General features: G+C 75.2%; 55 protein-coding genes, 3 tRNA genes, 1 other RNA gene and 1 pseudogene (1 of these 60 cut by a window edge). 21 read left to right on the top strand and 39 right to left on the bottom strand.

Annotation, left to right across the window (positions count from 1 at the left end; all coding sequences use genetic code 11):
• The 6 genes from Cph01nite_RS19245 to Cph01nite_RS12820 all read right to left on the bottom strand — a co-directional run.
• Positions 1 to 376, bottom strand: partial view of an OmpA family protein gene (locus Cph01nite_RS19245; RefSeq protein ID WP_203674765.1) — the 5' portion only. It extends 809 nt beyond the left edge of the window; only the first 376 of its 1,185 coding nucleotides appear in the window; its start codon is at positions 374 to 376; its stop codon lies off the left edge, out of view.
• Positions 377 to 510: 134 nt separating this feature from the next.
• Entirely contained in the window at positions 511 to 3,222 is a 2,712-nt protein-coding gene (locus Cph01nite_RS12840) for a DNA polymerase III subunit gamma and tau (protein WP_203674763.1), read from the bottom strand.
• Positions 3,223 to 3,306: 84 nt separating this feature from the next.
• On the bottom strand, positions 3,307 to 4,668 hold the full coding sequence (locus tag Cph01nite_RS12835) for an FtsX-like permease family protein (protein ID WP_203674761.1): 1,362 nt from the start codon (positions 4,666 to 4,668) through the stop codon (positions 3,307 to 3,309).
• Entirely contained in the window at positions 4,665 to 5,486 is an 822-nt protein-coding gene (locus Cph01nite_RS12830) for an ABC transporter ATP-binding protein (RefSeq protein ID WP_203674759.1), read from the bottom strand. The genes Cph01nite_RS12835 and Cph01nite_RS12830 overlap by 4 nt, the downstream gene beginning before the upstream one ends.
• Positions 5,487 to 5,623: 137 nt before the next feature.
• An RNA gene (gene ffs, locus Cph01nite_RS12825) (signal recognition particle sRNA small type) lies at positions 5,624 to 5,720 on the bottom strand.
• 46 nt (positions 5,721 to 5,766) lie between these two features.
• Positions 5,767 to 6,726 (bottom strand): hypothetical protein, encoded by a 960-nt coding sequence (locus Cph01nite_RS12820; protein WP_203674757.1) that lies wholly within the window; start codon positions 6,724 to 6,726, stop codon positions 5,767 to 5,769.
• Positions 6,727 to 6,893: 167 nt separating this feature from the next.
• On the opposite strand from Cph01nite_RS12820, the gene Cph01nite_RS12815 reads away from it, so the two are divergent.
• Positions 6,894 to 8,171, top strand: a complete 1,278-nt coding sequence (locus Cph01nite_RS12815; protein WP_203674755.1) for an amidohydrolase family protein — start codon at positions 6,894 to 6,896, stop codon at positions 8,169 to 8,171.
• Positions 8,172 to 8,211: 40 nt separating this feature from the next.
• Here Cph01nite_RS12815 and Cph01nite_RS12810 read toward each other — a convergent pair whose 3' ends face one another.
• Together Cph01nite_RS12810 and Cph01nite_RS12805 are read right to left on the bottom strand one after the other, a co-directional pair.
• Positions 8,212 to 8,952 carry an AAA family ATPase gene (locus Cph01nite_RS12810; RefSeq protein ID WP_203674753.1) on the bottom strand — a complete coding sequence of 247 codons (741 nt, stop codon included), beginning with the start codon at positions 8,950 to 8,952 and terminating at the stop codon, positions 8,212 to 8,214.
• A 124-nt stretch (positions 8,953 to 9,076) separates the two neighbouring features.
• Positions 9,077 to 9,161: transfer RNA gene (locus Cph01nite_RS12805), tRNA-Ser, on the bottom strand.
• A 141-nt stretch (positions 9,162 to 9,302) separates the two neighbouring features.
• Between Cph01nite_RS12805 and Cph01nite_RS12800 the strand changes: the two genes are divergently transcribed.
• A complete protein-coding gene (locus Cph01nite_RS12800) occupies positions 9,303 to 9,671 on the top strand; it encodes a rhodanese-like domain-containing protein (protein ID WP_203674751.1) in 369 nt (122 codons plus the stop codon).
• Between the two features lie 93 nt (positions 9,672 to 9,764).
• Positions 9,765 to 10,052 carry a DUF4287 domain-containing protein gene (locus Cph01nite_RS12795; RefSeq protein WP_203674749.1) on the top strand — a complete coding sequence of 96 codons (288 nt, stop codon included), beginning with the start codon at positions 9,765 to 9,767 and terminating at the stop codon, positions 10,050 to 10,052.
• A 16-nt stretch (positions 10,053 to 10,068) separates the two neighbouring features.
• On the opposite strand, the gene Cph01nite_RS12790 is transcribed toward Cph01nite_RS12795, so the two are convergent.
• Positions 10,069 to 10,695, bottom strand: a complete 627-nt coding sequence (locus Cph01nite_RS12790) for a TetR/AcrR family transcriptional regulator (RefSeq protein ID WP_203674748.1) — start codon at positions 10,693 to 10,695, stop codon at positions 10,069 to 10,071.
• 96 nt (positions 10,696 to 10,791) lie between these two features.
• On the opposite strand from Cph01nite_RS12790, the gene Cph01nite_RS12785 reads away from it, so the two are divergent.
• Positions 10,792 to 12,129, top strand: a complete 1,338-nt coding sequence (locus Cph01nite_RS12785) for a glycosyltransferase (protein WP_203674746.1) — start codon at positions 10,792 to 10,794, stop codon at positions 12,127 to 12,129.
• A gap of 9 nt (positions 12,130 to 12,138) precedes the next feature.
• Positions 12,139 to 12,435: a DUF1905 domain-containing protein gene (locus Cph01nite_RS12780; protein WP_203674744.1), complete on the top strand. Its 297-nt coding sequence runs from the start codon at positions 12,139 to 12,141 to the stop codon at positions 12,433 to 12,435.
• Positions 12,436 to 12,462: 27 nt separating this feature from the next.
• On the opposite strand, the gene Cph01nite_RS12775 is transcribed toward Cph01nite_RS12780, so the two are convergent.
• Positions 12,463 to 12,687 (bottom strand): PLDc N-terminal domain-containing protein, encoded by a 225-nt coding sequence (locus Cph01nite_RS12775; RefSeq protein WP_239069245.1) that lies wholly within the window; start codon positions 12,685 to 12,687, stop codon positions 12,463 to 12,465.
• A 172-nt stretch (positions 12,688 to 12,859) separates the two neighbouring features.
• Between Cph01nite_RS12775 and Cph01nite_RS12770 the strand changes: the two genes are divergently transcribed.
• From Cph01nite_RS12770 to Cph01nite_RS12755, 4 genes are all read left to right on the top strand, one after another.
• Positions 12,860 to 13,345, top strand: coding sequence for a hypothetical protein (locus tag Cph01nite_RS12770; protein WP_203674742.1), 486 nt, complete (start codon positions 12,860 to 12,862; stop codon positions 13,343 to 13,345).
• 190 nt (positions 13,346 to 13,535) lie between these two features.
• Positions 13,536 to 13,739: a cold-shock protein gene (locus tag Cph01nite_RS12765; RefSeq protein ID WP_089797961.1), complete on the top strand. Its 204-nt coding sequence runs from the start codon at positions 13,536 to 13,538 to the stop codon at positions 13,737 to 13,739.
• 145 nt (positions 13,740 to 13,884) lie between these two features.
• A complete protein-coding gene (locus tag Cph01nite_RS12760) occupies positions 13,885 to 14,268 on the top strand; it encodes a PadR family transcriptional regulator (protein WP_203674740.1) in 384 nt (127 codons plus the stop codon).
• A complete protein-coding gene (locus tag Cph01nite_RS12755; protein ID WP_203674738.1) occupies positions 14,265 to 15,017 on the top strand; it encodes an HAAS signaling domain-containing protein in 753 nt (250 codons plus the stop codon). The genes Cph01nite_RS12760 and Cph01nite_RS12755 overlap by 4 nt, the downstream gene beginning before the upstream one ends.
• Positions 15,018 to 15,047: 30 nt before the next feature.
• On the opposite strand, the gene Cph01nite_RS12750 is transcribed toward Cph01nite_RS12755, so the two are convergent.
• From Cph01nite_RS12750 to Cph01nite_RS12740, 3 genes are read right to left on the bottom strand one after another with little or no spacing between them, the layout of a single operon-like run.
• Positions 15,048 to 16,322 (bottom strand): lysophospholipid acyltransferase family protein, encoded by a 1,275-nt coding sequence (locus Cph01nite_RS12750; protein ID WP_239069244.1) that lies wholly within the window; start codon positions 16,320 to 16,322, stop codon positions 15,048 to 15,050.
• Positions 16,319 to 17,254 carry a phosphatidate cytidylyltransferase gene (locus tag Cph01nite_RS12745; protein WP_203674736.1) on the bottom strand — a complete coding sequence of 312 codons (936 nt, stop codon included), beginning with the start codon at positions 17,252 to 17,254 and terminating at the stop codon, positions 16,319 to 16,321. The genes Cph01nite_RS12750 and Cph01nite_RS12745 overlap by 4 nt, the downstream gene beginning before the upstream one ends.
• Complete coding sequence (locus Cph01nite_RS12740; protein ID WP_203674734.1) at positions 17,251 to 17,877, bottom strand: CDP-alcohol phosphatidyltransferase family protein; 627 nt, start codon at positions 17,875 to 17,877, stop codon at positions 17,251 to 17,253. The genes Cph01nite_RS12745 and Cph01nite_RS12740 overlap by 4 nt, the downstream gene beginning before the upstream one ends.
• Positions 17,878 to 18,029: 152 nt before the next feature.
• On the opposite strand from Cph01nite_RS12740, the gene Cph01nite_RS12735 reads away from it, so the two are divergent.
• Both Cph01nite_RS12735 and Cph01nite_RS12730 read left to right on the top strand, forming a co-directional pair.
• A complete protein-coding gene (locus tag Cph01nite_RS12735) occupies positions 18,030 to 18,326 on the top strand; it encodes a type II toxin-antitoxin system VapB family antitoxin (RefSeq protein ID WP_203674732.1) in 297 nt (98 codons plus the stop codon).
• Between the two features lie 37 nt (positions 18,327 to 18,363).
• Positions 18,364 to 19,050, top strand: a complete 687-nt coding sequence (locus tag Cph01nite_RS12730) for a LytR C-terminal domain-containing protein (RefSeq protein ID WP_203674730.1) — start codon at positions 18,364 to 18,366, stop codon at positions 19,048 to 19,050.
• Positions 19,051 to 19,060: 10 nt separating this feature from the next.
• Here Cph01nite_RS12730 and Cph01nite_RS12725 read toward each other — a convergent pair whose 3' ends face one another.
• Complete coding sequence (locus Cph01nite_RS12725; protein ID WP_203674728.1) at positions 19,061 to 20,398, bottom strand: uracil-xanthine permease family protein; 1,338 nt, start codon at positions 20,396 to 20,398, stop codon at positions 19,061 to 19,063.
• Between the two features lie 153 nt (positions 20,399 to 20,551).
• Here Cph01nite_RS12725 and Cph01nite_RS12720 point away from each other — a divergent pair, with 153 nt between their 5' ends.
• Positions 20,552 to 20,749 carry a hypothetical protein gene (locus Cph01nite_RS12720; protein WP_203674726.1) on the top strand — a complete coding sequence of 66 codons (198 nt, stop codon included), beginning with the start codon at positions 20,552 to 20,554 and terminating at the stop codon, positions 20,747 to 20,749.
• A 215-nt stretch (positions 20,750 to 20,964) separates the two neighbouring features.
• Positions 20,965 to 22,251: a glycosyltransferase 87 family protein gene (locus Cph01nite_RS12715; RefSeq protein WP_239069243.1), complete on the top strand. Its 1,287-nt coding sequence runs from the start codon at positions 20,965 to 20,967 to the stop codon at positions 22,249 to 22,251.
• On the opposite strand, the gene Cph01nite_RS12710 is transcribed toward Cph01nite_RS12715, so the two are convergent.
• From Cph01nite_RS12710 to Cph01nite_RS12695, 4 genes are all read right to left on the bottom strand, one after another.
• On the bottom strand, positions 22,177 to 24,297 hold the full coding sequence (locus Cph01nite_RS12710; RefSeq protein ID WP_203674724.1) for a glycosyl hydrolase: 2,121 nt from the start codon (positions 24,295 to 24,297) through the stop codon (positions 22,177 to 22,179). The genes Cph01nite_RS12715 and Cph01nite_RS12710 overlap by 75 nt on opposite strands.
• Positions 24,294 to 25,037, bottom strand: coding sequence for an efflux RND transporter periplasmic adaptor subunit (locus Cph01nite_RS12705; RefSeq protein ID WP_203674722.1), 744 nt, complete (start codon positions 25,035 to 25,037; stop codon positions 24,294 to 24,296). The genes Cph01nite_RS12710 and Cph01nite_RS12705 overlap by 4 nt, the downstream gene beginning before the upstream one ends.
• A gap of 55 nt (positions 25,038 to 25,092) precedes the next feature.
• On the bottom strand, positions 25,093 to 26,838 hold the full coding sequence (locus tag Cph01nite_RS12700; protein WP_239069242.1) for a glycosyltransferase family 2 protein: 1,746 nt from the start codon (positions 26,836 to 26,838) through the stop codon (positions 25,093 to 25,095).
• A gap of 368 nt (positions 26,839 to 27,206) precedes the next feature.
• A complete protein-coding gene (locus Cph01nite_RS12695; RefSeq protein ID WP_203674720.1) occupies positions 27,207 to 28,157 on the bottom strand; it encodes an LLM class F420-dependent oxidoreductase in 951 nt (316 codons plus the stop codon).
• An 80-nt stretch (positions 28,158 to 28,237) separates the two neighbouring features.
• On the opposite strand from Cph01nite_RS12695, the gene Cph01nite_RS12690 reads away from it, so the two are divergent.
• Together Cph01nite_RS12690 and Cph01nite_RS12685 are read left to right on the top strand one after the other, a co-directional pair.
• Positions 28,238 to 28,441, top strand: coding sequence for a hypothetical protein (locus tag Cph01nite_RS12690; protein WP_203674719.1), 204 nt, complete (start codon positions 28,238 to 28,240; stop codon positions 28,439 to 28,441).
• Between the two features lie 55 nt (positions 28,442 to 28,496).
• Complete coding sequence (locus Cph01nite_RS12685; RefSeq protein WP_203674716.1) at positions 28,497 to 29,129, top strand: DUF1684 domain-containing protein; 633 nt, start codon at positions 28,497 to 28,499, stop codon at positions 29,127 to 29,129.
• 13 nt (positions 29,130 to 29,142) lie between these two features.
• Here the strand turns inward: Cph01nite_RS12685 and Cph01nite_RS12680 are convergent, their stop codons facing one another.
• Positions 29,143 to 30,099, bottom strand: a complete 957-nt coding sequence (locus Cph01nite_RS12680) for an Fpg/Nei family DNA glycosylase (protein WP_203674714.1) — start codon at positions 30,097 to 30,099, stop codon at positions 29,143 to 29,145.
• 86 nt (positions 30,100 to 30,185) lie between these two features.
• Between Cph01nite_RS12680 and Cph01nite_RS12675 the strand changes: the two genes are divergently transcribed.
• Positions 30,186 to 31,043 (top strand): tyrosine-protein phosphatase, encoded by an 858-nt coding sequence (locus Cph01nite_RS12675; RefSeq protein ID WP_239069241.1) that lies wholly within the window; start codon positions 30,186 to 30,188, stop codon positions 31,041 to 31,043.
• Here the strand turns inward: Cph01nite_RS12675 and Cph01nite_RS12670 are convergent.
• The 3 genes from Cph01nite_RS12670 to Cph01nite_RS12660 are packed head-to-tail and all read right to left on the bottom strand — an operon-like array spanning position 31,033 to position 34,574.
• Positions 31,033 to 32,181 carry a benzoate/H(+) symporter BenE family transporter gene (locus Cph01nite_RS12670; RefSeq protein ID WP_203674851.1) on the bottom strand — a complete coding sequence of 383 codons (1,149 nt, stop codon included), beginning with the start codon at positions 32,179 to 32,181 and terminating at the stop codon, positions 31,033 to 31,035. The genes Cph01nite_RS12675 and Cph01nite_RS12670 overlap by 11 nt on opposite strands.
• 12 nt (positions 32,182 to 32,193) lie before the next feature.
• Positions 32,194 to 33,186 (bottom strand): alpha/beta fold hydrolase, encoded by a 993-nt coding sequence (locus tag Cph01nite_RS12665; protein WP_239069240.1) that lies wholly within the window; start codon positions 33,184 to 33,186, stop codon positions 32,194 to 32,196.
• Positions 33,183 to 34,574 (bottom strand): MFS transporter, encoded by a 1,392-nt coding sequence (locus Cph01nite_RS12660; protein ID WP_203674710.1) that lies wholly within the window; start codon positions 34,572 to 34,574, stop codon positions 33,183 to 33,185. The genes Cph01nite_RS12665 and Cph01nite_RS12660 overlap by 4 nt, the downstream gene beginning before the upstream one ends.
• A 92-nt stretch (positions 34,575 to 34,666) precedes the next feature.
• Here Cph01nite_RS12660 and Cph01nite_RS12655 point away from each other — a divergent pair, with 92 nt between their 5' ends.
• Positions 34,667 to 35,851, top strand: a complete 1,185-nt coding sequence (locus Cph01nite_RS12655) for an amidohydrolase family protein (RefSeq protein WP_203674709.1) — start codon at positions 34,667 to 34,669, stop codon at positions 35,849 to 35,851.
• Between the two features lie 13 nt (positions 35,852 to 35,864).
• On the opposite strand, the gene Cph01nite_RS12650 is transcribed toward Cph01nite_RS12655, so the two are convergent.
• From Cph01nite_RS12650 to Cph01nite_RS12620, 7 genes are all read right to left on the bottom strand, one after another.
• Entirely contained in the window at positions 35,865 to 36,857 is a 993-nt protein-coding gene (locus tag Cph01nite_RS12650) for a hypothetical protein (RefSeq protein WP_203674707.1), read from the bottom strand.
• Positions 36,858 to 36,895: 38 nt separating this feature from the next.
• A tRNA-Ser gene (locus tag Cph01nite_RS12645) sits at positions 36,896 to 37,037 on the bottom strand.
• 56 nt (positions 37,038 to 37,093) lie between these two features.
• Complete coding sequence (locus tag Cph01nite_RS12640; protein WP_203674705.1) at positions 37,094 to 37,549, bottom strand: tyrosine-type recombinase/integrase; 456 nt, start codon at positions 37,547 to 37,549, stop codon at positions 37,094 to 37,096.
• A 201-nt stretch (positions 37,550 to 37,750) separates the two neighbouring features.
• The gene (locus Cph01nite_RS12635; RefSeq protein WP_203674703.1) at positions 37,751 to 38,401 is read right to left on the bottom strand and encodes a DUF6338 family protein; all 651 of its coding nucleotides are present in this window, start codon (positions 38,399 to 38,401) and stop codon (positions 37,751 to 37,753) included.
• Positions 38,401 to 38,697 (bottom strand): DUF7701 domain-containing protein, encoded by a 297-nt coding sequence (locus Cph01nite_RS12630; protein WP_203674701.1) that lies wholly within the window; start codon positions 38,695 to 38,697, stop codon positions 38,401 to 38,403. The genes Cph01nite_RS12635 and Cph01nite_RS12630 overlap by 1 nt, the downstream gene beginning before the upstream one ends.
• Positions 38,697 to 39,161, bottom strand: a complete 465-nt coding sequence (locus tag Cph01nite_RS12625) for a RipA family octameric membrane protein (protein WP_203674699.1) — start codon at positions 39,159 to 39,161, stop codon at positions 38,697 to 38,699. The genes Cph01nite_RS12630 and Cph01nite_RS12625 overlap by 1 nt, the downstream gene beginning before the upstream one ends.
• A complete protein-coding gene (locus tag Cph01nite_RS12620) occupies positions 39,158 to 39,544 on the bottom strand; it encodes a TIR domain-containing protein (RefSeq protein ID WP_203674697.1) in 387 nt (128 codons plus the stop codon). Before Cph01nite_RS12620 ends, Cph01nite_RS12625 begins: the two co-directional genes overlap by 4 nt.
• Positions 39,545 to 39,717: 173 nt before the next feature.
• Between Cph01nite_RS12620 and Cph01nite_RS12615 the strand changes: the two genes are divergently transcribed.
• Positions 39,718 to 40,014, top strand: coding sequence for a hypothetical protein (locus tag Cph01nite_RS12615; protein ID WP_203674695.1), 297 nt, complete (start codon positions 39,718 to 39,720; stop codon positions 40,012 to 40,014).
• A gap of 470 nt (positions 40,015 to 40,484) precedes the next feature.
• On the opposite strand, the gene Cph01nite_RS12610 is transcribed toward Cph01nite_RS12615, so the two are convergent.
• Positions 40,485 to 41,644, bottom strand: a protein-coding gene (locus Cph01nite_RS12610) for an IS3 family transposase (RefSeq protein WP_203674693.1) whose coding sequence is annotated in 2 segments (ribosomal slippage) — positions 40,485 to 41,363 and positions 41,366 to 41,644 — 1,158 coding nt in all. Because the reading frame shifts where the segments join, the coding sequence is not laid out codon by codon here.
• 128 nt (positions 41,645 to 41,772) lie between these two features.
• On the opposite strand from Cph01nite_RS12610, the gene Cph01nite_RS12605 reads away from it, so the two are divergent.
• On the top strand, positions 41,773 to 42,765 hold the full coding sequence (locus tag Cph01nite_RS12605; protein ID WP_203674849.1) for an IS481 family transposase: 993 nt from the start codon (positions 41,773 to 41,775) through the stop codon (positions 42,763 to 42,765).
• 183 nt (positions 42,766 to 42,948) lie between these two features.
• On the opposite strand, the gene Cph01nite_RS12600 is transcribed toward Cph01nite_RS12605, so the two are convergent.
• From Cph01nite_RS12600 to Cph01nite_RS12570, 7 genes and pseudogenes are all read right to left on the bottom strand, one after another.
• A tRNA-Ser gene (locus tag Cph01nite_RS12600) sits at positions 42,949 to 43,038 on the bottom strand.
• 447 nt (positions 43,039 to 43,485) lie between these two features.
• Positions 43,486 to 44,409, bottom strand: a pseudogene (locus Cph01nite_RS19375) (glycoside hydrolase family 32 protein); the annotation flags it as partial.
• Positions 44,410 to 44,468: 59 nt separating this feature from the next.
• Positions 44,469 to 44,933 carry a hypothetical protein gene (locus Cph01nite_RS12590; RefSeq protein WP_203674691.1) on the bottom strand — a complete coding sequence of 155 codons (465 nt, stop codon included), beginning with the start codon at positions 44,931 to 44,933 and terminating at the stop codon, positions 44,469 to 44,471.
• 98 nt (positions 44,934 to 45,031) lie between these two features.
• Positions 45,032 to 45,643, bottom strand: coding sequence for a GTP-binding protein (locus tag Cph01nite_RS12585; RefSeq protein ID WP_013118385.1), 612 nt, complete (start codon positions 45,641 to 45,643; stop codon positions 45,032 to 45,034).
• Positions 45,624 to 46,001: a DUF742 domain-containing protein gene (locus Cph01nite_RS12580; protein WP_089798658.1), complete on the bottom strand. Its 378-nt coding sequence runs from the start codon at positions 45,999 to 46,001 to the stop codon at positions 45,624 to 45,626. Before Cph01nite_RS12580 ends, Cph01nite_RS12585 begins: the two co-directional genes overlap by 20 nt.
• Before the next feature lie 11 nt (positions 46,002 to 46,012).
• A complete protein-coding gene (locus tag Cph01nite_RS12575) occupies positions 46,013 to 46,462 on the bottom strand; it encodes a roadblock/LC7 domain-containing protein (RefSeq protein ID WP_203674689.1) in 450 nt (149 codons plus the stop codon).
• An 88-nt stretch (positions 46,463 to 46,550) separates the two neighbouring features.
• Entirely contained in the window at positions 46,551 to 51,005 is a 4,455-nt protein-coding gene (locus Cph01nite_RS12570) for an ATP-binding protein (RefSeq protein WP_203674687.1), read from the bottom strand.
• A 251-nt stretch (positions 51,006 to 51,256) separates the two neighbouring features.
• Between Cph01nite_RS12570 and Cph01nite_RS12565 the strand changes: the two genes are divergently transcribed.
• Entirely contained in the window at positions 51,257 to 52,270 is a 1,014-nt protein-coding gene (locus tag Cph01nite_RS12565) for an NAD(P)H-quinone oxidoreductase (RefSeq protein WP_203674685.1), read from the top strand.
• Between the two features lie 10 nt (positions 52,271 to 52,280).
• Here the strand turns inward: Cph01nite_RS12565 and Cph01nite_RS12560 are convergent, their stop codons facing one another.
• Positions 52,281 to 53,513: an AGE family epimerase/isomerase gene (locus Cph01nite_RS12560; RefSeq protein ID WP_203674683.1), complete on the bottom strand. Its 1,233-nt coding sequence runs from the start codon at positions 53,511 to 53,513 to the stop codon at positions 52,281 to 52,283.
• Positions 53,514 to 53,576: 63 nt separating this feature from the next.
• On the opposite strand from Cph01nite_RS12560, the gene Cph01nite_RS12555 reads away from it, so the two are divergent.
• A complete protein-coding gene (locus tag Cph01nite_RS12555) occupies positions 53,577 to 54,191 on the top strand; it encodes a bacterial proteasome activator family protein (RefSeq protein WP_373307580.1) in 615 nt (204 codons plus the stop codon).
• A gap of 8 nt (positions 54,192 to 54,199) precedes the next feature.
• Here the strand turns inward: Cph01nite_RS12555 and Cph01nite_RS12550 are convergent, their stop codons facing one another.
• Positions 54,200 to 55,039: an EamA family transporter gene (locus tag Cph01nite_RS12550; RefSeq protein ID WP_203674681.1), complete on the bottom strand. Its 840-nt coding sequence runs from the start codon at positions 55,037 to 55,039 to the stop codon at positions 54,200 to 54,202.
• Between the last annotated feature and the right edge of the window lie 84 nt (positions 55,040 to 55,123).

Genomic DNA, 55,123 nt, shown 5'->3' with positions numbered 1-55,123 from the left:
CGGACCCGTCGCCGTAGGCCCACAGCTCGCCGCCCTGCGCGTCGCAGCGCTGCGGCTGCACGCGGACGCCCGGCAGGTCGCCCACGGCCGCGTCGACCTCGATCGCGAAGCCCGCGAGCGAGGCGTCGAGCATGCTGAGGTCGGGCAGCAGGATCATGGGGACGGGCGGGACCTCGCCCGGGCCGTAGCCCGGGACCGTGGGGACCGCGGGACCCGTCGGGGTGGCGGTGGCACGGGCGGTGGCGCGGTCACGCGTGGGCTCCGCGCTGGGTGCGGCGGTGTCCACGGCGCCGCTGCAGGCGGTGAGCAGCGTGGTCAGGAGCACCGCGACGACGGCGGACGGTCGGCGGGTGACCGGTGCGAGGGCGTCGGACATGACGGACAACCTAGGGCGGATCGTCGGGGTCACGGTCCCGAGGATGTCGCGGACGTGTCGCAGTCCTGCGACAGGTCGGCACGTTTCACCCGCGGCGTCACCCGCGCGGGCGACCGGACCGACGAGCCGTCGTCTCAGAGGTCGATCTGCTCGTCGATGACGCGCCCACCGAGCACCTGCGCGACGAGCGGCGCCCCCACGAGCCCGGACTGGCCGATCGTCGGGTCGTCGGGTGACGGCTCGTCGGGCTCGGTGGGCCGGCGGCGGGAGGCGGCCGCGCGCGCGGCGGCGACGCCGCGCTCGCGGGCCGTCCCGCCCGCAGGCGCGGAGGTCGGGGCGCCCGCGGAGGCCGGGCCTCCGGCCGTGGGTGGGGCGCGGTCCGGGACGGGCGGGGCAGCGGCGGCCGGGCGTGGTGCGACCGGGCCGCTGCGCCAGGGGTCGTCCGGCTCGTCGCCGGGCGGGATGTCGTCGTCCGTCGGGTGGGCGACGGTCGGGCCGCTCCCGTCCGCTGCCGAGCCCCGGGCTCCGGGGCCGGGCGCCTCGCGGGGGGCCGACGCGCCGTCGCCCGGTGCGTTGTCACCGGGGCCGGACTCCCACGGCGGGACGGGCCGTCCGGGTCCACCGGCGCCCGCTGCCCGGTCGGCTCCGGCACCCGGCCCGTCCGGCCGGCGCGCCTGCGGGCCCGACGGGTCCGCGCCGGGGCCGCCGGTGCTCGAGGTGCGCTCGCGCGACGTCCCGCCGGGGCGATCCGGGGTGGGCTGAGCCGGAGCGGGGTGACCCGGGGTGGGGTGGCCCGGGGTCGCGGCGTGGCCAGGGGGCGCCGCGTGGCCCGCGGCGCCGGTGGGCTGCTCACCCTCGGGGCGCGCGGCCTGCCGCGGCGACGCGACCGGGTCGTCCCAGGACGCCGCCGCCCGCTCCCGCGACATCGCGGTCGGGCCCTGCGGGACGCCGGGGGTCGACGTCGCGGCCGGCCGCGGGCTCGCGGCGGCGGGCTCGTCGAGCACGGCCTCGACCCGTGCGGTGACGCCGAGGGTCTCGGAGAGCGCGCGCGCGACCACGTCGCCGTGGTTGCTGTTGCGGAAGGTGGTGACGAGCCCGGGCTGCGCGAAGCCGAGGCGCAGCGTCGTCGCGTCGAGCTCGAGGACCTGCGCGTGCTGGTTGACGAGCGCCCACGAGGGCAGCCGCAGACGCCGCAGCGTGGTCAGCACGTCGGGCCACCGACGTCGCAGCATCTCGGTGTCGGCCGCGGCCGCGGCGGCACCCGGTACCGGCGCCGCCGGGGCGGAGGCTGCCGACGCGGAAGCTGCCGGCGCGGGAACCGCCGGAGAGGGAGCCGCAGGCGCGGGAGCCGCAGGCGTAGGAGCCGCAGGCGCGGGCGCCGCGGACGGGTCGACGCGCCCGGCTGCGTCCTCCCGCGGGGCCTCGTCGGCGTCGAGGTCCGTGTCGGTGTCGGTGTCCGCGTCGGTGTCGGTCTCGGTCTCGGTGTCCGTGTCCGCGACGCGCGACGCGGTGGGACCGGAGGGCTCCTCCGGCGCGGGGGCGGGCGCCGCCTCGGGCTCGTGCACCTCGTCCGGGACGACCGCCACCGGTCGGGCGGCGGGCGCGGGCGGCGGCGGGGGCGCCACGGGCGGGGCGACGGCAGGCGGCGCGGCCACCTCGTGGAGCACGGCGGGTGCGGCGCCGACGGCGGGCAGCCCGCGCTCGAGCCGGTCGATCCGAGCGCCGAGCCCTGTGCGCGTGTCGTCGGCGCCCGGCAGCAGCAGCCGTGCCATCAGCAGCTCGAGGTGCAGCCGGGGCGACGTCGCCCCGACCATCTCGGTGAGGGCGGCGTTGGCCAGGTCGGCCGAGCGTGACAGCTCGGACGGTCCCAGGTGGGTGGCCTGCCGGCGCATGCGGTCGAGCTGGTCCGTCGGGACGTCGCGCAGCACCGCACCGGCCGCCTCGCCGGAGGCCGAGATGACGATGAGGTCGCGCAGGCGCTCCAGGAGGTCCTCGACGAACCGTCGCGGCTCGTGGCCCGTCGCGACGACGCGCTCGACCACCCGGAACGCCGATGCGCCGTCGCGCGCGGCGATCGCGTCGACGAGGTCGTCGAGCAGCGACGTGTGCGTGTAGCCCAGCAGCGCGACCGCACCCTCGTAGTCGAGGCCTGCCGACCCGGACCCGGCGATGAGCTGGTCGAGCACGGACAGGGTGTCGCGGACCGACCCGCCGCCGGAGCGGACGACCAGCGGCAGCACGCCGGAGCCGACGGGCACGCCCTCGGTCGTGCACAGCTGCTCGAGGTACGGGACGAGCACGTCCGGCGGCACGAGCCGGAACGGGTAGTGGTGCGTGCGGGAGCGGATGGTCCCGATGACCTTGTCCGGCTCCGTGGTGGCGAAGATGAACTTCACGTGCGGCGGCGGCTCCTCGACGATCTTCAGCAGGGCGTTGAAGCCCTGCGGGGAGACCATGTGCGCCTCGTCGAGGATGAAGACCTTGTACCGGTCGCGCGCGGGCGCGAACGTCGCCCGCTCCCGCAGCTCACGGGCGTCGTCGACACCGCCGTGGCTGGCGGCGTCGATCTCGACCACGTCGAGCGACCCGGAGCCGCCGCGGGCCAGCTCGACGCACGACGGGCACACGCCGCACGGGGTGTCCGTGGGGCCCTCCGCGCAGTTGAGGCAGCGGGCGAGGATGCGTGCGCTCGTCGTCTTGCCGCACCCGCGCGGACCGGAGAACAGGTACGCGTGGTTGGCCTGGCCCGAGCGCAGCGCCTGCCGCAGCGGCGCGGTCACGTGGTCCTGCCCGATCACCTCGGCGAAGGACTCGGGCCGGTAGCGGCGGTACAGCGCTGTCGTCACGCCCCGAGCCTAAGCGCCACCACCCACCGGCCGGCACCGCCGTCCCCACCTGCCGGGGCCGGTCGCGGCCGGGCGGCGGGCGGGTCAGTCGGCACGCACCACCGTGTCCGCCAGCACGCGGTGCAGCAGGGGGCGGGTGACCTCGGTGGCCGCCACGACCAGCGCGACCCCGACGGTCAGGCTGCCCACGAGCAGCAGCAGCCCCTGCGGAGCCGTGACGGCGGCCATCCCGAACAGCGGGAAGAACATCACGAGCGCGGCGAGCGCCGAGCCCACCGACACGACCAGCAGCGGGACCAGCACCTCGCGGCGCCGCGCCTCGTCGAACAGCTCGGCGGGCACGCCCGCCAGCCGCGCGAGCGACAGCTCCCGGCGACGGTCCAGGACGGACGCCGCCTGGGCGATGCCGGCGGACACGGCCGCGAGCAGGAACGTGATCGTCAGGGTCAGCAGGGCGCCGGTGAGGATGTCGGCCGTCAGCAGCGCGTCCTGGTCGCCGCCGCCGCCCGTGCTCGCCATGGTCGGCACCACCGCCAGGCACCCGGCGACGAACGACGCGAGGCCGAGCCCGCCGACGACGCGCCAGGTCGCCCGCGGGTCGTCGAGCAGCCGACGCGCCGCCAGCAGCTGCGCGGGCGTGCGGGCCGTCCGCAGCCGCAGGCGGCCGAGCAGCCCCAGCACCCACGGCCCCACCGCGTTCATCGTGAGGAACGCCAGCGCCAGACCGCCGAGCAGGAAGGCGACGAACGCCGCCAGCGGCATCCCGCCGATCCCCGACACGATCATGAAGAACCCCATCGCGACGACGACGACCACGGCCCGCACCGCCCGCAGCCGCGGCCGGGCCGCGCGCTGCGCGACGCCCAGCGGCGAGACCACGACCCGGCGCAGCGACACCGCACCGCTGACGGCCGCGAGCAGCGGGACGACCAGCCACGCCAGGAGCACCACGGGCACGCCGACCCACAGCTCGCCGGCGGTGAACGGCCGTCCCTGGAACGGCACCTGCGTCCACACCGGCAGCAGCGCGCCGTACAGGACGGTCCCGACGACCGCACCGGCGAGCCCCTGCAGCGCGGTCTCGACGAGCGTCAGCCCGACGACCTCGCGCGGCGTCGCACCGAGCAGCCGCAGCGCCGCGAGCCGGGCGTCGCGCCGCGCGACCCCGAGCCGTGCGGCCGCTCCCCCGAGGGTGAGCAGCGGCACGACCAGCAGGATCGTCGCGGTCACGGCGAGGATCACGTAGAAGCCGCCGACCTCGCGCTCGAGCGCCGTGGTGGGCCGGTCCGCCCGTGCCACGAACCCGAGGAGCGCGGCGACGACCGACAGCGTCAGCGCGGTGGACACCGCGAACGCGGTCACCGCGAGCAGGGTCGTCGTGCGGCTGTCGCGCCCGCCGGCGCGCTGCAGCCGCGGCGCCAGCGCCAGGACCGGGTTGACGCTCACCGGGCACCACCGGCACCGAAGACGTCCGCGACCCGCGCGGCACCGAGGTGCGCCGGCAGGACGCCCGCGTCGCGCTCACCGGGTCGCGGGCCGGCACCGCCGCCGGTCGTCGACCCCGGTGCGACGACCCGGCCGTCGCGCACGTCGATCCGCCGGTCGCACCAGGCGGCGACGTCCGCGTCGTGCGTGACGACGACCAGCGACGCCCCCACCGCGCGCGTCGCGTCGCGGAGCACCTGCATGACGTCGTGGCCCGTGGCCTGGTCGAGGGAGCCCGTCGGCTCGTCGGCGAACACGACCTCGGGGCGCGTGATCAGCGCCCGGGCGACCGCCACGCGCTGCGCCTGCCCGCCCGACAGCTCACCGGGCCGGCGCCCCTCGGCCCCCGCGAGCCCCAGCGCCGCGAGCCACTGCCCCGCGGACGCCTGCGCGTCGGCGCGCGAGGCCCCGGTGAGCATGGCGGGCAGGGCGACGTTCTCCAGCGCCGACAGCTCCGACAGCAGCTGGCCGAGCTGGAAGACGAACCCGTACCGGCGCCGGCGCAGCAGCGAGCGCTCCTTCTCGGACAGCGCCTGCACCTCCAGCCCGCGCAGCGCGACCGTGCCCGACGTGGGCACGAGGATCCCGGCGAGGACGTGCAGGAGCGTGGACTTGCCGGACCCCGACGGGCCCATGACGGCCAGCGACTCGCCGTCGGCGAGGTCGACGTCGACGCCGGCCAGGGCGGACGTGTCACCGAACCGGTGGACGAGCCCGCGGGCCGCGAGACGGGGGACGGCGCCGGCCCAGGCCGACGTGACGGGGGTGGTGTCGCTCATGCGTCGATCGTCCGGCCGGGTGCGTGCCGCGCGCGTCCCGCGTGGGGCCCGTCGCCGCCCGCACCGCCTGCGACCCGGGGCGGACGCCGCACGCCGGCGGACCCGCCCCCGGTCGCACTCCGCGTCGTCCGCGGGCATGCAAGGACCCCCCGCACACCCGCCAGAGCTCGCCTGCCCTTGCTGCCTTCCGGCCCTGGGGGAGTTCAGCGAGATGACGCCGTACGAGGGGTCTGCGCACCACCTTAACGCAGGTGGCGGGGCGGTCGTGCAGCGCGTCGGCTCAGTAGGCCACGGGCGGGATGCGCTGCGTCGGCGGGCCGTCGTCGCCGTCCTGCCGGGCGATGCGCTCGGTGGCCGGGCCGGCCGGCGCGGTGCGCCGCGGGCGGGCGGGGCTGCTGGACGTGACGCTGCGCCGCGCCGGGCTCGGTGCCGACGAGCGTGCCGTGCGGGGCGCCGCGGTCGGCGGCTCCACGACGTCCGCGTCGACGACGTCCTCGACGTCGTGACGCACCGGGGCCGCCTCCAGCGGGGCGGGGCCGGGGCGGGACAGGTCGCCGCCGCGCGCAGGCTCGCTGCCGGGCGCGGGGTCGCTGCCGGGCGCGGCGTCGCCGCCCCACTCGGGCCAGTCGGCCAGGGCGTCGTCGTCGGAGGCCGCCGCGGGCGTCGTGGCCTCGCCGACCGTGGGCGACGCGCCCGTGCGCGGCGACGGGTCCGCGGCGCCGTCGCTCCCGCCGTGCGCGTCGGCACCGGCGGGCGCCGCCATGAGCCGCGAGGCACCCCACAGCCCCAGGCCGACGACCACGGTGTACGTGCCGCCGAGGACCAGCAGGACCGCGACCCCGACGCGCTCGTCGGCGTCGAGCGACAGCGCGACCACCACGCCCGCGACCGTCACGACGACCCCCCACACCACGGCCAGGACGGCCAGCCGGTGCACGACCCCGCGGTGACCGCGGCGCAGACCGACGACCGCGCCGAGCACCCCGAGGGCCGTGGTGACGAGGGCCGCCAGCGTGACGAGCAGCCAGGTCGCCGTGCCCTGCACGGCCAGCACCAGCAGGCCGACGAGCGCCATCGCCACGGCGGGGAGCGTCAGGACACCGACCGCGACACCCGCGAGCGGGCTGCGCCACGTCTCGACGTCCCAGTCGTCCAGCAGGCGCCGGGACGTCGCGTCGGGCGCGGGTCGGGCGCCGTGCGGCGGGCGGTCCTCGGAGGTCTGCGACGGGTCCTGGGTCATGGGACCACGCTAGCCATGGCGGGACGATCCGGACATCCGTCCGGCTGCCGCGGGACGGACCTGCACGCTCCCCTCACACGTGCCCGCCGGCAGCAGGGTGCACGCACGTCGCGACGCGCGGCGCGGACCGCGGGCGCTCCCCGGCCGGTGCGCGCCATGATGGCGCCATGCCCGACCCGAGCCGCCCCGACCCGTCCAGCCCGATCCGCACCGCTCGCGGGTCCGTCGCGATCGTCGGCGGCCACGTCGTCCCCGTCGCCTCACCCCCGGTCGACGGCGCGACCGTGCTCGTCGAGGACGGTGTGGTCACCGCCGTCGGCACGGACGTCGTCGTGCCCGACGGGGTCCGGGTCGTCGACGCGACGGGCCGCTGGGTGCTGCCGGGGTTCGTCGAGGCGCACGCCCACATGGGTGTGATGGAGGAGGCCGAGGGCTGGGCCGGCGACGACACCAACGAGCGGACGGCGCCGAACGGCGCGGCGCTGCGGGCGATCGACGGCATCAACGTCGAGGACGAGGGGTTCCGCGACGCGCTCGTCGGCGGGGTGACCTCCGCAGTCGTCAAGCCGGGGTCGGCCAACCCGATCGGCGGGCGGACGGTGGCGATCAAGACGTGGGGCGGTCGGACGGTCGACGAGCAGGTGATCCGGCACGACGTGTCCGTGAAGTCGGCGCTGGGCGAGAACCCCAAGCGCGTGTACGGGGAGCAGAAGAAGCTGCCGTCGACGCGCCTGGGCGTCGCGGCGGTGATCCGCGGGGCGTTCGTCGACGCGCAGGGGTACGCGGCACGTCGTGACGCGGCGGCCGCCACGGGTGAGCCCTTCGACCGGGACCTCGCCCGGGAGACGCTCGCGGCCGTGCTGGCCGGCGAGCTCGCGTGGGACCAGCACACCCACCGCGCCGACGACATCGCCACGGCGCTGCGCCTGGCCGACGAGTTCGGGTACCGGCTCGTGATCAACCACGGCACCGACGCCGCGGCCGTGGCCGACGTGCTCGCGGAGCGCGACGTGCCGGTCATCTTCGGCCCCATGTTCACGTCCCGCTCGAAGGTCGAGCTGCGCAACCGCTCGATCGCGCACCTCGGTGTGCTGGCGCGCGCGGGGGTGCGGGTCGCGATCACCACGGACCACCCGGTGGTACCCATCAACTTCCTGGTCCACCAGGCGTCGCTGGCCGTCAAGGAGGGGCTGGACCGGGACACGGCGCTGCGCGCGCTGACGGTGAACCCGGCGCAGTTCATGGGCCTGGACGACCGGGTGGGGTCGCTGACCCCCGGGCTCGACGGGGACGTCGTGATCTGGTCCGGCGACCCGCTGGACGTGACCGCCCGCGCCGAGCACGTGTTCGTCACCGGCACCGAGGTCTACACGTGGGACCCGGACGCCCGCGGGGGCCTGGGCGAGGGCCGCGTCCGCGAGCGCGCCACCCGCTTCACCTCCTGACCCCCTGACCCCGTCTCCCCGGCCGGACGAGGGCGCCGCGTCAGTCCGCCAGGACGTGGCGCAGGTATCGGTGGGGGTCGTCGAGGAACGCCCGCCACGACCTGACGAGGTCGAGGTCCTCCCAGGCGCACTCGCGCAGCCCCCACTCCCCCACCTCGTAGACCGTCGCGCCCGGCAGGGACGCCAGCAGCGGCGAGTGCGTCGAGAGGATCACCTGCGAGTCGTGCTGCACCAGGTCGTGCAGGTGCTTGAGCAGCGCGAGGCTGCCGGTGAACGACAGCGCGGACTCCGGCTCGTCGAGCACGTAGAGGCCGGGGTACATCATCCGCGAGCCGATGAGCTCGAGGAACGACTCCCCGTGCGACATCTCGTGGAACACCGGGTCGAACCCGGGGTGCTCGTCGAGGTACGTGTAGAAGCCGTGCATCGTCTCGGCCCGCAGGAAGAACCCGCGCCGCGGCGCGCCGGCACCGCGGACCAGCTGGATGTCGTGCGCGAACCCCGACTCGGTGGGCCGGGTGCGGTGCATCGAGCCCGTCGAGCCGCCCTCGGCCGCCATGCCGAAGGTGGTGGCGATGCCCTCGACGAGCGTCGACTTGCCCGCGCCGTTGTCGCCGACCAGCACGGTGGCCGGGCCCAGGTCCCAGCCCTGCTCGAGGACGTGCCGGACGGCGGGGATCCTCAGGTGCCAGTCCCCGCCCCGCTCACCGTCGAGCTTGGGGTCACCGGCCTGGACGCGTCGCACGGGCAGCGTGCTCCACGGACCCGTGCGCGCGACCATGGGACCACCCCACCACGGACCACCGACGTCGTCGACGCCCGGCGCCCGCCGCATGCCGCGCGGCCCCGTGGACGACGAAGGGCCCGCCACCCACATCGCTGCAGGTCACGGGCCCTTCGAACGGCGGAGGATGGGGGATTCGAACCCCCGAGGGCTTGCACCCAACACGCTTTCCAAGCGTGCGCCATAGGCCACTAGGCGAATCCTCCTGGTGCTGCACGCCGGCGTGAGCGGGCGTACTGCGGGTAGGAGTCTAGCGGAGAACTCGCGCCCGTCGGACGCGGGGCCGCGGGGCGGCGGGCGGCGCCCCGTCGTTGCGCGCGCATACCCCGGGGGGTATCGTCTCGCGCATGCCCTTCCCGAGCCTCCGCGCCGCTCTGTCCCGCCTCCTCGGTCGCTCCGACGACGGCGGCCTGCCCTCGACCGTCGACGGACCCACCGCGGTGCAGCTCGTCCGCGACGGCGCGGGCCTCCTCGACGTCCGCGAGCGCTCCGAGTGGAGCACCGGCCACGCCCCCCAGGCCGTGCACGTGCCGCTGGGCTCCGTCGCCGACGCGCCCCGCCGCCTACGGGCCGACGCCCCGGTCGTCGTCATGTGCGCGTCCGGCATGCGGTCGCGCACCGCCGCCCGGCAGCTGCGCTCGCTCGGCCTGCAGGCCACGAGCCTGTCCGGCGGCATCGGCGCCTGGCAGGCTGCGGGTGGCGCCGTCCGCCGCTGACCCGCCGGCAGGCCGGTCCGTCGCGCGACGACCCGGTGACTCCGCGGCCCCGCGGTGGTCCACCCCGTACCGCCCCCGACCGAAGGAGCCCTCATGTCGTTCCAGGCCTACCTCGACGCCGTCGAGGAGAAGACCGGCCTCACGCCCCGCCGGCTGCTCGACCTCGCGCACGAGCGGGGGTTCGACGCGTCGACGAAGGCGGCCCCGATCCTCGCGTGGCTCGCCGAGGACTACGGCCTGGGTCGCGGGCACGGCATGGCGATGGTGCACGTCATCACCAAGGGTCCGCAGATCGCGAGCACGCACGTCGGCACCTCCGGGACGCACCGCGACGCGTCGGACACGCTGTGGCTGGACGGCAGGGCCACGCGGCCCTGGTGACGGCCCGCGTGCAGCGTCAGGGCAGCGCCCCGCCCATCACCGCGAGCGTGGAGGCCACCGTCCACGTGACCCAGCGCTCGCGGCTCCAGCCGCGCTCCTCGACGAACCGCCGCCAGGCCTCGTGGGAGTACAGCAGCTCGGTGACGTCCAGCACGTGCTCGAGGTCGAACGGCCGGGGCACCCCGCGTGCGGTGAGCTGGGCGAGCAGCCCGCGCATCGCGGCGCGGCGCCTCTCGGTCATCGCGACGTACTCGTCGCGCACCTCGGGGTCGGTGCCCGCGGCAACGACGAACGCCTCCCACAGCCGCACGGTGCGGGCGTAGGCGTCGGCGATGAACCCGGTCGTGCGACCCAGCAGGGCCTCCGGGTCGTCGGGCAGGTCCGGGGACTTCGTGGCGCCCTGCTCGTCGGGGCCGACGAACACCAGCTCGAAGGCGCGCACGAGCAGCTCCCGCTTGGGGCCCTGCGCCTTGACCGTCGCGACCGAGACCCCGGCGCGACGCGCGATGCGCCCCAGGGTGGCGGCCTCGTACCCCACCGACGCGACCTCGTCGGCGACGGCCTGCAGGACGCGGCGACGCGTGACCGCGGCCTGCTCGGCACGCTTCGGGGACCGGTAGGGACGTGCGGTCTCAGGGGCCACCGTTGCCCTCCCTGTCGGCGTGGTGAAAGGCTCCGCCAGTTGCCGACAGCCTAGGCCGTGCCGACGCCGAGGGCGGCCCGAGCCAGCGGAGGACGCATGCGCCCCACGACCGTCGTCGCCGCGTGCCCCGTGCACGCCCACGTCACCCCGCTGCTGGCCGTCGCCCGCGCCCTGGTCGACGCCGGCCACCGCGTGCGGTTCCTCACCGGCGCGCGCTTCCGCGCCGAGGTGGAGTCGACCGGCGCCGAGCTGGTGCCCCTGCCGCCGGACGCGGGGTTCGACGAGCGGACCCTCGAGGCGGACCACCCCGAGCGGGCCGGACGCACCGGGATCGGGCTGCTGCGGTGGGACCTGGAGCACCTGTTCGTCGGACGGATCGGGGCGCAGGTCGCGGCGCTCGACGCGGTCCTGGACCCCACGGTGGGCACGCTGGTGTTCGAGCCCCTGCTCCTGGGCGCGTACGCCGTGACGTCACGGCCCCGCGCGCACCGGCCCCGGACGGTCGCGGTGTCGATCTTCCCGTCCGCGGCGCGGCACCCGGGCGTCCCGCCGTTCGGCCCCGGCCTGACGCCGCTGCCGGGCGTCCGAGGGCGGGTGCGCGACGCGCTCGTGCGGGTCGCCGTCGAGCAGGTGGCGCTGCGGCCGGCGCAGGTCGCCGCCCGCCGGGCGGTGCGGGACGCGGGCGGGCGTCCGCCGAGCGGCTTCCTGTTCGGGTGGACGCACAGCGCCGACGTGACGGTCCAGCTGACGGTCCCCGGGTTCGAGTACCCGCGCCCCGGGCTGGGTGACGCCTTCCGGCTCGTCGGGCCGGCGGGCGTGCCGCGGCCGGGCAGCGTCGACGTGGATCCCGGGACGCTGCCGCCGTGGTGGGGCGACCTCGACGGGCGCACCGTCGTGCACGTCACGCAGGGCACGGTCGCCAATGACGACGTGGGTCAGCTGCTGCGGCCGACGGTCGACGCCCTCGCCGAGGAGGACGTGCTGGTCGTCGCCGCGACCGGCGGCACCCCGGTCGAGCGGCTCGGCCCCCTGCCCGCCAACGTCCGCGCCGCGCGCATGGTCCCGTACGCGGCGCTGCTGCCGCGGACCGACGTCATGGTCACCAACGGCGGCTACGGGGGCGTGCACTGGGCGCTCGCCCACGGGGTGCCGCTGGTCGTCGCGGGCGCCACCGAGGACAAGGCGGAGGTGGGGGCGCGCGTCGCGTGGAGCGGCGTGGGCGTGCGGCTGCGCGGCAACCGGCCGACGCCGGACCAGGTGCGCGACGCCGTCCGGGAGGTCCGTACGGACCCGTCGTACCGCGCCGCGGCCCAGCGCCTGGCGGAGCAGGTGGCGGCGGCGCCCGGGCTGCCGGGCGTCGTCGAGGCCGTCGAGGGCACCACGCGCACCGGGGCCGGCGACCCACCACGACCCGCTGTCGGGGGTGGGCGGTAGCGTCGCGCCGTGGCGGAGTTCGAGGCCGACGTGCACCTGTGGCAGGTGGAGAACGGCTCGTGGGTGTTCGTGTCGCTGCCGTTCGACGTCGCGGACGAGGTCGACGACCTCACGCGCGGGCGTCAGGGCGGGTTCGGCTCCGTGCGCGTCGAGGTGAGCCTGGGGGCGACGACGTGGCGCACGTCGCTGTTCCCGGACAAGCGGCGCGAGACCTACGTGCTGCCGGTGAAGAAGGCGGTGCGCACAGCGGCGGGGGTCGCCGTGGGCGACGTCGTGCACGTGCGGCTGCGCCTCGTCGACGTGTGACCGCCGGCAGGGCGGGCCCGTGCGCCGTCAGGAGCTGACGCGGCCCTTCGCGAAGTACGCCAACGGCCCCGCCCAGTTGACGAGCAGCGCCAGCCCCCACGCGAGCTTGGGCCCGTTCACCTGGTCCGACGGGCGCTTCACCAGGTCGCGGTAGGCGGCCGCCGTCAGTGCGACCTGCGCCGCCCCCAGGGTGGCGGCGACGGCCCGCTGGGCCGGTCGCATCTCTCGCCAGTTGCTCAGCTGCAGGTGCACGGTGGACCTCCGGGACGGGCGCGCGGTGGCGCGGGGACGGTGCACCCATCGTGCCCCCGCAGGGCGTGGGCCGCAGGGTCGGACGTCCTGCACCCCGCGCACGGGCGCACGGTGCCGCTGCGCCCGCTGCGTCTGCTGCGCCGGCGGTGCCCGCGGTGCGTAGCCTGGCGTCATGGAGCTCACCCTGGGTCTCGACGAGGCCCTGACCCTGGCCCGTGCGGCCGACGCGATCCCGTCCGCCGTGACCGACGTCCGCGGCGAGGACCGCCGGGTGCTGGCCCAGGTGAAGGTGCACGAGCTGCCGGGCGTCCCCGGCGCGGTGCGCATGGCGACCAAGCTCGCCGGACCGGTCGACGTGCGCGTCGAGGACCGGGGCATCACGGGCCGCACCTGGGGGCTGGCGGTCGTCGCGTCGCACCCGGTGATGCGCATGGACCTCAGCGGCTTCGTCACCGACGCCCTGCGCAAGCAGCTCGCGCAGCTGCCGCCGGGCGTCGCGAGCGTCCACACCCGGGAGGGGGCGACGCTCGTGGAGGTCGACCTGGACCGTCTGGGCCCGCTGGTCGGCGAGATGCTGCCCGCCGCGCAGGGCCTGCGCCTGCGGGTCGACGACGTGAGCCTGGGCGACCGGCTGCGTCTCTCGGCCACGATCGGCTGATCCGCGCCGGCAGGCCCGGGATCGTGCAGGTCCGTGCGGCTGAACCCCTCGCGCTGGCGCGATCCCTGCCGCTACGCTGTACCACGTAGTCGCAGTGCTTTGTTTGTCCCGTTCTCCGGAGCGGACGACGACCACCGTGATTCACCGGTCCCGGTCGTCGGGTCCGTAGTAACCGCATGAGGAGAATGACGTGCCCACTGGCATCGTGAAGTGGTTCAACGCTGAGAAGGGCTTCGGCTTCATCGCCCCCGAGGACGGCGGCCCGGACGTCTTCGTCCACTACTCGGCCATCCAGACGCAGGGCTACCGCTCGCTCGAGGAGAACCAGCGCGTGCAGTTCGACGTGCAGGCCGGCCCCAAGGGCCCGCAGGCCTCGAACGTCGCACCTGCCTGAGCGACGAGCTCACCGAGCCCCACGGGCTCACCGAAGGGCGCCCCGACCACTGGTCGGGGCGCCCTTCGCCTGTCTCCCGAGCATGTCCCGCGGCGTCCCCCGCGGGTGGGTTGCGTGCCTATCTAGTCAGCCGTACTGTCTAGCCATGCCCGCCACGACCCCCGCCACCGACGCGTCGGTCGTGGTGCCCGCCGCCGACTGGCCCGGCGAGTGGCTGCGCGGCGTCCTGTCGCTGTGCGCGCTGCGCGTGCTGGCCGACGGCCCGACGTACGGCTACGACATCTCCCAGCGGCTCGCGGCCGCCGGCCTCGGCGAGATCAAGGGCGGCACCCTCTACCCGCTGCTCGGCCGGCTGCACGCCGCCGGGCTGCTCACCGAGGAGTGGCGGCCCGGCGCGGGCGGCCCCGGTCGCAAGTACTACGCCCTGACCGACGCCGGCCGCACCCACCTGCACGACGAGGCGGCGCGCTGGGCGCGCTTCGCCGACCTGACCCAGACGTTCGTCACGACCCCGGGGAGCACGTCATGAGCACCGAACCGACCGACATCGCCCCCCACGTCGACGCCGCGTGGGTCGACGACTTCGTGGTCGAGCTGCGGCTGCGCGACGTCCCGGGCGACGTGATCGGCGACGCGCTCACCGAGGTCGAGTCGCACGTCGTCGACGCGGGCACCACCGCCGAGGAGGCGTTCGGCGACCCCGCCCGGTACGCCGCGACGCTCGCCCAGACGGCGGCCCGCCCGACGCCGGACGACCCGCGGGACATGCTGCCGATCGCGGTGGGGGGTCCCGTGCTCATCGCCGGGGTCGACGGCCTGGTGTCCTGGCTGAGCGACGGCACGGTCACCGTCACCGGCGGCCTGCTCGCGCTGGCGGCGTCCGCCGTCGTCCTGCCGTTCGTCGTGCAGCGCCACGGCACGGCCGTGCTGCGCTACCTCATCGCCAGCCCGTTCTGGCGGATCTGGCTCGTGTGCCTGGCGGTGACGGGCGCGCAGATCGGCCTCGTGTGGCTGGGACGCGGGTGGCACGTCGCGACGTGGCCCGCGGCGCCCGTCACCGTCGTCGCCGGCCTCGTCCTCGCCGCGACGGCCGTCACGTGGGCGCGGCGCCCCGTGCCGACGGACCCGGTGCTGGCGCCGGGCGCGGACCGCGAGGCCGTCACCGTCGCGGCCCGGCGCGACGCGCGCCGGCTCGCCCTGCGGACCACCGCTCTGCATGTCGCGGGCCTCGCGGCGGTCGTCACCGTCGCCGTCCTCGTCGTGCGCCAGGGCGGCTGACCGCCGCGGCGGGACCGACGCGGCGCGCGGTCAGCGGCTCCAGCGCCGCACGACGGCGGCCAGGCCCACCGCGAAGGTCACGCCCGCGCCCACCAGGTACGGCCCGTAGAACCGGCGCAGCACCGGGGCGGTGGCACCGGCCGCCACCCCGACCGCCGCACCGACCGCCAGCGAGCGCGCACCCCGCGCGCCGAGCGCGTGCACGGCCAGCGGGGCCGCGGGCACGCCCGCCGCACCTGCCGCCGCCGCGTACACCTTGACCGGCACGCCGTTGAGGGCCTGCCGCCAGATGCCGCGGGCGCCGTCGACCGCGAGGTCGAGCGCCGCGCGCTCGCGCATCGCCCGGGTCGTCAGCGGCGCGGGCGGCTGCTGCCCGCGGGCCGTGAGCGCGCGCGTGACCAGCACCCCCGCGACGGACCCGACGGCGAGGCACCCGGCCGCGGGCAGGACGCGGCGCGGGTGCGACGCGGCGACGAGCACGAGGTACATCTCCGAGGTGACCGGCAGGCTGACGGCCTCGGCGAACCCCCACGCGACCGCACCGACCATCCCGGCGGGCCCGGACATGACGTTGCGCAGCACGCGCCAGGTCCGCGAGCGCGAGGGCACCGCGGGGCCGGCTGCGAGCATCCCCTCGATCTGCGCGACGAGCGGGGCCATGTCGGTGAGCTCGTGCGGGTCCACCGGGTGCCCGACGCGCACCTCCACGGGCCCAGGCGTCAGACGCCCCTTCTTCGCCAGCAGGTCACCCGTGCCGACGACCGCCACCGGCAGGATCGGCACGTCGAACTCCTGCGCGATGCGCAGCGCCCCGCTGCGGAACCGGCCCAGCCGGCCGTCGGTCGAGCGCGTGCCCTCGGGGAACACCAGCAGGCTCGACCCGCTGCCGAGCACCTGCGTGGCGCCCTCGATGAGCGAGTCGTACCCGCCGCCGCCGTGCCGGCGCACCGGCACGGCGCCGATCGCGAGCTTCAGCGCCCGCGCCTTCCACGGCGTGTCGAACCAGTAGTCGCCCGCCGCCACCACGACCGGCTTGTAAGGGGCGGGGAACGCGGCGATGAGCGCCGGGGTGTCCGCGTGGGACGAGTGGTTGGCGACGACGACCATCGCCTCGTAGGGCGCCGACCCCACGACGCGGAAGCCCCCCACGAGGTGGAACGCCGTGCGCCACGCCACGTGCCGCACGGCCCCGGCCAGGTTGAAGCCCGGCGGCAGCCCGACGCGGCGGCGGAGCCGCTGGAACGTCTCCGCCGGTGCGTGCCCGTGGGCCTGCCCGGCCTCCTCCGCGGGGGCGTCCGCGCTCACGCGAGCACCCAGGCCAGCGGCAGGACGAGCAGCAGCGAGTCGACCCGGTCGAGCAGCCCGCCGAACCCGGGCAGCCACGTGCCCGCGTCCTTGACGCCCGCGCGTCGCTTCACCATCGACTCCACCAGGTCACCTCCCACGCCGCCGAGGACCACCGCCACCACCAGACCGGCCGAGAACGCACCGAGGACGAGCAGGACGATCGTGCCACCGACGGCCGCACCCACCAGACCACCGACCGTCTTGTTCGGGCTCAGCGGCGACAGGGGCCGGCGCGCCCACGCGAACCGCCGGAGGCCCTGCCCGCCGCACCACGCCGCCACGTCGGTCGCCGCGGCCGCGAAGCAGAGCAGGAACGCGTCGGACCCGACCAGCACGAGGTGCGCGAGCGACCAGCACAGCCAGATCGACCCGAACGCCGCGCCCGTGGCCCGCTCGACGCCGCGGTCGGCGTCGCCCGCGAGCACCGCGGGCACCGCGCACAGCAGCGCGACCAGCGGCACGAGCGCGAGCAGGCCGGGGTCGAGCCACGCCGCGAGCGGGTACGCCACCGCGAGCACCAGCAGGATCGCCGTCTCCGGCCGCGGCAGGCGGGTCATGGTCGCGAACTCCCGCACGGCCTGCAGCGCCAGCAGCGCCGCGAGCAGGGCCGTCGGGCCCGGTCCGAGCCACATCGGGATGCCGATGACCGGCAGGATCAGCGCCCACGTCGTCCAGCGCCGCCGCAGCTCGGGCCGGCGCGAGAGGAGGACGGGGACGGCCGCAACCGTGAGGATCGCGGCGGTGAGCGCGAGGAGGAACACGGCGCGGCCGTCGAGGTCGAGGTGCCACCCGCCGAGCCGGACGTCGAGCGCGTACGCGGTCCGGTCCAGCCCGGTCCACGCCGCCAGCGGGTCGAGGACCCCGGGGCGCTGCGTCGGGTCGGGTGTCACGCGCCGGACCCGACGGGCCGCGCACCCGCCAGCAGGCGGTGGACGCGCCGCGCCCGCACGGCCGCGGTGAGCACCGACCCGACGACCAGCACGAGGGCCACGCCCGGCAGCAGACCGGGCACGGCGGCCGCGAGCACCGCGAACGCGCACCGCTCGGTCTTGCCGACCGGTCCGCCGTTGAGCCGCGGCGCGCCGGCACCGGCCCCCGCCAAGGACACGAACGTCGGCAGGGTCGCCGCGGCGGCGGCCACGAGCACCCACGCCAGCGGCGTGAGGCCGGCGACGGCGTCCCCGCCGGTCCGCACGGCCAGGACCGCCAGCCCCGCCCACATCAGCAGGTCCGACGCGCGGTCCCCCAGCTCGTTGAGCACGAACCCCCAGGGCCGGGTGACGCCCCGGGCGCGGGCGACGGCGCCGTCGAGGTTCGCGCCCGCGAGCCGCACCGCCAGCATCACGAGGGCCACCGGCCACCAGCCGAGCGCGATCGCGGCCCCGGCGAGCGCCGCGCCGGCGACACCGACCGCCGTGAAGACGTCGGGCGACGTGCCACGGGCCACGGCGCCGTGGACGAACCGGTGCAGCCGCCGGGTGTACCAGGGCTTGAGCGCGTACAGCGACGGCATGCGGGCGACTGTACCCACAGCCCTGCCGGTCGCCCCGGCGCCGCCCGACCGTTCACCCGGGCGGCCCGACCGGGGTGCGCGGGCGGGTGGACTCGGGGGGTGTGGCGCGGACGGTCCGGGGTTGCGGGCGGGGCACCCTCTACACTCGGCCCGTGATCTTCAAGGCGGTGGGCGAGGGGCGCCCGTACCCGGACCACGGGCTGACGACCCCCGCGCAGTGGTCGGACGTGCCACCGCGTCAGGTGCGGCTCGACGAGCTCGTGACGACCAAGCGCACCCTGGACCTCGAGGCCCTGCTGGCCGAGGACTCGACGTTCTACGGCGACCTGTTCGCCCACGTCGTCGAGCACAAGGGGATCATGTACCTGGAGGACGGGCTGCACCGTGCCGTGCGTGCGGCCCTGCACCAGCGGGCGCTGCTGCACGCGCGGGTGCTGGTGCTGACGTGAGCGCGGCGGGCCGCACGACGGTGAAGGGCTGGACCTGGTGAGCGACCACGACCGGGCGCGCGCGCTGCGGCGTCGGCACATGCACGAGCGGCAGGCCGTCGTGTTCGGCGTGCTGCTCGCCGTGCTCGCGGTGGCCGGCCTCGGGGCCGCCGCCCTGTACACCGACAGCCTGTCGCTGCCGTTCCTCGAGCGGGAGTTCTCGGCGAAGCCGACGGTCGACGTCGCCGCCGTCCGCACGTACTGCCCGCCCGAGGGCGCGCTGCCGCTGGCGACGTCGCAGATCACCGTCGACGTCTACAACGGCGCGGGCATCGCGGGCCTGGCCGGCACGACCGCGACGCAGCTGGCCGAGCGCGGCTTCGTCATCGGCGTCACCGAGAACGCGCCGTCGCCGGTCACCGGTGCCGGGCGCATCATCTACGGCGCCGCGGGCAGCGCCGCCGCGTACACGCTGCACGCGTACGTGCCCGACGCGGTCCTGCAGAACGACGCGCGCGAGACCGGGCTGGTCGACTTCATCGTGGGCGGCGACTACGCCGGGCTGGTCCCCCAGGACCAGGTCGCGCTGGACCCGGCGGCACCGCTGGTCGGCCCGGAGGGGTGCATCCCGTTCGCGGAGATGACCGCCCCCGTCGCGGCTCCCGAGGAGCCCGCCGCCGAGCAGCCCGCCGAGGAGCAGCCCGCCGAGGAGCAGCCGGCCGAGGAGCAGCCCGCCGAGGGCTGACGGCCCCGCCTCAGCGCTCCAGCTCGTCGCCCCCGGGCACCGACGCGGGCGTCGCCGGCTCGTCGTGCGTGCCGCGCCACAGCGCGATGCCCCGCATGAGGTGGTAGAGCCCGATCGCCACCGCCGTGCCGATCGCGATGCCCTCGAACCGCAGGTCACCGGCGTCCCACGTGAAGTTGGCGATGCCGACGATGAGCGCGACCGCCGCCGGCATGAGGTTGACGGGTGCGGAGAAGTCGACCCGGTTCTGCACCCAGATCCGCGCGCCGAGCAGCCCGATCATCCCGTACAGCACGGCCGCCGCGCCGCCGAGCACCCCCGCGGGGATCGTCGCGACCACGGCACCGAACTTCGGGGACAGCGCCAGCACGAGCGCGGTCGCGGCCGCGACCCAGTACGCCGCCGTCGAGTACACGCGGGAGGCGGCCATGACGCCGATGTTCTCCGCGTACGTCGTCGTGCCGGACCCGCCGCCGGTGCCGGCGAGCGTCGTCGCCAGGCCGTCGGCCATGAGCGCGCGGCCCACGTACGGGTCGAGGTCCTTGCCCGTCATCGCCGCCACGGACTTCACGTGCCCCACGTTCTCCGCGACGAGGACCAGGACGACGGGCAGGAAGAGCCCGAGGACGCCCACGTCGAACGTCGGCGCGACGAACGGCGGCAGCCCCACCCACGCGGCCTCGCGCACGGCGTCGAGCTGCACCTCGCCGCGCAGCAGCGCGACGCCGTACCCGACGAGCACGCCGACCAGGATCGACAGCCGCCCCAGGATGCCGCGGAACAGCACCGTGACCAGGACGATCGCGAGCAGCGTGACGGTCGCGGTGACGGGCGCGGCGCGGAACCCCGAGCACGTGCCGTCATCGCCGCACGAGCCCCACGCGGCGGGCGCGAGGTTGAAGCCGATGAGCGCGACGATCGTGCCGGTCACCACCGGCGGCATCAGCACGTCGATCCACCGCGTGCCGGCCACGTGCGCGACGACGCCCACGACGAACAGCGCGACGCCGGTGACGAGGATGCCCCCCACGGCGACCGACTCGCCGCCGCTGGCCGTGGCCGCCATCACCGGGGCGATGAACGCGAAGCTGGAGCCGAGGTAGCTGGGCAGCCGGTTGCGCGTCACCACGAGGAACAGCGCGGTGCCCAGCGCGGAGAAGAACAGCGTCGTCTGCGGGGAGAACCCGGTGATGAGCGGCACGAGGAACGTCGCACCGAACATCGCGACGACGTGCTGCATGCCGATGCCGACGGTGCGCCCCCACGCGAGCCGCTCCTCGGGCGCCACCACCTCACCGGGCGGCACCGTCCGTCCGTCACCGTGCACGGTCCAGCCCCAGCCGCTCATGTCTGCTCCTCGTCGCGTGTGGTCGCCGACGCGAGGGTAGCGACCCCGGGGGTCGCGCGGGAGGGACCGACGTCCGCGGCACGACGGCGACGAGCGGGACGCCGCCGGACGTGCGACCGTTGACCCTCTGGACCCGAGGCGAAGGAGCACGTGATGACCGAGCCGACGACCCCCGACGTCCCGCCGACCGACGACGCGCCCGACCCTGTCGCGGCCACCGCGCCGATCGCGCCGGAGTCCGACCCGGCCGAGGTCGACCAGATCCTCGACGCGCCCGAGGCGGCACCGGGCTTCCCGCCCGCGCTCGGCGGCGTGCCGGGCGTCGGCCAGCCGGCGGTCCGCCCGATCTGAGCGGTGCCCCGGTCCGGGCGGCCGGGTGTCGGACGTGCGACGTCGTCCCCTAGTCTGGCGCCGTCCCGCCCGCCGCCGACCGCCCGGAGGCCGCCCTGCCCGGAGCCCCGGACCCCGCCACGACCGGCGGCGGGACCGCCCTGCGCACGACCGCCGCGCGCCTGCTCGCGAGCCGCGGCGGCCGGACCACGCTGGTCTGGCTGCTGTTCGCCGCGGTGCACGGCTGGCTGGCCCACCTCGGCACCGGCCCCATGGCCGGCTCGTTCGCCGACGTCGACCTGTACCGCCGGTGGGTCGAGGCAGGGCTGACGGAGGGCACGTGGCCCGTGCTCGACGGGCCGTGGGTCTACCCCGCCGGCGCGCTCCTGCCGATCCTGGCGCCCGCGGTCGTGGGCGTCACGGACGCGGCGCCGTACGCCGAGGCGTGGTGCGTCCTCGTCACCCTGCTCGGCGCCGCGGCCGTCGCGCTGCTGCTGCGGGCACCCCGCGGGCACCTGGCCGCGACGTGGTGGCTCGCGTTCACGGCGCTGCTCGGCCCGGTCGCGATGGGCCGGCTCGAGGGCGTGGCGGCTCCGCTGAGCATCGTGGCCCTGCTGCTCGCCCTGCGGCACCCGCGGGCGGCGACGGCGCTGGTCACCGTGGCCGCGTGGATCAAGGTCGCCCCGGGCGCCGCGGCCCTGCCGCTGCTCGTCGCGGCGCGCCGGCCGTGGCGGGACGTCGTGGTCCCGGGCCTGGTCGTGTGCGCGGTCGTCGTCGGCACCGTCGTCGCCCTCGGCGGGGGCGCGGAGGTCGCCTCGTTCGTGCGCCAGCAGGAGACCCGCGGCCTGCAGGTCGAGGCCGTGGCGGCGACGCCCTGGCTGGTCGCCGGGCTGTGGACCCCGACGATCCGACGCGACTTCGACCTCGTGCTCATCACCTACGAGATCCACGGGCCGGGCACGCAGGCCACCGCCGACGCCCTCGGGGCGCTGCTGCCGCTGGCCGTGCTCGCCGTCACCGGGCTGCTGTGGTGGCGCCGGCGGCAGCACGGGCCGCGGTTCTGGACCGAGGAGCTGCCGCGCCTCGAGGTCGTGCTGCGCGGCACGTTCGTGCTGACCCTCGTGCTGGTCGTCGTCAACAAGGTGGGCAGCCCGCAGTACATGGCGTGGCTGGCGCCCCCGGTCGCGGTGGCGCTGGCGCTGGGGGCGCCGCGGTGGGGCCGCTCCGCCCTCGGGCTGCTGGGTGCCGCCGCCGCGACGCAGTGGGTCTACCCCTGGTGGTACAGCGAGGTGATCGCCGGCCTGCCGTGGACGACGTCGGTGCTCGCGGCCCGCAACGTCGCCCTCGTCGTGCTGCTCGTCGTCGCGGTGCGGCACCTGGTGCGGCCGTGGGACGCCGGCCCGCAGGACGCCACGTCGGCGGCCGGTGGGTCACCGGCCGCCGACGCGTCAGGCGCCGTGCGCGGCCAACCAGGCCAGGAGGTAGGCCTGGGAGCTGCCGTCGTCGATCGAGGTGTCGGGTAGCCCGACCGCGTCGTCCCAGGCGGCGGCCGCCTCGTCCGGGCCCGCGAGCGCCCGGTACATCAGCAGGTAGTCGCCGAACATCACGTCCGGCCCGTCGGGGCTCGCCTCGTCGACGGCCGCGAGGATGTCCGCCGGGTCCACGTCCACCGCGAGGTAGTCCGACACCGGCCCCATGGGGATGAGCAGGATGCCGAGCATCGCGCTGGGCTCGGGGCTGAACCACGTGGCCCAGTCGCGCTTGCCGCCCCAGTTGAGGGCGACGACCCGGTGCTCGAACCCGTCCATGACGGGGTCGTCAAGGTCGGGGTCGGTCCAGTAGTCGCGCGCGGACGCGGCCTCGGTCGACGCCAGCCACGTGGCCTGCGTGAGCAGGTCGTCCTGGCCGGACGCCTGCGCCCACAGCCCGATGCCGTTCCAGGCGTTGACGGCCTCGGAGGCCGACTCCTGGTTGTTGCCGTCGGCGAACACCGACGGCCCGGACGCCCACGCGTGGCCCGCGTACGGGTCGAACGTCCGCAGCTGCGGCAGCGCGTCGGACGGCTGCGCAGCCGCGATGTCGGCGGCGAGCGCGTCCATCACGGTGCGCAGGTCCTCGACGAGGTCCGGGTCGTCCGCGGCGAGCAGGCCCGCGGCACTCAGCAGGTACCCGTAGTGGAAGTGGTGGTCGTTGAGCTCCTCGGAGCCGAACGCCGGGGTCCGCCCGACGACGGACCGGGCGTCCGCGTCGTACACGAAGCAGCGGGCGTCGCGCGCGTCGCACCCCGTCGGCTCGGCCCACTCGCGCAGCGCGTCGGCGACGCGGGCACGCAGGTCCGCGACCACGTCGTCGGCCCCGAGCTCCTCGCCCAGGGTGACGAGCGTCGCGGCCCGGTACAGGTGCTTGGACCCGAAGTACGAGTCGGACGCGAACGCCCCGGTGGCGGCGACGTCCTGCGCGAGCTGCGCGAGGACTGCGTCCCGGCGGGCGTCGTCGACGTCCGCGAGGTCGAGCCGCCCGGTCGGGTGCAGGGTCGGCGCGTACGACGTGAGCGTCGACCCGGCGCACAGCTCGAGCGTGCCGTACACGCTGCGGTAGGTGCCCAGGCCGCAGCCGTCGCGCTCCGGCTGGCTGCCGGTGGTGTGGTGCCGCATGAGGACGTACGCGCTGGGCGTGGCGCCCGCGGTGCGGTACGTCAGGGTCGTGCGCGCCACGTCGTCGCCGACGCCGTAGGTCACGTCGACACCCACGACGGGGTCGACGGCAGCGGCGGCGAGCACCGCGGCGGCGTCGTCGGACGGGTCGTCGGGCAGCGCGTACCAGGCGGCGGTCGCCCCGGCGGGCAGGGTGAGCGTGCCCCCGGCAAGCGTGCCGGCGGAGGCCGCCAGGGCCCACGTGGTCCCGGCGACCTGCGCGGTCGCGACACCGTCGGTGAGCTCACCGAAGTCCGCACCGGCCGCGACCTCGACGTCCGACGCCGCCGTGAACGACGCGAACGGCGAGCCTGCGGCGACCGTGACGTCACCCAGCGGCGCACCGCCGGTGTCGAGCAGGCGCGTGGTCACGGCCACGGGGTCCGCGGCGACGACCACGGCGGACGCCGCGCCGACGTCGACGGTCACGGCCGGGACGTGGGGTCCCATGACGACGGCCGCGCTCGTGACGGGGTCCGGCAGGCCGACCGTGAACCCGCTCTCCGTCAGGGCGAACGACAGCGGCAGCGGGAAGACCGGCAGCAGCTCCTCGCCGAAGACGAGGCCCGAGTACCAGCGGTTGGACGGCGGCGCGAGGCCGTCGGCCAGGCGCACCGGCGTGATCGTCGCGTCCGGCGCCTGGGTGAGCGCGCCGGTCAGCGCGTCGGCGTCCACGTCGGGCGGTGTCGCGTCCGGGGGGCCGACGACGGGGGCCGCGGGCGCACCTTCCCCGCTGCCCGCGGCGGGCGCGATGGTGCCGCCCGCCCAGGGCCGGGCGACGAGCAGCGCGGTCGCCGCGAGCGCGGCGACCAGCCCGAGGGCGACCAGCCAGCGCACCCGGGACGTGCCGGGCAGGACCGTGCGGTCCGCGGTCACCCGAGCACCCCGTCGACGTACGACTCGACGTAGGTGCGGACCTTGCCGGCGACGGTGGTCACCACGCCGTCGTTCGTCAGCGCGATCTGCGCGACGACGGGCGTGCCGGCCGTGACGAGGCCGTTGTCCGCACCGTCGACCAGCTCGTCGCTCGTGATGCGGACCACGGCCTGCGCCTGGCCGTCGACCGTGGTGACGTCGACCCGCTGGACCCGCCCGGCGAGGGTCGACTCGTTGGGCAGGGTGATGGTCACGTCGGCGCCGTCGGGCAGGCGTGCGTACTCCTTGGCCGTCAGGGTGTACTCCCCCTGGACGTACAGCGTGTCCTCGCGCTGCACGGTCGCGAGCGTCGAGGCCGTCGGCACGAAGGTCCCGCGCGTCGCGGTGAGCTGCGTGACGCGGCCGTCACCGGTCGCCAGGACGACGAGCCGGCCCTGGTCGTCGAGGGACGTGAACTCGGGCGGGTCGGTGACCAGCCCGTGCGCGAGGTCGTAGGTCAGGCCCGCGGAGTCGATGACGAACAGCGGGTCGCCCTCCTCGACCTCGTCGCCGACGTCGACGAGGTGGTCGGCGACGAGGCCCGCGTACGGGCTGCCGACGGCGTAGGTCTGGGCGAGGATCTGCGCCGAGCTGCTGGTGGCGCGACCTCGGGTCTCGTTGAGGTGGTAGGTCGCCAGGGCGGCGACGACGAGCACGAGGAACGTGCCCGCGAGCAGGCGGATGCGGCTGGCCCAGGTCATGGGATCACCTCTCGGTCAGCGGGGTGGGTCAGGGGTGTCAGGGGGTGCGGCAGCCTCAGCGGGGTGCCGCGGTGTCGGTCGCTCGCTCGAGCTCGAGGAGGGCGGCGTCGTCGGCCAGGTCGGCCGCGGCGCGCTCCCGGCTGGCCAGGGCCTGCTGGCGCGACCGCGCCTCGGCCCGGCCACGGCGGCCCTCGCGCCACGCGGTGACGATGAAGCCGCCGAGGATCAGCGTGTTGGTGGCGTTCCACGCCAGCGCGAGGGTGACGACGCCCGAGGTGTGGGTCTTCCAGGCCGCCACGACGGTCGTGATGAGCAGGAACTGGAACACCAGCACCTGCGGCTGCATGAACGCGAACGGCGAGCGGTAGGCGCCCTTGCGCCCGGTCACGTGCCAGGCCTGCTCGCGGCGCAGCACCGCGTTGACCAGCGCACGGACGTAGATCGGGAACGACACCGAGGCGAGCAGCAGCACCTCCCACCGGAACGACCCGAGCGTGTAGAACGCCAGCAGGATCTGCAGGACGTAGAAGCCGGCGTAGTACAGGGCCCACGTGAGCGGGGTGATCGTCAGGTCCATGGGCGACAGGTCGAAGTAGACCTCCAGCGGCGGGACCATCAGCAGGAGCAGCGGCGCGATGCCCGTGAGGTAGTGCGTCGCCGTCACGAGGTACTGGATGCGCTGGTCCATGGTGAGGTTGCGCTTCCGGGACAGCGGGTTGTGGGTGAGCATGATCTCGAACCCGCCGGTCGCCCAGCGCAGCTGCTGCTTGGTGTACGCCTCGACGGTCTCCGGGGTGTCGCCGACGGCGAGCGTCGTCGGGATGTAGACCGTGCGCCACCCGCGCTCGTGGAGCATGAGCGACGTCCACACGTCCTCGGACTTGGAGTCGGTGTAGATCCCGCCGATGGCGTCGACGGCCGCGCGCCGGTAGATGACGTTGGTGCCGACGCAGAACGCCGCGTTGAACCGGTTACGGCCCGGCTGGACGTACCGGTAGAAGACGGCCTGCATGTAGCCGGCGCCGCGGCTGATGACCGTGTCGTAGTTGCCGTACGTCTGGGGCGTCTGGACGAACGCGACGTCGGGCCCGGCGAAGAAGGGCAGCGTCTCGTGCAGGAACGCGGGCTTGGGCACGAAGTCCGCGTCGAAGACCGCGAAGTACTCGCCGCGGGCGAGCGACATGGCGTGGTTGATGTTGCCCGCCTTCGCGCCGCCGCTGGACAGGCGGCGGACGTACCGGGCGCCGAGCTCGGCCGCCAGGTCGCGGACGTCGTCGGAGCGGCCGTCGTCGAGCACCCAGGTCTCGTGACGGCCCTGGATGCGCAGGGCCGCGCTGACCGTGCGGCGGATCGTCTCGAGGTCCTCGCCGTAGGTCGTGATGAACACGTCGGGCGTCACGGCGCGGTCCTCGAGGTACATCTGCCAGCGCCAGGGCTCGTCCTCGGCGCCGTCGCGGATGATCTCGGCGAGGTCGTACAGGCGCTCCTGGGCGTGGTGGAAGGTGAAGCCGCGGGGGTTCCACCCGGCGGACAGCACGGTCCACATGGCCAGCAGCGCGTGCGCGACGAGCACCGTCTCGGCGAGGATGACCAGCGCGTACGGCAGCCAGTCGCCGCGGTTGGCGGGGTTCAGCAGGAACGCCGCGTAGACGATGATGCCCGCGGCGGCGAGCAGGACGAGCAGCACGAGCGACGGGCTCTGCGACGCCTCGTTCTCGGGCGACCGCGTGCTCTGCGGGCGCCGGCGGGAGTCGTCGGTGCGTCGTGGGTCGAGGATGAGTCGGTCAAAGGTGGTGGCCACGTTCGCCCCCCAGGGTGCGTCGGCGTCGGCTCGACGGCGGTCCCGGGGTCGGGGCCGACGTCGCGTTCACGACGGCCTCGTTGGCGCCTGGTGCACGAGGGGCCGGTGGCCGGAACGTCCGGACCGGGTGGTGCTGTGGTCCCTCGTGGATGTGCTCGACCGTACGAGCGCCCGGCGCGGGATGTCACCCGAGAGGTGCCGGGCACACCCCCGTTCCGGGCCCTGCCGGGCTCCCGGAGCGGGCGTGGAACCGGTCCCACCTGGGCGGACGTCCGTTGATGACGAGCATGTGAACATTTCGGACCTACGCCACACGTCCCACCATTCGGACATTACGGGCCCCGGCCGGCGCGGCCGGGGCCCCGCCGTCAGACCTCGACCAGGTGCGGCGCGACGCGCTCGGCGACCAGCTGCAGGTGCTCGAGGTCCGCCAGGTCCAGGACCTGCAGGTACACCCGCTGCACGCCCTGCGCGGCGAGCCACGTCAGGCGCTCGACGGCCTCGTCCGGGGTCCCCGCGACGCCGTGCGCCCGCAGCTCGGGCACCTCCCGGCCGATCGCCGCGGCCCGGCGTGCCAGCTCCGCCTCGTCACGGCCGACGCACAGCACCAGCGCGACCGACTGCACCAGCGTGTCCGGGTCGCGACCCTCCGCGACGCACGCGGCGCGGACGTGCGCGATGCGGCCTGGCACGTCGGCCACCTCGGGGAACGCCTGGTTGTACTCGGCCGCGAACCGGGCGGCCAGCTGCGGCGTGCGGGTCGGGCCACCGCCGCCCACGATCACCGGGACGCCCGCGCGCGACGGGTCCAGCGGCGAGCGCTGCACCGGCGAGGGCAGCGCCGGGGAGTCGGTCAGGGTGTAGTGCTCCCCCGCGTGCTCGAACCGCCCGCCCGGCGGCGTGCCCCACAGCCCGGTGACGATCTCGAGCTGCTCGGTGAGGATGCCGAAGCGCTTGGCGGGGAACGGGATGCCGTAGGCCGCGTGCTCGGCCGCGTACCAGCCGGCTCCCAGGCCCAGCTCGACGCGACCGCCGGACATCTGGTCGACCTGGGCGACCTGGATCGCCAGCACCCCGGGGTAGCGGAACGTCGCCGAGGACACCAGCGTCCCCAGCCGGATGCGGCTCGTCTCGCGCGCGAGCCCGGCGAGCGTCGTCCACGCGTCCGTCGGGCCGGGCAGGCCGTCCCCGCCCATCGCGAGGTAGTGGTCGGAGCGGAAGAAGGCGTCGAAGCCGAGGTCCTCGGTCGCGCGGGCGACCGCCAGGAGGTCGTCGTACGTGGCGCCCTGCTGGGGCTCGGTGAAGATGCGCAGATCCATGCCGACCAGCCTCGCACGCGTCGACCGGGGCGGCCGGGACCGGGGCGCGGACCGCACCCCGGGCCCGGTACGGTCGTGCGGTGCCCTGGTGGAAGCCCGGCCGCGGCCCGCGCGCCGTCCGGTGGTCGTCGCTGCTGCTGGTCGCGGCGTGCGGCCTGCTCGTCGTCGTGTGCCTCGTCGCCGCGCTGCGCGGCCGGCCGCTCGCGCTCGCGCCGGCCGCCGTCGCCGCCGCGCTCGCGCTGCGCGAGGTGCGTCGCCTGCAGCGCGCCCGGCGCCCCGGCTGACACCCGTTCGTGCGCTCGAGGTGCGCGAGCGGCCCGCTCTTGGGACGGTTACCAGATGCATGCCGCCACCCCGCTCGCCGCAGCCCTGGAGGTCGCGGACTGGCGACGTCGCACCGCCGCGACGTACGCGCTGGTGCGCTCGCTGGCCGTCGACGACCCGCCGGCCGCGCACGCGGTGTGGGTCCAGCAGCGCGACGAGCTGTTCGCGACCCACCCCGCGTCGCCGCTGACGGCCGACGCCCGCGCCGAGTTCGCCGGCCTCGACGTCGCGGCGTACGACCCCGCGTACCGGTTCGAGGTGGAGGTCGAGCCGGCGGGCCAGCAGCGCCTCGACCTGGCGACGGACTCCGACGGCGTCGTCGGGTTCGACCGCGTGGGCACCGTCGACCTGGGCGACCTGGGGAGGCTGACCCTGTGGTCGCTGCGCGGCTACGGCGGCGGGCTGTTCCTGCCCGTGCGCGACGCGCTCGCCGGGCGCAGCACCTTCGGGGGCGGGCGCTACCTGCTGGACACCGTCAAGGGCGCCGACCTGGGGTGCGACCACGTCGGCCGGCTCGTCGTCGACCTGAACTTCGCCTACAACCCGTCGTGCGCGTACGACCCGACGTGGTCGTGCCCCCTGGCCACGCGCGCCAACACCCTCGCCGCCGAGGTGCCGGTGGGCGAGCTGGCGCCCCCGCTGCCCTGACCCCGCGCGCTGCTCAGACCTGGCAGACGGGGCACCGGTACAGCTTGCGGGTCGCCATCTCCTCGACGACGACGGGGGTGCCGCACACCCGGCAGGGCAGGCCGCCGCGGCCGTAGACCCAGTGCCGCAGCGTCGGGTCCGCGCGGGCCTGCTCCCGGCCGGCCGCGTCGAGGTCCTCGCGCGTGAGGATGAGGCCGTCGCGGATGCCGTCGGCGAGCAGCGCCGACCAGTCCCGCCACAGGGCGCGCACCACGTCGGCCGGGACCCGGCGCCCGGGCGTCCACGGGTCCAGGCGCGCGCGGAACAGCAGCTCGGCACGGTAGATGTTGCCGATCCCGGCGACCACGGACTGGTCCATGAGCAGCTGGCCGACCGCGACCGCCCGGCGGGTCACGCGGTCCACGACGACCTCGCCCGCCGCGGTCGGGTCGTCGACGACCTGCGGGTCGGGGCCGAGCCGCTCGCGCGCCAGCGCCGCCTCGTCCGCCGTCAGCACCTCGCACGCGGTGGGCCCGCGCAGGTCCGCGACGACCGACCCGGAGTCGAGCCGGACGCGCACCTGCCCCACGGGCGGCGGCGGCCACGTCGGTGCGTCGGCGACGACGTGCTGCGTCTCACCCTCGCCCATGCGCAACCGCCGCGAGGACGGCGCGGGACCCGTGCCGGAGCCCGGGCGGACGCGGGGGGCGCCCAGGCTCCCCCGCACGTCCTGGCCCGTGCCGAGCGGGCTGACGTCGCCGTAGAGGTCCCACGCGCCGTACAGGCCCAGGTGCACGCGCAGGACGTCCCCGGTGTCGAAGCCGCAAAAGAGCTGCTTGCCGACGGCGGTCGCGCTGGTCATCGTCCGCCCGTCGAGGCGGGCGGCGCCGGCCGCGAACCGGCCCTGCGGGGACGACACGTCCAGCGGCGGGCCGACGAGGTCGAGCGTCATCTGCCGCGCGATGCGGTGAACGGTATGACCCTCCGGCACCGCGCCACCCTACGACGCGCTCCCACCCGCGCGCCCGGCGAGGCCGCACCCGCCCCCGGCGGCGGGCCGTGTGCGAGGGTCGGGGGGTGGACGACGACGTGACGCTGCCCCCGCACCCGCCCACGGCAGCCACCGGACACCCCGCGCCCGCCGGGCACGACCCGCACGTCGTCGCGTCCGACGCGCTGGCGAACCTGCGGGACATCGGTGGGCGGCCCACCGCCGACGGGCGCACCGTGCGGCGCGGGCTCGCCTACCGCTCCGCCGAGCTGCGGGCCCCGGCGATCGCGCACGACCCCGTCGTCACCGCGCTGGGGGTGCGCACCGTCGTCGACCTGCGCACGGGTGCCGAGCGCGCGGTGCTGCCCGACGTGCTGCCCGCCGGCGCACGCGGCCGGCACGCCGACGTCCTCGCCCTGCACCCGCAGGCGCCCGCCGCCGACCTCGGCGAGATCCTGCAGCGCCCGCAGGAGGCCGAGGCCGTGCTCACCGCCCTCGACCCCGCCGCGCAGATGGTCCGTACGTACGTCGACCTGGTCGTCGGCGACGCGGGGCGCGCCGGCTACGCGGCCCTGCTGCGGCACCTGCTCGACCCGACCGGCTCCCCCGTGCTGTACCACTGCACGGCCGGCAAGGACCGCACCGGGTGGGCGACGACCGTGCTGCTGCTCACGGCGGGCGTGGACGAGGCCGGGGCGCGCGCCGAGTACCTCGCGGTGAACCCGGCCGTGCGCGCCATGTACGCGCCGCTGCTGCAGCAGTTCGCGGCCGTGGGTGGTGACCCGGCGCTGCTGGTGCCGCTGCTGGAGGTCCGCGAGGAGTACCTCGACGCGGCGCTGGACGCGGTGGACGCGCACTTCGGCTCGTTCGACGGCTACCTGCGGCAGGGCCTCGGGCTGAGTGACGCCGAGGTCGAGGCGCTGCGCGCGACGCTCACGGCCTGACGCGCGGGGCCAGCCACCACCACGCCGCCAGGCCGGCGGCCAGGCCCCAGAAGGCGGAGCCGACGCCCGCGATCGTCACGGAGCTGGCCGCCAGCAGGAAAGTCACCAGGGCGGGGACGCGGCGGTCGGCAGCCGCGACGGCCACCGTGAGGGCGGCCCCCAGCGCGGGCAGCAGCGCGAGGCCCGCCACGGCCTCGACGAGCCCGGCCGGAGCCGCGTCGACCAGCGCGGTGAGCGTCGGTGCGAGCGCCGCCAGGACGAGGTAGCAGACGCCGGCGGTGCGCGACGCGAGCCAGCGCCGGTCCGGGTCCGGGTGCGCGTCGGACGACGCGGGCAGCGCGGCGGTGATCGCCGCGAGGTTGACGGCGTGCCCGCCCGCGGGCGCGCCGGCCATCGTCCCGACCCCCGTCAGGAGCAGCGCCTCGCGCCACGGCACCGTGTACCCGGCGGACGCCACGACCGCCGCGCCCGGCACGTTCTGCGAGGCCATCGTCACGAGGTACAGCGGCACGGCGACGCCGACGAGCGCGGCCGGGGTGAGCACGGGCACCGTCAGCTCGACGAGCGGGGCGACCAGCGCGGGCGGCCGCCCGTCGGCCGTCGCGACGACGACTGCGACGACGAGCGCCAGCGCGAACGCCGCGGGCGCCGCCCAGCGCGGCGCGACCCGCAGCAGCACGAGCCACAGCAGCACGACGGGTGCGACGAGCAGGGGCGTGGCGACGAGGGCCCGCACGGGCGCGAGGCACAGCGTCAGCAGGACGCCGGCCAGCATGGCCTGGGCCAGCGGGGCGGGGATCGCGGCGACGAGCCGCCCGAGCGGCCGCCACAGCGCGGTGAGGACGAGCAGCGCGCCGCAGACGAGGAACGCGCCGACGGCCGCCGGCCAGCCCCCGGCGACCGCGCCGGTCGCGACGAGCAGCGCCGCACCGGGCGTCGACCAGGCCGACGTCAGCGGCACCCGGTGCCGCTGGCTGAGCACGATGGTGACCAGGCCCTGCACCGCGCACAGGACGACGAGGCCCGACGTCGCCGCGCGGGCGTCGGCGCCGACCGCCCGCAGCCCGGCGAGCACGACCGCGAACGAGCTCGTGAACCCGACGAGCGCGGTGACCAGGCCGACGAGGTGCGGCTGCATCCGTTCCACGCGTCAGCCGGTGAGGGTCGCCAGGAACGCGGTGACCGCGGTCAGGTACGCCGCCCGGGGCGCGTCGAGCGACAGGGCCAGGTCGTGGACGCCACCCTCGACGACGACCTGCCGCACGTCCGCCCCCAGCCGCGGTGCGAGGGCGGCGATCGTCGCGACGTCCAGGACCGTGTCCGCGCCGTCGAGGTCCGGGCCGTCCGGCACGTCGGCGCCCGAGCGCGCCGCGCGCGCCACCAGCACCGGCACCCCGATCTGCAGCCCCCGCGCGACCCGCACCTGCCCCGCCCGCACGGCCGCCAGCCACCCCGCCCGCACGGGCACGCCCTCGGGCCGCTTGAGCGACGCGTCGAAGTCCCAGCGCGCCGCCAGCCGCTCCGCGTACCGCGACGGTGCGGACGCGACCACCCGCAGCGGGGCACGCCGGGCCAGCGGGCGCAGCACGCCGTCCTGCAGGGGCCGCACCCAGGACCGCTCGAACGAGAGGAACGGGCTGTCGAGCACCACCGCGTCCGGGCCGCCGCGGGCGCGGTGCGCGTGCGCCCACAGCGCCGTGACCAGCCCACCGGTCGAGTGCCCGTGCACGACCACCGGCCGACCGGGCCACGTGCGCCGCGCCACCGCGACGGCCTGCGTCAGGTCGGACGCCTGCTCGCGCAGGTCGCCCTGGTAGTGCGGCACGTCACCGGGTCGCAGGGAGCGCCCGGCCCGGCGGGCGTCGAGCGCGAGGAACGCCCAGCCCGCCGCCGCGAACGCGTCGGCGAGGTGCGTGGCGAAGTAGTAGTCGTTGTAGCCGTGCAGGTGCACCACGACGCCGCGCGGGTCGGGCGGGGCGTCGCGCGGCCGGACGAGCGTGAGGACGGGAGCCGCGCCGCCCGCGGCGACCGCGCGGGCCGTCGGCCCGACCGGCGTGGGCCGGCGGCCCGGCAGCGTCCGGGCCAGGTGACCGGGCAGCAGCCGGTCGGGCACCCAGGCGTCGTGGTCCGCGGACGACGTCACGCGTCGACCGTCGCGACGTCCCGCCGCCCCTCGACGCCCAGACCGCGGGGGAACCGGACGGGGGCGAACAGCGCCAGCCCGACGGCGAGGACCGCGACGATCCCGAGCACGCCCCAGTACTGCGCGCCGCCGAGGCCGATCGCGATCGAGAACGCCGCCGGCGCGAGGAACGTCGCCGCCCGGCCGGTCGTCGCGTACAGGCCGAACAGCTCGGTCTCGCGGCCCGGCTCCGCGAGGCGCGCCAGCAGGCCGCGCGACGCCGACTGCGCCGGTCCCACGCACGCCGACAGCACCAGGCCGCCCACCCAGAACGCGGACGTCCCCGCGTCGTGCAGCAGGAAGACGGCCGACCCGGCGACGACCAGCAACGCCAGCGACCACGTGACGAGGCGGCGGGGGCCGTACCGGTCGTCGAGCCAGCCGGCACCGATGGTCGAGGCCCCGGCGACGACGTTGGCGGCGATCGCGAAGACGATGACGTCGCCCGGCGAGAACCCGAACGTCCCGGCCGCGAGCACGCCGCCGAACGTGAACACGCCCGTCAGGCCGTCCCGGAACACCGCGGACGCGACGAGGAACCGCAGGGTCGAGCGCTGCTCGCGCCACAGCTGCGCGATGTGCCGGCCGACGGCCGCGTAGGCACCGACGACGCCGATCCGGGCGGGTGGCGCACCCGGGCGGCGGCGGTCGGGCACCATGACCAGCACGGGGACCGCGAAGGCGAGGAACCAGGCGCCGGCGATCAGCATCGAGACGCGGACGTCGAGACCACCCTCGGAGGTGACCCCGAACCACCCGACCTCCGGCTCGATGAACCCCACGTAGAGGATCACGAGCAGCACGATCCCGCCGACGTACCCGGCGCCCCACCCGATGCCGCTGATGCGCCCGATGGTCCGCGGCCCGCTGATCTGCAGCAGCAGCGCGTTGTACGCCACCGACCCGATCTCGAACGCGATGGTGCCGATCGCCAGCAGCGTCACCCCGAGCCGGACCGCGTCGGCCATGCCCCCCTCGGACGGCTGCACGAACCACAGCGCGAGCACGCACACCCCGACCACCGCGGACGCGACCGCGAGCAGCGGACGCCGCCGCCCGCCCGCGTCCGCGAGCGTGCCCAGCGCCGGTGCGGTCAGCGCGACCAGGAGCCCCGCCGCGGCCAGGCCCCAGCCGAGCCACTGGCTGTGCAGCGCCGTGACGGCCTCGACGTCCGCCCCGGGTTCCGCGAACGAGGCGCCGGTGAGCCAGACCGTGAACACGAACGTCGTGACGACCGCGTTGAACGCGGCCGACCCCCAGTCCCACGCCGCCCAGGCGACGACCTGACGGGCGGCGGGTGCGGGGGCGACGACGTCGCCCGCGGGAGCCTCGGCAGCGGGGTGACCCATGCGCGCAGCGTACGGCCCGGTGGTGGCGCCCAGGTGGACCCCGGACGGGTGAGACGTGGACGGCAGGTCGAGCGCTCGCTACGGTCGCGCGCATGCCCGACCTGCTCCCCTCCTCCGGTGACCTGCTGCTGACGCGCGCGCGGACGTGGGCCTCGCCCGACGCGCCCCTCGCGAACCCGGGCGTCGTGCTGGTGCGCGACGGCGTCGTCCGGCAGGTCGGCGGCGACGTCCCCGCGGACGTCGACCTGCCGCGGGTCGACGTGGGCGGCCGCGTCGTGACGGCCGGGTTCACCAACTGCCACGTCCACCTCACCGAGGGCGTGTGGGCGGGCGCCCGCACGGCACCGGCCGCGCAGCTGCAGGAGGCGCTGGACGACATGCTGCTGCGGCGGGGCTTCACCACGGCGCTCGACCTGGGCTCCGACCCCCGGCACACGTCGGCGGTCGTGCAGCGCATCGCCTCGGGCGACCTGCGCGGGCCGGAGATCCTCACCGCGGGCCCGCCGAACCTGCCGACGCGCGGCGTCCCGTTCTACCTGCGCGACTCCCTGCCCTGGTACGCGCGGCTCGCGCTGCCGTCGCCCGCGAGCGCCGCCGCGGTCCGGCGTGCCGTCGCGCTGCGGCACCGGCGCGGTGCCGCCCTGACCAAGCTGTTCACGGGCTCACCCGTCGAGCGCGACCGGGTCCGCACGATGGACCCGGACGTCGCGCGCGCGGCCGTCGAGGAGTCGCACCGCCTGGGCATGCTCGTGCTCGCGCACCCCACCGACCGGGGCGGCACCCAGGTGGCGGTCCGGGCCGGCGTCGACGCGCTCGCCCACGTCCCGTCCGCTCCCGACGGGACCGGTGACCTGCTGCGCGAGGCCGCGGAGCGCGGCATCCGGCTCGTCCCGACCCTGCACATGTTCGCCGCGACCGTCACGCCGGCCGACAGCTTCATGGGCCCGATCCGCGACGCGCTGCGCACGTTCCTCGCCGCCGGGGGCCGCGTCCTGTTCGGCACGGACGTCGGGTACCTCACCGACCGCGACATCCGCCCCGAGCTCGAGGCGATGGCGGCCTGCGGCATGACGACCCGCGACGTGCTGCGCGCCCTGACCACCGAGCCCGCCGCGTTCCTGCGCCGGGACGACGCAGGCGAGGTGCGTCCCGGGGCGCGCGGCGACCTCACCGTGCTGTCGCACACCCACGGGGACCTGGACCCGGGCGACCTCGCGGACGTCGACCTCGTCGTGCGGGCGGGACGGGTCGTGCACGGCTCCGTCCCCGTGGTCTGAGCGGGCGGTCGCGTCAGGGGCCGAGGTCCGCGGACCGCAACGGCGCCGAGGGCAGCCGGGTGCGGCCGTCGTCGAGGACGACCCACGACCCGTCCCGCACGGCACCGAGCAGGATCACCGACGCCGCGGCGGGCTGCTGCCCCGCGAACGTCCACCACCGGCCGTCGGCCTGCAGGAGCGTCGTGGCACCGTGCACCGCCTCCACCTGCGCAGGCGTCGCCGTCCGCGCCCCGAGCGCCGCCCGCACCGCCGCGGGGCGCGGCAGCCGCAGCCACGCCGCCGGCACCAGGACGAGCGCGAAGAGCAGCCACAGCAGCCCGACCTGCCACCACGCCCGCCCCCAGGTGGCCAGGCCGGCCGTCGCCAGGACCCGCCCCGGGTCCTGCGGGTCGACGACGACGTCGAGGGGGTCACCGGCCCGCAGCTCGTCGTCGCCGGGGAACCGGGCGTCGACGCGCACGTCGCGCCCGTCGACCGTGACCACGAGACGCACGAGGCTCCCGTCGAGCGGGTGGCGCACCACGTCGGCCACCACGGCCGGCCGCACGGGCGCCGTCCGCAGCACCTGGGTGTCGCGCGCCGCGTCCCGCTGCTCGGCGAGCGCCCCGACGACCAGCAGCGGCAGCACCGCGACCGCGGCCACCTGCCGGACCGCTCCCCACCGGCCACGGCGGCGCGCGCGCCGCACCGCCTCGTCCGGCCGCCCGGCCAGCGGCGCCGCGACGACGGGACGCGACGGGTCCGGCAGTGCCGGCTCCGCGTCGACCCGGCGCGTCCGCAGCCAGAGGTACCACGTGCCGGCGACCCAGCCGGGGCCGATCGCCGACGCCAGCTCGCCCGCGTGGTCCGCGAACCACTCGACGCCCCAGACCCGGGGCACCTGCGTGAGGACGGCGAGCAGACCGAGGAACGTCAGCAGGCTCCCGGCCCACCAGCGCAGCGCGGCGCCCCGCCGTGCCCGGGCCGCGGGACGCGTCCCGGACGTCCCGGGCTCGGCAGGGTGCATCCGCGCATTGTGCCGCAGCCCACGGCGGCTCGTGCCGGCGGAGGGCAAGGGATTCGAACCCTTGAGCACGGGGTCACCGCACCAACGGTTTTCAAGACCGCGACTATGCTCCGCGTCCGTGCAGGTCACAGCGCTGACAGTCGCCTGCTGTTCCGCTCCGGTAGCCACTGTTAGCCACACGGCCTGGCTAGCACGGGGACCGCTGGGGTCGCAAGTGTCCCCGCGATCCTCGGCCGTCAGGCCAGGTATGCGTCGAGCGCGCGCATGGCCTGACCCTGTTCTGTGTCGGTCGTCGTGACGTACAACTGGGTGATCGCGATGGTCGAGTGGCCCATGATCTCCTTCACGACCGAGAGCGGGACGCCGGCGCGAACGAGGTTCGACGCGGCGGTGTGGCGAGCGGCGTGAACGTTGCGACCCACCCTGCTGATGCCCGCGCCACGGAGCGCGTCGTGCCACCGGCTGTTGTCGAGCCCTTCGCTGATGTGCCCTCCACCGGTTGACCGGAAGACGAGATCAGCGTCCGCGACTGTCAACGACAGGGGAATCCGGAGCGGACGGTCGTTCGGGGTGACACCCTTCCGCCGACACCACAGCCTGGCCAGCGCTACGAGGTCGCTGATCGGACGAACAACCGTGCGGGTCGCGGGAAGTAGCGGGTAGGCGGTGGGGTGCACGCCCTTCGCGCGCACCCCACCATCCCCGCTCGTTCGCGAACGCCTACTTCTTCGAGTCGCTACCAGTCTGTGCTGACGGCACTGAGCCCGGGGCTGGACCGGTGGGAACGACGGGCAGTTGGCCTGCGGGCGTGCTCGGGGTGATGTATCCGCCCTTTTCCTGGATCGACGGATCGGGGTGCGGGCGCGCCGGCTCGCTACGGGGTCGCTTCTCAGTCATTCCTTCATCTCCAAGAACTCGATGAACTCGATTTGGTCCCAGCGAAGCAGCAGACCAGTCGGGCCAGCGGACAGCGGGCGACCGGCCGAATCGGTCTTCCATTCCCCGGTAAGCGGGTCGACCTGCAGCTGCTGCGCAAGGTAGAGATCCTGCTCCTCCGGGTACCCAGCAGCGTACGACCGGGTTCCGTCATCGAGGGTGCCGTACATCCCGCCAAGCCACGCCCCGGACACGGTCTTCGCTCGGACGAGGCCCTGCCGCCCGTGGCGCCACAGGTAGTCCCACGCACGGGGCTCCGGAGCTTCGCCGACGACGGCGGACGCCCATCGCCATCCGCAGCGGCGACCCCAGCCGACGAGCGCTCCGGCTCCAGCTGGGATCAAGACGTACGCCAGCGCGATGCCCTCAAGCAGGAGCGGATGGACGTCGCCAGTCGCCAGTCGCTGCGTCAGGACCAGCTCCTGGTAGAGGATGTACGCCGGTCCGGAGAAGACTGCGACGAAGACGGCGGAGGCCGCGGTGAACCTGACGAGACGGTCGGACAGGCTGACCCCGAACGCCCCCGTCCACCGCTCGACGGCGAACGTGTAGACGGCGCCGGGGAGCACCGCGACAAGGGTTACGGCGAGAGCCTCGACCGTGTCCATCAGGAAGCGGCGTCAGGGTGGTCGCTTGCCGCCCGACGGATCGCCTCCGCGAAGGGCACATCCTGGGCACGCGCGCTCTCACTCAGCGCAGCGAACGGGACCATGGCGTCGTGATCCTCGCCTCGGGCTCGCATCCATGCGACCCACGCGTCGTGTACGTCCTCGTCGGTAACGGTCCGGCCCTTAGCGCGAACCAGGACCGCGTAGAGCAGGAACAGGTGCTCGCTGTCAGGGGGAACGTCCACGTCGCTCGGGATGTGGGTTCGGACAGCAGCAGCGACATCGTCGAGGTACATCATCCCCACCCTATGTAGTAGCCGAGAGCGACGTTGAGCCCCGCGAAGGCGAGCGGCACCACTCGCTCGACGGTGCCAAGCTCGGCGTAGCGCGGACGCCACCACTTCACCGGGTCACGCTTGAGCGAGATCCACTCGTCGCTGAAGACTTGGTGCGGCAACTGGGCCTCGATGCGGCAGATCACCTCGTACTTCGCGCGGTTCAGGTCTCGGTAGCTGCGGAGCAGCAAGTACCACGTGGTCGCGGTCACGAGTCCCGCGGAGCACACCGCCACCAGAACCCATCGGTCCGGAGCCGAGGCGCCGGCGGTGAGGAATCCCAAGACGGCCACGAGTGCGCTCTGCAGGGAGACGAAGTAGGTGTTCGCGTTGCCGCGTCGCGCCGACACCCGGTCGGCCATCTCAGCGGCAAGCTTGTACTGGTCAAGGGTCGCGGGATCGCGGCCCTCTGTCGGGTGACTCACCGACTTCCACCGACCAGCGACTTCAGGTCGTCCCACGTCCACCTGTAGAGCTTGTCGGACGAGCGGGCGGAGGTCGGCTTCGTACACGTGCCCTGCGTCCGTCCCCACAGCAGGAAGTACGGCTTGCCCTCCTCCTGGGCGATGCTCACCTCCGCGGCGACACCGGTGGCGGTGTGGGTCCGCAGGCCGCAGATCACGGCAACCACGTCGCTCGCGCGGATGCGGCGCCGCGCCTCGTCCCGCCACGTCGGAGAGGCGATCTTGATCGACCAGTCGGCGATGTCAAATGGTGCGTTCGGGTTGGCTGCCTGCCCAACGAGCAGAGTCTTCAAGTCGGAGTCGTTGTCGTAGTCGAAACTGATGAAGACCCTCGTCTTCGCCATGTCCAGCACCCTCCTGCTCGCCGCGTCACCGTGCCCCGACGATCTCACGACAGTGGAGCGTCACGGGGGCGAACTACCGTGCGCCGCCCAGCGCGAACGGCGCATGATCACCGCGCACGCCGCACGGCCAGGTGCGCTGACAGCCAGCGTGGGCCGCTGCGAGGATTCGACCCATGACGCACGAGCTGCAGGTGACCACGAGCCCTCGGTCCACATGGCTATGGGCGGCTAGCGACGCTGACGCAGCCGAAGTCCGCGCGCTGCTCGACGCCGGCGCGCACTTCTGGGTGCCCGCGTACCGGTACGGGAATGAAGTCGCCCGCGTCACCGACGTCGAGATCGGCGCGACCGCGCTCGACGCATGCGAGACGTTGACTGCGTCGGGTTGGGTGCTGCGGTGGCACCCCGACCAGCACCCGCTCAACCGTCGCAACACCTTGCTCGGTCTACCGATCGCCCAACCGGAGTGAGCGGGGCTTCTCGCCGACGAGGTGTCGTCCGGCGCTAGCTCGGCCGGCGCTCGACCCGTTCCTCGCGCTGGGCTCTGAGGCGATCCGCTCGAGGACCGACAGAGCTGTGACGGCGTCACGAGAAATCGTCTCGGTCCACCCCCCAGTCCCTGGTGTGTCCAGGGCGCTCAGGTACGGCGGGATGCCGAGCTCGGCCCTCCACCAGTTCTTGATGGCGCGTTCGACGTCGGCCGCGTCTTGGCCCCGTTCGAACCGGCTGAGCGCGAGTACTGCCCACCCGGCGGCCTGAAACGCCGCCAGGCGGGTAGTCCCGACGTTCGTGATGCCGATCTTGTAGGCGTTCAGCGCCGCGTGCTCAAGGAAGTACAGGTAGCCGGGACGCGCCGGGTTGAAGCCGTGCTCAGCGCACCCGGGGCAGCCCTGCCCGTGGCTGCGGTTGGGTCTGCTGCACGAGTAGGTGACAGTCGGTCTCAGGCGGCGAGTGCGACCTGAGGGGTGTTGATCGTCTCGTACTCAATGGGCGTCAGTCGACCGAGACGGTGCTGTCGGCGGCGGCGGTGGTAGGTCCTTTCGATCCAGGTGACGATGGCGATCCGCAGGTCCTGCCGAGTGGCCCAGCGGCGCCGGTTGAGCACGTTCTTCTGCAGCAGGGAGAAGAAGCTCTCCATGGCGGCGTTGTCGCCCGCCGAGGCGACCTGGCCCATCGACCCGACCAGGTCGTGGCGGTCCAGGACGCGGGCCACTTTCCGGCTGCGGAACTGGCTGCCGCGGTCGCTGTGAACCACGCACCCGGCCACGTCGCGGCGTCGCCGCACCGCGCTGAGCAGCGCGTCTACCGCGATCTGGGACGTCATCCGGTAGTTGATCGAGTATCCGACGATCCGGTTGGAGTACACGTCCTTGATCGCGCAGAGGTAGACCTTGCCCTCGTTCGTGGGGTGCTCGGTGATGTCCCAGAGCCACAACCGGTTCGGCGCGTCGGCCCTGAACTGGCGCAGCACGAGGTCGTCGTGGGCCGGCGGGCCGGCCTTCTTGCCACCGCGGCTGCGCTTCTTGCCGAACGCCGACCACCAGCCGTTGTCCGAGCAGATCCTCCAGACGGTTCGGTCGCAGGCGACCAGCCCAGCGCGGGCGGCCTCGTCAGCCAGGAGCCGGTGACCGAACTCCGGGTCATCGCGGTGGGCGTCGAACAGCGCGTTCGCGAGATATGCCTGCTCGACCTCACGGGTCGTCACGGGCTCGGCGAGCCAGCGGTAGTAGGGCTGTCTGGCGAGCTTGAGGACCCGGCACGTCACCGCGACGGGGACCCCGTCGGCAGCGAGCTCGCTCACGAGCGGGTAGAGCCTTTTCCCGGCAGGTGCGCCTGGGACAAGTACGCCGCTGCGCGGCGCAGGACCTCGTTCTCCTGCTCCAGGAGTCGGATCCGCCGGTTCGCCTCTCGCAGCTCGACCGACTCCGAGCGGGTCACCCCGGGCCGGTTGCCGTCCTCGACGTCCGCGGCGCGCATCCAGTTGCGCAGGCATGAGTCGGAGATCCCGAAGTCCTTCGCGATCTGCGACAGCGGAGCCTCTCCGCGGCGGGCCACGGCCACGACGTCGTCGCGGAACTCCTTCGGATGGGGTCTGGGCACGGTGCACATCCTTCCAGCGGGGACCCTCGTCCCCACAGGTCAGGTGTCACCTACTCGTGCAGCAGACCCAAGACCTCCCGGCGTGGAGTGGAGCTGCTGAGGTTCCGCTCGACGACCAGGAGGTCTTCGTGTCCCACGCTAACGCTGCTCTGACCCCGGTGATGCGCCTGCGCATCGCTCGTCTGATCGTCGATGAGGGTTGGCCGGTCGCTCGGGCGGCCGAGTGGTTCCACGTGTCGTGGCCGACCGCAAAGCGGTGGGCCGACCGCTACGCCGCGATGGGCGCCGAAGCGATGGGTGATCGTTCGAGTCGCCCGCACCGGGTCGCCAACAAGACCCCGCAGCACCAGGTGCGCCGGGTAGTGCACCTGCGCTGGAAGATGCGGCTGTCCCCGATCGAGATCGGCGCCCGCCTGGGCATGCCGGCCTCGACCGTGCACGCCGTGCTGACCCGCTGCCGGCTCAACCGGCTCTCCCATGTCGACATCCGCACCGGTGAACCGATCCGTCGCTACGAGCACCCGTACGCCGGGGCGATGATCCACGTCGACGTCAAGAAGCTCGGCAACATCCCCGACGGTGGCGGCTGGCGGTTCGTCGGACGCCGACAAGGCAACCGGCACCGCGCCGCGACCCCGGGCGCCAACCGGAACGTCTACGGGCAGCCGAAGCTCGGCACCGCGTTCGTTCACACCGTCATCGACGACCACTCCCGGGTCGCCTACGCCGAGATCCACGACGACGAGACCGCGACCACCGCCGTCGGGGTGCTGCGTCGGGCGGTGTCCTGGTTCGCTGCCCGCGGGGTGAGCGTCGAACGCGTCCTGTCGGACAACGGGTCGGCCTACAGGTCTCACGCCTGGCGCGACGCCTGCGCCGAGCTGGGCATCAGCGTCAAGAAGACCCGCCCCTACCGCCCGCAGACCAACGGGAAGATCGAGCGGTTCCACCGCACCATGGCCGCGGGGTGGGCGTTCGCCCAGCACTACAAGTCCGAGACCGCTCGCCGCAAAGCCCTGCCAGGATGGCTTCACCAGTACAACCACCACCGGCCCCACTCAGCCATCGGCAAGGTCCCGCCCAACACGCGGTTGACCAACCTGCCTGGGCAGTACAGCTAGTCGAGATGTCCCGGTTCCGGACTACCGACCACTCCGGCAGCCATGTCGGTAGCCGCAGTGCGAGCCGTTTCGTTAGCCAAAGGTTAGCCACACGAGTCTGGTGGCGTCCGTCACCGTATAGACCTCAAGGCAGCGCCTCGACCTCTCCATATACGCACCTGACCTGCACGTTCACACCACTCGCGGAGGGCAAGGGATTCGAACCCTTGAGTGCGGGGTCACCGCACCAACGGTTTTCAAGACCGTCGCTTTCGGCCGCTCAGCCAGCCCTCCCGTGCCGCCGGACGAGCCGACGGCGGCGTCGAGTCTCCCACACCGAGGTCGCCCGCCGTCCACCGCGCAGCGGGGCCACCCGGCCACGGGCAGGCCGAGCACCCACACCTCCAGACCGCCGCGGGAGCGGACGCGCCACCGGTGCGCGCCGCGGCGGTAGACGCGCATCGTCGTGCTGCGCCCGTCCGCCTCGAAGGCCTCGAGGACCGACCCGTCCACGAGCACGTCGCACCCCGCGGCGGCGGCCCACACCACGACCTCCCCGTCGTCGTCGACGAGCGCGACCTCGATCCCGTCGGCGGACCGCGCCCACCACGCCACCTCGTCGGTGACCAGCCGCGCACCCGCGTCGTCGCGGGCGACGGCCAGCGGACGGGCGCGCAGCGCGTCGAGCTCGGCCGCGGGACGCACGCCGACGCTGCCGTCGGGTCCGGGCACCAGCTCGCGCGGGAACGTCAGCAGGCCCGCCCAGCCCGCCGCCTCGACCTCGTCGGCCGGCCGGCCCAGCGGACCGTCGCCGCGGCCCTCCCACGACCAGCCCCACACCAGCACCCGCCCGTCGGGGGCGACGCACGCCTGCGGCGCGTAGACGTCCGGGCCGCGGTCGAACGGCGCGGACGACGCCACGACGAACCGCGGCACGTCCCCCGCGAGGTCCAGGTCGCCGGTGAACGTCGTGACCCCCAGCCGCTCGGGACCGGCACCGCGCTCGAACCACGACACGAGCAGCACCCACACCCCGCCGACCTGCACGAGCTGCGGGCACTCCCACACCTGCCCCGGCGCGTCCAGGCCGTCCGGCACGTCCCCCGCGGCGACCAGCGTGCCCAGCAGCCGCCAGTCGTCGAGGTCGGCGACGTCGTACACCAGCACGGCGCCACCGCCCGGGGTCCCCGCGCCCTGGATCCCGAGGCGCCGGCCGTCCACGGTCAGCAGGAACGGGTCGCGCACCTCGACCACCCCCGGCAGCGCGGGGTGCGGCGCCGCGAGCCGGTCGGGCTGCACCCAGCGGCCGTCCGGCCCGCGCCTGGCGACGGCGACGCCCGCGCTCGCCGCGGTGTCGCGCACCGCGCTGTACACCAGGGCGACGTCACCGGCGTCGGCGACCGCGACCCCGCTCCACGCCCCGCCCGCGTCGAGCATGCCCGGGCGCGGTGCCAGCGCGGTCGGCTCGTGGTCCCAGCGCAGCAGGTCCGGCGAGCTGGCGTGCCCCCAGTGGATGTCCCCCCACACGGACGCGCGCGGGTTCCACTGGTACATCACGTGCCAGCGCCCGTCCCACCAGCCGATGCCGTTGGGGTCGTTGATCCAGCCGCGCGGCGCACGGACGTGCCACCGCGGGTCGTGCGGGTCGGGGGTGGGAGACGTCATGACCCCAGTCTCGGTGACCCGGGCCGCGCGGACCTGCCGGGTGCGCACCCCGCGCCGCGTCAGCCCCACCAGCCGGCGGGGCGCCCCGGGCTGAGCACGACGAGCCCGGCGGCGCCCGCGGCGCGCGCCGTCGCGGGGTCGTACGTCGCGATCGCCCGGACCCCGACGTGCGCCAGCGCGGCACCCACGTGCAGCGCCGCGAACGGCCCGAGCCCCGGCGGCAGCAGCACGGCGCGGCGCAGGGCCTGGTCGGACAGGCGCATGGTCGGCAGCCGCGTCAGCGCGTCGAGCACCGCGAGCGTCGCGTCGACGCCCAGCATGCCCGCCGTGACCCGTGCCTCCAGCACCGAGACACCGGACACCACGGCGGCCGGCTCGTGCTCCGCCGCCCAGCCCGCCCACGCACGCGCCTCGGGGGCCACCGGCAGGTAGCGGCTCAGCGCCGAGCCGTCGACGTAGACGCTCGCCACCGGGTCGCGCGCCAGCAGGACCTCCGCGTCGAGGGCCGTCCGTGGAGCGGGCACGACACCATCCTGACCCCGCGGGCGCCCGGCCACCCGGTCGGGGACGCGCGAACGGCCGGCCCCCGTGGGGGTCCGGCCGTTCGCGTGCGCTGCGGTGCTCACCGCTGGCGCAGGCGCTCCATGGCGAGCTGCACGAGTGCGATGAGAGCCTGCTTGGTCGCCGCCCGCGACCGCGCGTCGGTGTAGAGCACCGGCACGTGGGCGGGGATGGCGAGGGCCTCACGGACGTCGTCCAGCTGGTGCTTGGCGATCCCGTCGAAGCAGTTGACGCCGACGACGAACGGGATGCCCCGCGACTCGAAGTAGTCGACGGCCGGGAAGCACTGGTCCAGGCGGTCGGTGTCCACGAGCACGACGGCGCCGATCGCGCCGCGCACCAGGTCGTCCCACATGAAGAGGAAGCGGTCCTGGCCCGGGGTCCCGAACAGGTACAGCCACAGCGAGCCCGGCAGCGCGATGCGACCGAAGTCCATCGCGACCGTCGTGGTCGTCTTGCGGTCCGACACACCGCCGGCGTCGTCGACGCCCACGGAGTGCTCGGTCATGGCTGCTTCGGTGTTGAGCGGCTCGATGTCGGAGATCGAGCCGATGAAGGTCGTCTTGCCGACGGCGAAGCCGCCTGCGACGACGATCTTGACGACAGTGGGTGCGACTGCGCCCGCGGTCCCCGCCGGAGCGGCGACGGCGGCGTCAGAGGGCGGAAATGCCATTGAGAACACTCTCCAGCACGCTCAGGGACAGGGCGGGGCTTTCACCGGTGTTGACCTCGACCGGCTGTGAGGTGTGCACACGCACAGAGTTCGCGTCGGTGAGGTCGGACACGAGGATCCGAACCACACCCAGCGGCAGATGGAGGAGCGCCGACAGCTCGGCGACCGAGATGTACCCGGCCGACGCGTGCTGGATGATCGCGCGCTTCTCGGGCGTCAGCCCCGTGCTGGCCACGGCACCCGGCATCACCTCGACCAGTGCCTCGAGAGGCAGGTCGGAGCGGGCCGAGCGCACGCGGCCGCCGGTCACGGCATACGGCCGGACCGTTCGGGCCTCGTACTCGACGTGTTCGCTCATCGCAGCCGGCCTCAGGCGACGGGCGCCCGGGTCGCACCGTCGATGGGCAGCTGGCCGCGCATCTCGGAGATGAGCTGCGGGGTCAGCGTGGCCTCGGTGCGCGAGACGAGCATCGCCATCTCGTAGCCGATGAGGCCCACGTCGCACGTCGCCTCGGCCACCACGGCGAGGACGGAGCCGTTGGAGACGCTCATCAGGAACAGGAACAGGTTGTCCATCTCGATGATCGCCTGGCGCACCTCCCCCGCACGGAGCTGGCGCGCTGCGCCACGGGTGAGGCTCGACATGCCCGAGACGATCGCCGCGAGCTGGTCGCCGCTGGTGCGGTCGAGCTGCTCCGACATCGCCATGAGCAGACCGTCGGCCGACACCACGAGCGTGTGGCGAGTGCCGGGCACGGTCCGGACGAAGTTGTCCAGGAGCCAGCCGAAATTGGCTGCCTCGGTGCTGAGCGCGGTCACACTTCCTCCTTCATGGTGCAGTCTGAGCCGACTGCGGGCGGGGTGTCCACGGTGACACACGGGCCACCGAGGTTTCGGGTTCGTCGGATCACGAGTGGTCACCGTCCTGGGGGCCGTGAGCCGCGCGACGTCCACGCGACGTACCGGTCTGGAAGCTGGACAAGCGAGAACGCAGCTGATCGGCGTCACGCTGGACGGGGCGCTCCTCGACGGGTGCCGGTGCGGCGGGAACCGCGCTCGGCACTCGCTTGGCGAGTCGCTCCGAACCGCCCGCTCCCACGGCACTGGGCCGGTACGCGGACAGCTGGCTGAGCTCGGAGAGAGCCTGCTCCTGGATGTCCGAGCGGAGGGCGAGCATCGCTGCCACCTCGTCGTCGAGCGTCCCCACGCGAGGCGCGGCCGACGGCGGGACGGACGGGTGCGGAACCGTCGAGGCGGGTGCGGGCTGACGCCCGGCCCACTCCGGCGGCGACCAGGAGGGCGCGGGACGCGCTTCCTGGACGACGGGGGTCGCGGCCGACTGCGGCGACGGGGGCGCCGACCACGCGGGCGCCTCCCAACCGTTGGCGGCCGGTGCCTGGGCGGCGGGTGCGGCGGAGGCCCCGTCGGGGCCCCACGCCGACGTGCGGACGGGGGTGCGGGACGCGGCAGCTGCCGGCGCCTCGTCGACCACGTCGCCGTCGTCCTTCTTGCGGCTGAAGAAGGCGCCCCACCGACGCTTCGGCTTGTCGTCCGACGGTGCGACCAGGTCGCTGAACGCCGGTGCTGCGGCCGCGGCCGGTGCGGGTGCCGAGGTCGGCTGCCACGCGGGTGCCACCGGAGCGGCGGGTGCCTGCGCGACCGGAGCCGGGGCGACGGGCGCCGGGGCGACGGGCGCCTGCGCGACCGGGGCGACCGGGGCCGAGTCGACCGGCGCGAACATCTGCGTCGGCTGGTCGGGTGCGGCGGACCGGGTCCACGCGGGCGTGGACGGACGCCACTGCTCGGTGGTCGGCTCCGCGGCCGGGGCGGCCTGCGCCACCGGGGCCACGGGCGCCTGCTGGTCCTGCCAGGTCGGCGCCTGCCACGTGCTCTGCTCGGGCTCGCGGGCCGGCGCAGGGGCCGTCTCGAACGCCGGCGGCGTCACGGCGGCGACCGGCGCCCAGGGCGCGGCCACCTCCTCCTCAGCCTCCGGCTCGGCCTCGACCTCGACCTCGTGCTGCTCGAAGGTCGAGCTGTCAGCGGCGGGTGCCGACCAGGCCGGCTCCGCATGGCGGGTCGGCTCCGGGACCACCGGGAGCGCCCCGGTGTGCCAGGCCCGTGCCTCGTCGAGCGAGCGCTCGAAGGGCACGTACGGGGCCGTGTACTGCAGCGCCGGACGGTCGCTGCTGCCGGCCCAGCCGGAGTAGCCGCTGTAGGACGTGAACGAGGGCTCCGGCTCAGGCTGCGGCTCGGGCTGCGCGGGGGTGCTCTCCCAGGCGGCCGGCTCGTCCTGGGTCCAGGTCGACGTCTCGTCGCCGGCGGCGGGCAGCTCGGACTCGGCTGCGGGCTGCGCCCACGGCGCCGGCTGGTCCCACGCGGCGGCGGGAGCCTGCTGCTCGTCCCACGACGCGGCGGGAGCCTGCTGCTCGTCCCACGACGCGGCGGGAGCCTGGGGCTCCTCCCACGACGCGGCTGGAGCCTGGGGCTCCTCCCACGACGGGGTCGGGGCCTGGGGCTCGTCCCACGCGGCGGCAGGTGCCTGCTGCGGCGCCTCCCACGACGCGGCGGGAGCCTGCGGCTCCTCCCACGCGGCGGGCGTCGCCGGCCCGGTGTCCTCGGCGTGCGTGGCGTCCTGCGCCCACGGCGCCGGCTCCGCCGGGCTCGCCTGCCACGGCTCCTCGGCCAGGGTCGGTGCCCAGGTCTGCTCGTCGCTCTGGGGCGCGGTCCAGGAGTCGGTGTCAGGCGCGCTCCACTGCTCGACCGGGGCCTCGTCGGACCCGGCGGCGGGCGCCTGCGGCGACGCGCCACGGCTCGGCAGTCCGCTGCTGAGGTCGCGCCACGACGGCACGGGCCAGCCGGAGTCGCCGGCGGGGGCCGCCGACGTGGCGGACTCCTCCGACTCCTCGGGCTCGAGGGACGGCACGACGAACCCGTTCGGGCTCTGCGCGGGCGGCGCCTCGGGCACGTCACGGCCGCTGCGGAATCCGGAGAACAGCCCGGCACGGGCGGCCGGGTCGGCCGGCGCCGAGGAGGCGGGACGCGCGTCGTCCTGCTGCGGCTCGCTGGCCCACGCCGACGTCGCGGCGCGGGAGCGGGTCGGCAGACCGGCCCGCAGCGGGGTGGCGGCGACCGCGGGGGCCCACTCGCCGGTGTCGACCGAGAGCTCGGGCGACAGCCGCGTGTCCGGGGCGACGGGCAGGACGATGTTGTCCTCGTCGAAGGTCTTGCGGGACCGCGAGGGCAGCCCACCGGGAGACGCACCGTTGATCACCGGGACCGGGATCGGGTCGTCGTCGCTGCTCGCTGCCGGGGCGGCGGGCTGCGTGACGGGCGCGGCACCGGTGTCGTCACCGCGACGGCGTCGCGGCAGACCCAGCGACGTCTCGCCGTCGGTCAGCTCGGCCAGGTCGACCGCACGGACCTCGGGGATCTCGATCTCGGGCAGGCCGGACGACTGGACGGGCGCCGCGCTGGGCGGGAGCGCTCCGTACGCGTTGACCTCGTTGGCCGAGAACAGCGTGCTCGGGAACTGCACGAAGGCCTCGGTCCCGGTCCCGCCGACGCGCTTGCGCAGCGTCACCTCGGCGCCGAGGCGCTGGGCGAGGCGGCCGACGACGAACAGGCCCAGGCGCTGGGCACCCAGCGCGTCACCGGCGGACACCGAGATGATCTTGCGGTTGGCCGCCTCGATCTCGGCCTCGGTCATCCCCAGGCCCTGGTCGGTGATGCGCACGACCACCGAGGCACCGGACACGCCCGTGCTCACGACGACCGGCGTCTCCGGCTCGGAGAAGACCGTGGCGTTCTCGAGGATCTCGGCGATGAGGTGGGCGGCCGACAGGGCGTTGAAGCCCAGCATGTGCGGGTCGACCTGCAGGTCCAGCTGGACCCGGTCGTACTGCTCGATCTCGGACGAGGCCGTGCGGATGACGTCCGACAGCGGCATCGCGTCCCGCAGGCGCCGACCGGAGTCGATGCCGGCGAGCACGAGGAGGGACTCCGCGTTGCGGCGCATCCGGGTGGCGAGGTGGTCGAGGCGGAACAGGTTGGCCAGCGTCCCGGGGTCCTCCTCCGCCCGCTCGAGCGAGTCGATGAAGGACAGCTGCCGGTTGAGCAGGACCTGGTCACGGCGGGCGACGTTGACGAACATCTCCGCGATGGAGCCACGCAGGGCCGCCTGCTCCTGGGCGACCTGCACGGTCGTCGCGTTCACCGCGTTGAACGCCTGCGCCAGGCGGCCGACCTCGTCGCTCGAGCGGACGGGGATCGGTGCGAGCGTGATCTCCGGGCCCTCGCCGGGGGTCGCCACCTGCTCGACCAGGCGGGGCAGCTGCTCGCGGACGTCGGCGGCGGCGCTGGTGAGGCGACGCAGCGGGATGACGATCGAGCGGGAGACCGTGACGGCGAAGAGGAAGGACACGACGAGCGCGAGGAGCGCGAGGGCGACGGTGATGAGGGCCCTGTCACGGGCCTCGCCCACACCGGCGTCGGCGACCACGTCGGCGCCGGCGAGCACGCCGGTGTTGACCTCGCTGAGCATGGTCATCTGGTTCGTGGTCTGCGTCGTCCACGAGACCGTGTCGATGGTCGCGACGGCGCCCACCGAACCCTGCGTGAACAGGGCGCGCATGGAGAGCAGGGTCGCGGTCGGGTCACCGGAGCTGACGGCGAGCCCGTCGATGCCGAGGCCGGCGACCGCGAGACGGGCGCGCTCACGCGCCAGCTCGGTGGCGGTGGTCTCGGACTGGAACCGCCGCGCGAGGGCGGGGCTGTCGACGACCGCGCTCTTGAGCTCGATACCGGTGACGTACTCGTTGACGAGCGCGTCGCTGAGCAGGGCCAGCTCGCGGTTCGCGGTGATGTACTCCGCCAGGTCGCGGTCGCGCAGGGAGTTCGCCACACCCTCCATGACGCGCATCTGCCCGTCGAGGATGTCCTGGAACCCGTTCTTGATGATGACCCGCTGCGCGTTGTCGTCGATGCGCTGACGCAGCTGGGGCAGGGCGGTCCGATAGGACTCCTGCTGGTCGCGGAACTCCTTGACCACCGCGTCGGGGAACTCGCTGAGGTCGAGGTCGGCCGTGACCTCACGCGTGTCCGCGAGCGCGCTGTCCGTCACCTGACGCGCGCCGGCCACCTGTTCCGGTGTCGCACCCGTCAGGGACAGGATCCGCTCCTGCTGGAACGCCGCCGTCAGCGGGCTCAGCGCATCGAGCGTGCGCACCACGGTCTGGGTCGCTCTCGCGTACCGAAGGTCCTGGATCGCGCCGTACGAGATGTACGTACCGGCCACGAGCAGGACGATCATGGGCACGGCGAGGACCGCCAGGACCTTGGCACGGATGCCGAGCCGTCGCAGCATGTCGATCCTTTCCCTTCGCCCGACGTCGGACGCTGGCTGTACCGCTCGCGTCCGTCATGCAACCACCGCCGGTGACTGCCGTCTGCGCTTCATCGGTACCTGGACACCGGACCATTAGCCCGCGCGCCGAGTTTGCCACGGACCTCACCCCTCCCGATACGCCATGTACGACGCAAAACGGTCGTGCGTGCACGGACTGCCCCGGCGCGCCTGCGTGCCTTCACCCGGTCCCCCGCCCTACGGTGCGTGCCGTGCGTGCCGTCGTCGTGTCCTCACCGGGCGGACCGGACGTGCTGCGCGTCGAGCAGGTCCCCGACCCGGTTCCCGGGCCCGGCGAGGTCCTGGTGGAGGTCGAGGCTGCGGGCGTCAACCGCGCTGACCTGCTGCAACGTGCGGGTCACTACCCGCCGCCCCCTGGCGCACCCGCCTGGCCGGGTCTCGAGGTGGCGGGCATGGTGCTGGCGGTGGGGCCGCCGGACGTCCGGGCCGACACCCCGGGGGCGGCCGCGTCGGGCGGGGTCGTGCCCCGTGTCGGCGATCGCGTCGCCGCCCTCCTGGGGGGCGGAGGTTACGCCGAACGAGTGACGGCGAACGTTTCCCAGACGCTCCGCGTCCCCTCCGGGAGCGGGATCGAGGACCCGGCGGCCCTGCCCGAGGCCCTCGCGACCGTCTGGTCGAACCTGCGCGCCGCGGCGCTCGCACCGGGGCAGACGCTGCTCGTGCACGGCGGGTCGGGCGGTGTCGGGTCGGTGGCGGTCCAGCTCGCGCACGTGCTGGGGCACCGGGTGCTCGCCACGGCCGGCGGCGCGGAGCGCTGCGCGCGCGTGCGCGGGCTCGGGGCCGACGTCGTCGTCGACCACCGGACGCAGGACGTCGCGCAGGCCGTGGCGGACGCGACCGACGGGCGCGGCGTCGACGTCGTCCTCGACGTGCTGGGCGGCCGGGCCCTGCGGTCGAACGTGGAGCTGCTGGCCGAGGGCGGGCGGCTCGTCGTGATCGGCCTGCAGCAGGGGCGCCGCGGCGAGCTCGACCTGCCGGCGCTCATGGCGCGGCGCGGGTCCGTGATCGCGACGACGCTGCGGGACCGGCCGGCGGCGCAGAAGGCGGCGATCATGGCGGACGTGCGCGAGCACGTGTGGCCCCTGGTCCTGGACGGTCGCGTCCAGCCCGTCGTGCACGCCCGGGTCCCGCTGGCCGACGCGGCGCGCGCGCACACGATGCTCGAGTCCGGCGAGGTCTTCGGCAAGCTCCTGCTGGTCCCCTGAGTCGAGGGGCTCAGCCGAGCAGCCCCGCGGCGAGCGCCGGTGCGAGGGCGGGCGTCAGCGGCAGCCGCGGGATCAGCGTGGCCTGCACCGCGTGGTAGAGGTCGGCCTTGCCGGCCCACACCGTGCGCGAGACCCGGTTGTCCGGCCCGAGCTCGTGCCACCAGGACCCGCCGTCGCGGTCCAGGACGTGCTCGCCGACGTAGTCCCACCACTGCGTGTAGAGGTCGTCGTAGCGGGCGTCGCCGGTGGCGGCGTGCAGCGCGGCGGCGGCCGCGATCGCCTCGGCCGCCACCCAGTGCATGCGCTCGCGCACGACCGGCCGCCCCTGCCAGTCGACGGTGTAGACGAAGCCCGGGGCACCGTCGACGTCCCAGCCCTCGCGCGCCGCCGCGTCGGCCAGTGCCACCGCGTCGTCGAGCAGCCACGCCGGCACGTCGTCCCCGCGGGCCTGCAGCGCGGCGCGCGCGTGCAGGGTGAGGCGCGCCCACTCGAACCCGTGCCCCACGGTCGCGCCGTAGGGGCGGAACGGGTGCGCCGGGGTGTCGGCGTTGTACTCGAGGTCGGCGGTCCACGTGGCGTCGAAGTGCTCGGGGATGCGCCAGGCGTTGCCGCGGGCGAAGCCGTGGACGACCCGCTCGACGACCCGCACGGCGCGGTCGAGCCAGCGCCGGTCCCCCGTGACGTCGGCGGCGGCGAGGTACGCCTCGACGGTGTGCATGGCGGCGTTCACACCGCGGTACGGGTCGAGGTCCGTGAACGTGCGGTCCCACTCCTCGACGACCATGCCCGCGTGCTCGTCCCAGAACCAGCTGTCCTGCGCGGCCAGCGCCTCGTCGAGCAGCGCCCGCGCGCCGGGGCGCCCGGCGGCGGTCGCGCTGGACGCCGCGAGCACCACGAACGCGTGCGGGTACGCCGCCTTGGTCGTGTCGCGCGGTGTCCCGTCGACGTCGACCTCGGCGAACCAGCCGCCGTGCTCGTCGTCGTGGAACAGGCCCGCCAGGGCGGCCAGGCCGTGGTCGACGAGCGCCGCGGCGCCCGGCCGGCTGGCGAGGTGCGCGAGCGCGTACACGTGCGTCATGCGGCACGTGATCCACAGCTCCACCGGCCCGGGCAGCGGCCGCCCGACGTCGTCGAGACGGGCGAAGCCCCCGGACGCGCGGCGCGACGCCCGGCCGAACTCCCACAGCCGGTCCGTCTCCGCCTCGAGCCAGCGACCGTGCGCCGGTGTGCTCAGCCACGCCATGCGTCCACCCTAGCCAGCGGCCGCCCGGCGAGGGCTGCGGCCCGCGGCCGTCTCGACGATGATGTGCGGGTGGACCACGGCGAGCACCGCGACGAGCAGACCACCGACCCGGCCGCAGGGGGCGACGCCCGCGGCGACGGCACCGCGGCACCGGCCCCGCGGGTCGTCGTCGTGCCGCCGCAGGATGCCGCCGACGGGTCGGCGCCGGGTCGTGACGAGGACCTGGCGGGCATGGTCGGGCAGCCCGCCAAGGTCATGCGGATCGGCACGATGATCAAGCAGCTGCTCGACGAGGTGCGCTCGGCGCCGCTCGACGACGCGGCGCGCGCCCGGCTGGCCGAGATCCACGAGCGGTCGCTGCACGAGCTCGAGGAGGGCCTGTCCCCCGAGCTCCTCGCCGAGCTGCACCGCATCACGCTGCCCTTCACGGAGGACACCGCGCCGTCCGACGCCGAGCTGCGGATCGCCCAGGCGCAGCTGGTGGGGTGGCTCGAGGGCCTGTTCCACGGCATCCAGACCGCGCTCGTCGCGCAGCAGATGGCCGCGCAGGCGCAGCTGACGCAGATGCGCCGCGCGCTGCCGCCCGGTCACGCCCCCGGGCCGGGCGGGTTCCCGGTGCCCGCGGCGGGCCCCGACGCCCCGGACGACCTGCGGCCGTCGACCGGCCAGTACCTGTAGGGCGTCCGTCAGGCGCTGTCCGCGCGGGCCGTCAGCGCGATCGCGCCGGACACCAGGACCAGGCCGACCAGCTCGAGACCGTGCGGCCACTGCCGCAGCATGACGGCCCCGACGACGGTCGCGGTGGCCGGCAGCAGCGCGAGCAGGATCGCGAAGGTGGCCGAGCTGACGCGGCGCAGCACGACCTGCTCCAGCGCGTACGGCACGACGGACGAGCACACCGCGATCGCGACGACGATCCCCGCGAGCCGGGCGTCGACGAGCACGGGGCCGGAGCCGGCGACGAAGAACGGGGACAGGACCAGCGCCCCGGCGGTCATCGCGACCGCGAGCCCGCTGGCCCCCGGTGCCCCGGCGCGCGCGACCCGACGGCCCAGCACGATGTACGCGGCCCAGCACGCGGCTGCGACGCCGATCGCCACGAGGCCCGTCGTCGCGCCGGGCCCGGCGTCGAGGCTCACACCCGCCAGCAGCACGACGCCGACGGCCGCGATCGCGATCGCCGCGCGCTCCCGCACGCCGGACCCCGTCACCGCGGCCACGGCCACCGGGCCGATGAACTCCAGGGCGACCGCGGTCCCGAGCGGCAGGTGCTCGATCGCGATGTAGAAGGTCACGTTCATCGTGGCCAGGACGACCCCGAACAGCGCGGTGACCGCCAGGCGCCGCGGTTCCCAGAGCTCGCGCACGCGCCACGGCCGGCGCCAGGCCAGCAGCAGGACCGCCGAGACGGCGACCCGCAGCCACGCGACGTTGCCCGCGGGCAGCACCGCGAACAGCCCCACCGCGAGCGCGGCCCCGGCGTACTGCGTCAGCCCCGAGACGACGAACAGCGCGGGTGCGGGCACCCGGCCAGGCTACGACGCCCCCACCCCCCCACCCCCACCCCCACCCCCCCTCCGCCCCGTGAAAGAGCAATCCAGCCCACCCCA

The sequence above is a fragment of the Cellulomonas phragmiteti genome, assembly GCF_016862775.1.
In the GTDB taxonomy this organism is placed as follows: Bacteria; Actinomycetota; Actinomycetes; order Actinomycetales; family Cellulomonadaceae; genus Cellulomonas; species Cellulomonas phragmiteti.
The sequence above is the reverse complement of the archived record's forward strand: the minus strand, read 5'-3'. Positions and strand labels throughout refer to the sequence as shown.

What these genes read in the sequence shown, in the direction of transcription:
- Cph01nite_RS12830 (WP_203674759.1), bottom strand. Translation starts at nt 5,486, where the DNA reads ATGAGCGACACCACCCCCGTCACGTCGGCCTGGGCCGGCGCCGTCCCC.
- Cph01nite_RS12820 (WP_203674757.1), bottom strand. Translation starts at nt 6,726, where the DNA reads ATGACCCAGGACCCGTCGCAGACCTCCGAGGACCGCCCGCCGCACGGC.
- Cph01nite_RS12815 (WP_203674755.1), top strand. Translation starts at nt 6,894, where the DNA reads ATGCCCGACCCGAGCCGCCCCGACCCGTCCAGCCCGATCCGCACCGCT.
- Cph01nite_RS12810 (WP_203674753.1), bottom strand. Translation starts at nt 8,952, where the DNA reads ATGGTCGCGCGCACGGGTCCGTGGAGCACGCTGCCCGTGCGACGCGTC.
- Cph01nite_RS12800 (WP_203674751.1), top strand. Translation starts at nt 9,303, where the DNA reads ATGCCCTTCCCGAGCCTCCGCGCCGCTCTGTCCCGCCTCCTCGGTCGC.
- Cph01nite_RS12795 (WP_203674749.1), top strand. Translation starts at nt 9,765, where the DNA reads ATGTCGTTCCAGGCCTACCTCGACGCCGTCGAGGAGAAGACCGGCCTC.
- Cph01nite_RS12785 (WP_203674746.1), top strand. Translation starts at nt 10,792, where the DNA reads ATGCGCCCCACGACCGTCGTCGCCGCGTGCCCCGTGCACGCCCACGTC.
- Cph01nite_RS12770 (WP_203674742.1), top strand. Translation starts at nt 12,860, where the DNA reads ATGGAGCTCACCCTGGGTCTCGACGAGGCCCTGACCCTGGCCCGTGCG.
- Cph01nite_RS12760 (WP_203674740.1), top strand. Translation starts at nt 13,885, where the DNA reads ATGCCCGCCACGACCCCCGCCACCGACGCGTCGGTCGTGGTGCCCGCC.
- Cph01nite_RS12755 (WP_203674738.1), top strand. Translation starts at nt 14,265, where the DNA reads ATGAGCACCGAACCGACCGACATCGCCCCCCACGTCGACGCCGCGTGG.
- Cph01nite_RS12740 (WP_203674734.1), bottom strand. Translation starts at nt 17,877, where the DNA reads ATGCCGTCGCTGTACGCGCTCAAGCCCTGGTACACCCGGCGGCTGCAC.
- Cph01nite_RS12725 (WP_203674728.1), bottom strand. Translation starts at nt 20,398, where the DNA reads ATGAGCGGCTGGGGCTGGACCGTGCACGGTGACGGACGGACGGTGCCG.
- Cph01nite_RS12720 (WP_203674726.1), top strand. Translation starts at nt 20,552, where the DNA reads ATGACCGAGCCGACGACCCCCGACGTCCCGCCGACCGACGACGCGCCC.
- Cph01nite_RS12705 (WP_203674722.1), bottom strand. Translation starts at nt 25,037, where the DNA reads ATGACCTGGGCCAGCCGCATCCGCCTGCTCGCGGGCACGTTCCTCGTG.
- Cph01nite_RS12695 (WP_203674720.1), bottom strand. Translation starts at nt 28,157, where the DNA reads ATGGATCTGCGCATCTTCACCGAGCCCCAGCAGGGCGCCACGTACGAC.
- Cph01nite_RS12685 (WP_203674716.1), top strand. Translation starts at nt 28,497, where the DNA reads ATGCATGCCGCCACCCCGCTCGCCGCAGCCCTGGAGGTCGCGGACTGG.
- Cph01nite_RS12670 (WP_203674851.1), bottom strand. Translation starts at nt 32,181, where the DNA reads ATGCAGCCGCACCTCGTCGGCCTGGTCACCGCGCTCGTCGGGTTCACG.
- Cph01nite_RS12660 (WP_203674710.1), bottom strand. Translation starts at nt 34,574, where the DNA reads ATGGGTCACCCCGCTGCCGAGGCTCCCGCGGGCGACGTCGTCGCCCCC.
- Cph01nite_RS12655 (WP_203674709.1), top strand. Translation starts at nt 34,667, where the DNA reads ATGCCCGACCTGCTCCCCTCCTCCGGTGACCTGCTGCTGACGCGCGCG.
- Cph01nite_RS12650 (WP_203674707.1), bottom strand. Translation starts at nt 36,857, where the DNA reads ATGCACCCTGCCGAGCCCGGGACGTCCGGGACGCGTCCCGCGGCCCGG.
- Cph01nite_RS12635 (WP_203674703.1), bottom strand. Translation starts at nt 38,401, where the DNA reads ATGGACACGGTCGAGGCTCTCGCCGTAACCCTTGTCGCGGTGCTCCCC.
- Cph01nite_RS12630 (WP_203674701.1), bottom strand. Translation starts at nt 38,697, where the DNA reads ATGTACCTCGACGATGTCGCTGCTGCTGTCCGAACCCACATCCCGAGC.
- Cph01nite_RS12620 (WP_203674697.1), bottom strand. Translation starts at nt 39,544, where the DNA reads ATGGCGAAGACGAGGGTCTTCATCAGTTTCGACTACGACAACGACTCC.
- Cph01nite_RS12615 (WP_203674695.1), top strand. Translation starts at nt 39,718, where the DNA reads ATGACGCACGAGCTGCAGGTGACCACGAGCCCTCGGTCCACATGGCTA.
- Cph01nite_RS12585 (WP_013118385.1), bottom strand. Translation starts at nt 45,643, where the DNA reads ATGGCATTTCCGCCCTCTGACGCCGCCGTCGCCGCTCCGGCGGGGACC.
- Cph01nite_RS12580 (WP_089798658.1), bottom strand. Translation starts at nt 46,001, where the DNA reads ATGAGCGAACACGTCGAGTACGAGGCCCGAACGGTCCGGCCGTATGCC.
- Cph01nite_RS12570 (WP_203674687.1), bottom strand. Translation starts at nt 51,005, where the DNA reads ATGCTGCGACGGCTCGGCATCCGTGCCAAGGTCCTGGCGGTCCTCGCC.
- Cph01nite_RS12560 (WP_203674683.1), bottom strand. Translation starts at nt 53,513, where the DNA reads ATGGCGTGGCTGAGCACACCGGCGCACGGTCGCTGGCTCGAGGCGGAG.